The sequence below is a fragment of the Streptomyces sp. NPDC005752 genome (assembly GCF_040630715.1).
GTDB lineage: Bacteria > Actinomycetota > Actinomycetes > Streptomycetales > Streptomycetaceae > Streptomyces.
In genome coordinates, this window is record NZ_JBEXYB010000009.1 from 75,135 (window position 1) to 132,805 (window position 57,671).

Here is a 57,671-nt window from a genome sequence, read left to right on the forward strand (position 1 = left end):
GTCCGAGTTGGTGACCTTCATGCCGTCACCCAGGTCCTGCGTGGTGACGCTTCCGTCCGGATGCGTGGTGGTCAGCTGACCGGTGTCCGCGTCGAACTGCGTGCTGCTGCCGTCCGGGAAGTCGGTCGTCAGACCATTGTCACCGAGCTGGGTGCTGCCCCCGGTCGGGGTCTCCAGGGAGCCACCGGCACCGCTGTTCAGGTCACCGAGGTTACCGAGGTCGCCGATGGAGTCGGTGGGCAGTGAGGAGTTGATGTCGCCGAGGTCTCCGAGGCCGCCGTTCCCACCGTTCAGGTTGCCGAGGCTGCCGAGGTTCTCGGTCGTGACGGTGCCGTCGGGGGCCGTGGAGACGGCCTGGCCGGTCGCCGGGTCCACGACCTGCTTCGTGCCGTCGGGGAACGTGGTCGTCAGCTTCCCGTCGTCACCCAGCGAGGTCACCGACCCGTCCGGGTTCGTCACCCGTGCGCCACTGCCCAGATCCTGCGTGGTGACACTGCCGTCCGGATGCGTGGTGGTCAGCACACCGGTGTCCGCGTCGAACTGCGTGCTGCTGCCGTCCGGGAAGTCCGTCGTCAGGCCGCTCTCACCGAGCTGCGTGCTGCCCCCGGTCGGCGTGTCCAGGGAACCACCAGCCCCACCGTTCAGGCCACCGAGGCTGCCCAGGTTCTGGGTGATGGCCTGGTTGGCCGCGTCCGTGGCGTTCTTCGTGCCACCGGGGCCACCGTTGAGGTTGCCGAGACTGCCGAGGTTCTGGGACACGGGCGGCGTGACACCCAGGGGCGTCTGGTTGTCGCCACCGGGGTTGTTCACGTCGCCGAGGTTGCCGAGCTCCTCGGTGATCGTGTTGTTGAGGTCGTCGGGACCACCCGGATTGTTCAGGTTGCCGAGATCACCGTTGCTCTCGGTGACCGGCACGTTGAATAGCTCGTCGAGGTTCTGCGTGTTGACCGCGTTCGGATCGTTGAGGCCGCCGAGGCTCTCCTCCACGATCTTCTGCTGCTCCTCGGCCTCCCGCTTGGCCTCCTCCTGTTCGCGCTTCTGTTCCTCGCGCAGCTCGTCCTGGTACTGCTTGTCCTCGTCGCGCTGCTGGTTCTGCTCGTTCCTCAGATCCTCCTGGAGCTTCTTGGCCTCCTCCTGTTCCTGCTTCTGTTCCTCGCGCAGCTCGTCCTGGTACTTCTTGTCCTCCTCGCGCTGCTTGTTCTGCTCCTCGCGCAGCTCGTCCTGGAGCCTCTTGTCCTCCTCGCGCTGGAGCCGCTGCTCCTCGCGCAACTCGTCCTGGTACTTCTTGTCCTCCTCGCGCTGCTTCCTCTGCTCCTCGCGCAGCTCGTCCTGGTACTTCTTGTTCTCCTCGTTCTCCTTCTTGATCTCCTCCTTCTCCTCCTCGAGCTTCTTCTTCTCGTACTCCTCGGAGGCCGTGCTGGTCGACTTGGGCTTGGGCACGCTCTCGGCGAAGTCCTTGCCCAGGTCGAGGAAGTGGTTGTTCAGCGTCGACTGCACCCCGCGGGCGGGGGTGATCAGCAGATCGTCGACGCCCTTGTTCCAGATCTCGACCGCCTTGTCGCCGACCTTGGCCCAGTTGGCGATGTCGGTGAGGTCCCCGTAGTCGGGGTGCACCTGGGAGAACCCCTCCTTCGGACTGTGGCTGACGGTCGTCGAGTAGCGGCTGGTGTAGGACTTGATCTCCGTCTTGGCCACGTTCTCGGTGTCCACCCACTGGGCGAGGTCGTCCAGGACGTAGCGCAGCACCCGGTGCGGGTCGTAGTAAGGGGACTTCGCCCACTTCAGCCACGCCGCCAACAGTGTGTTGGCGGCGTCCACCAGGTACGAGCGTCCCAGCGACAGCGCCCGCGAGTAGAGCGTGTTGCCGGTTCCGGCCTCGTCCCCCGTGCCGGGCGAGGAGTTGAAGGTCTCGACGTAGCTGTCGTAGTTCTCGCGGACCTTCTTCAGCAGGCTCCGGAAGACCTCCGCGGCCTCGCCCTTCCAGCTGGCGTCGTCCCGGCCGAAGCGGTCCTCCCAGTCCTTCAGCAGCGGCGCCTGGTCCTTGAAGAACTTGGCCGCGAAGTCGAAGGAGTCCCCGGTCTGGTTGAACGAGTTCAGGTCCACCACGGCTTCGTCGGCCACACCGAGGTTGCTGAACCGGGCGTCCTTCGTGCCGCCTGTCAGCAGCTCGAGGAGCGCCGCCCGCGGCCCGTTCATGTACTGGGCGAGCGGGATGGTGCTCATCTTGTCCTTGTTGTAGTCCGTGAACTCGTTGCCTTCCCGGACGTCGACGTTCTTCACGTCGTCGGAGTCCGTACCGGCGAAGATGACCTCGTCCCCGGACTTCACCCGCCCTTCGAAGACGATGCGGGCCTGCATGATGGAGCGCTTCTTCCCGCTGTCGAAGAACCAGATGTCATAGTCCTCGCCCTTGTTCTGCAGGAAGCCGGAGTCCTTGACGAGCAGGCTGAGGCTGCGCTCCTTGATGTCCATCCGGAAGAGCTTGCCGCCGTGGTCGGAGCGGAGCGTGTCGAAGATGGTGGCGCGGTCCGGTACGGGATAGCCGGTGATGTGGGTGACCAGGGTGGCCCAGGTGTCGGCCGACGCTCCGCCGACGTCTTCGTACTTGTCGACGTTGCCGACGGAATTGGGATCGTACTGCTCGGGCACCGGGGACCCTTTCTGGTCGGTTGTCGTCCGCGCCGGCGCACCGCCCCGTCGTGTGGACGTGCAGCCGGGTGTCTCTCAACAGGCGTGTGGCGGACGACCGGGGCGCCGCCGTCACACGCGGCACGAGATCAGGTGTCGGTCGTCTCCGAGGATCCGCTGGTCAGCGTGTCGACCTCGTCGAAGGTCATCAGCAGCGTCTGGGCGTCGATCGCGTTCAGGTTCTTGTCCTTGGTCTTGTTGGCCTCTTCGATGGTGTCGGTGAGCGCTTCCTGCAGCTCCTTGAAGAGCTCCATCTGGTCACCGAGCAGCTTGTCGATGGCCTCGGCCGCGGTGCGGACGCCCTCGATCAGCTTGGGTCCCGAGACCAGGGTCTCGGTGGCCATCTTGCCGATGCGCAGGAGTTGCTGGCCCTGTACGAGGTTGTCCGCGGTCGTGTGCCCGTCGACGAGTTCGCCGAGCGGCCGGCTGTGGGGCGCGTCGCCGTCCTCACGGTGCTTCTTCGCCAGCTTGTAGACCGGCTGCACCTCGTTGTCCCGGAAGTTCTCCATCTGCTTGAGGTCGAAATGCTTGACGTCGGCCTTCTCACCAGCCATGGGACGTCCTCCTGCCGTTCGGTACCGGACGGGACACGGGCCGGCCGGACGAAGAGAAGTCCGGCCGGCCCCGGGGACCTGCCGTGCGGACCGTGCCGGGGCACGACGCCCCGGCACGGTCCGCACGGAAGAGCTCAGCGAGCCCGCACATTGCCCCAGTTGTCGGCGCTCTTGCGCTCGTCACGGGAGTGGTTGTCGTGGATGCTCTGGACCAGGTCACCGCTGTCGCCCAGGAGCAGGGCCATGTTCTTGGTGGCCTGGTCCCACTCCGCCTGGACTCCGCGGTACATCTGCTGGTCGTCACCCTCCCAGGACATGACGAGCGGCTTCAGCTCGTCCTCCAGGTTGTTGAGGGTCGTGATGATCTGCTGGGTCTGGCCCTTCAGTTCCTCGATCGCGTTCCGGACCGTGGAGTACTGCACATCGATGATGCCGTCGGCCATGACGTCTCCTCTCGGGTGTCCGGGCGCCGGGGCCCGGGAAGCTCACGGGTGCCGGCCTCCTCGCAAGGGGCCGGATGCCGCAGGTGGGGGGTGGGTCAGCGCAGCGCTTCGAAGACACCCTGGCTGGTCTTGCTGTTGAGCACCTCGGTCAGGTCCTGGTTCTCCTTCGCCAGGCGGTTGGCCGAGGTCACGTTCTCCTGGAGCGCGTCGATCATCTTGCTGATCTGGACGACGACCTTCTGCGCCTCGGAGTTCCAGCTGCGGAAGAGCTTCAGCAGAGCCTGGCCCTCGTCACCGCCGACGCCCGAACGCGCCGCGACCTCAGCCACGTTGTTCTGGATCTTCTCGACCGCGGCCCTGGCCGACTCCAGGGAGGAGACACCTCCCAAGCCCTTGGCATATTCCGCTTTCCTGCCGGAACCGTCCGCCATGTCACGCTCCCTTCGTTCAGGCGAGTCTCCTCGCACCGTTGCCCGCTGAGGCTAAAGAGAATCCACCGTCCGGCGCAACGGATGCAGGGAAGATTTGAGCATAGGTCAGCTCGCCGGAATCCCTGCACGGCAATGGAGTTGTCGAGATGTTTCCGCAAAATGAACATGAGTTACCCGGCCGGCAAGGGTGATGGGCCGCCAACGCCTGGTTCCGAATGATGCGGTCAGTAAACGGGCGGGCCCGCACCGGAAACGGTCATCAGGGCCGCCCGCTTCCGGTGAAACGGGCGCGGCTGCGGATCGGGCCTCCACGGGCACGGCCGTCGAAAAAGTTTGAGCAAATTCTGAGCTTTCCCATCGCGTTCGGAGCGCGGCAAATTCACCTCAGAGCGACGAGAGCGCAGCATAAAGTCACGCCCGTGCTCCCGTCTCATTCTTCGGCGCCGTACGGGCTGGTCGCCGAAGTCGTCAGGACGTGGAGCCGACCGCGGCGGACACGCCCTCCGTGGCCGCCTGGTCCACCCGGTCCGCTTCGCCCTCTCCGGCCTTCTTCCCGCCCTGTTCCTCCGGCTCGTCGGCACCGCACTGCGGAGCCGTGACCTTGGCCTGGGCGGCACCGGACGCGGCTGCCGGGTCCAGGTCGGCGCCGGTCGGGAGGGTTGCCAGCAGGGGTGCGGGTACCGAGCTGATGTCTCCGTCCGCGTAGCCGAGCGCCGCCAGGGAGTCCTTGGCCGAAACCCGGTACTTCACGCCGTTCTCCGCCACCAGGTAGGTGGTGCCGGCGTGCGCGGCACCACTCGCGTGCAGGGCACGGACGAGGGCTCCGTGCCCGGGACGCACCACCGTGGCGTCCGTCCTGACACAGGCCGCCTTCAGCGGCTGGGCGGTTCCCTCCGACACGGCGACCGGGGCGAGCTCGGCCAGCGGGACCAGCACCGACTTGATCCGCGCGCCACCGTTGCCGCCGTCCACCTGCGCGCAGAGCGCGGTACCGCGCGGCGCCGACTGCGGGACCGGTGGCGTCTCGGGCAGCTCGGCGGACCCGGCGGTGCCGGAGTCCTCCGCCCTGTGCTCGCGCAGCGCGTCCGCGCCGAGGGCGCGCGCCTCGGGCGACCGCCCCTCGTAGGCGTCCTTCTGGGTGGCCGGGTCGCCCAGCACGAGCGCGGCACCGAGCCGGGTCAGCGGCACCAGGCCGTCCTCCCGCAACAGGTGGTACGTACTGCCTCCGCCGGGCACGCTGACCTTGAACAGCTGGCCGGTCCGGCTGGCTTCACCGCCGAGCACCGGCCCTTCCCCGCCACGCCCCTCGACCTCGGGCGGTTTCAGGGCGGGGCCGGGGGCCAGGGCGTCGAGGAAGGCCGCCGAGACCGGCATGGGCCGCTCGGAGCCGTAACCGAGGGCGGTACGGGCGTCCGAGGCGCGGTCCAGCGCCAGCCTGCTGCCCCGCCAGACCAGGTACTCGGTGCGGTCCGGGCCGCGCACGAGCACCCCGCGGTCGGCGCCCACTCCGCGGGAGTCCAGGGGTGCCCCGGCGACCACGGTGGTGGCGCCCGGCTTCTCCACCCCGGCGACCGCCACGGCACCGGAGGTGCTGGCCAGCGCCCCGCCCGGCCCGGTGACGCACATGTGCCAGGCACCTTCGTCGAGCTGTGCCGGTCCGGGCAGGGTGTCCGGCGCGCCGGGGATGCCGGCCGGGGAACCCACGGGGATGTCCTGCAGCGAGGCGGTGGCGACGTCCACGGTGGGGAGGTCAGAGCCGCCGATCAGGCGCGCCGAGGCGTAGTTGCGCACGGGGTGCAGCACGCCGTCGGTGCCGGTCCACAGGTACCGGGCGCCGGTGTCCCTGTTGACCACCAGGTTCCTCGCGTCACGCCAGCCGTCGTTGCCGCCGGGGCGCAGCAACCCGTACACGGTGGCGCCCGCACCGATCAGGACGGTCACCAGCACACCGAAGACCACGCCCCGGGTGGTGCGCCCGAGCGGGCTCTCCGGGGCGTCCGGGTCGGCCGTGAGCAGGCCCGAGCTGAGCCTGCCCATCATGAAACCGTGGGCCTGTACCTGGTCGCGCTTGGACTGCACAGCCTCTCCTCAACTCGTTCTCGTGTAACGGCGTCCGACTGTCGTCATCAGCCGAACAGGCCGCGCAGCCAGCCGAAGAGCCCCGCCACCCACAGGGTGAACGGCAGCAGCGCGACGGCGAGGCCGGTGTGCGCCAGCTCCGCCGCTCGGCCCCAGTACGGGAGCACCCGGCGGCCGGGCAGCGTCCAGGACGCGGTCACGAGTCCGGCCGCCGCGGCGAGCAGCACGCCGAAGACCACGACCCGGCCGTCGGCTCCGCTGTCGAACGCCCAGGCCCGGGCCATCAGCAGCAGTCCCAGGATGCCGGGCAGCGCCAGCGTCAGCCGCTGTCCGATGTGCACCAGACCCCGGCAGTGAAGGAGCAGCAGGAGGCTCAGCGAGAGTCCGGTCAGCACCTCGGGCAGGTTCGGTTTCTCGGCGAGGACCACCAGGGCGGCCGCGGCGATGGTGCCGGTGCCGGCGAAGAGCGCGGTGACCCAGCGTCCGGCCAGTTCGGTGCGTTCGGCGACCTCGTCACCCACGTAGGGGTCGATGCCCTCCTGGAGCTGTCCGGCGGTGGACGGTAGCGCCGGCATCCGCATCCCGGCCAGTTTGAAGGCGAAGGGGGCCACCGCCCCGGCGGCGAGGACGATCACCGTCGCCACCAGCGCCACGGCGGCCGGCACGTCCAGGCCGGTGTATCCCATCAGTGCCCCGGCGATCGCCGTGGCCACCGCGACCATCGCGGTGGCCAGCAGGGCAGGGGCGCCGACCGCGGTGGCGGCGAGCGCGAGGACCGCGCCGCCCGCACCCGCGGCGCCCGCGGCCAGCAGCCGGGCGCCGGCGACCTGCTCCGCGTCGGGGCCGGTCAGGTCTCCACCGGGCAGCACCCAGCCGACCAGCGCCAGGCACGGTGCGACCAGCAGGCCGAGCGCGGTCGCGGAGAGGCGGTCACCGACCGCGCGGCTGGCGGAGCCCGCCCCCGCGAGCAGGAGCAGCCCGACCACGGCCGCGCAGGCCGCCCGGGAAGCGCCCGAACCGGTCGTCACCCCCGGCCAGAAGACCAGCACGAGGGCGGTCACCACGGTCGCCACCGCGGTGCCCACCAGCAGGCCGCGGGCCGCGCCTGGAGACCACGTGCGCAGCCGTCGGCCCACGGTCTCGGCTATGCCGTCCACCAGGTCGTCGAGCCGCGCCTCGGGCAGCGCCTCGGTATGCGGGCGCAGGTAGAGGACGGTGCCGTCGGCCAGCCCGGCCCGCGCCAGGGTGGTCTCCTCGTCGAGCGGGGCGTCACCCAGCCGCTGGAGTACCCAGCCGGCGTGGTCGAGTCCGGCCTCCTCGGCCTCCTCGCCGACGTAACGCAGCAGTGTGGGCAGCAGATCGGCGACCGGTACGTCGGCGGGGACCGCCAGATCGATGCTGACGCTCGGTGCACGTACGGTCAGGCGGCACGATTCGGCCACCGCGCTGTCGGTCATCAGCTGAACTCTCGTCTTCCGAAAGGCTTTGACAGGGAGGACTTCCCCGCGAGAGGGGATGTGCGAACAGTACGGAAGGTCCGCACGGCCGCGAACCGGGGGGCCGGGCACGGAATTTGCCTCCGCGGGGCCCGGCGACGACCACTCCCGCGTGGACAGGTCGCGTTCCGTGAATGCACACTACTGCCTACGACCACTGGGTCGTGCTGCGGACCGGACGCCATTTATCCGGTATGTGGTTGGCCATCATGGAAGTTGACCGCACCCGGCCATCCGCCCGAAACATTCATCCGGCGTTCACCGCGCGTCACGCGGGGCCCGGAGAATCAGTGCGGTGCGGCCTTTTCCACCGCCGGCTGCGCCGGAATTTCGGTGCGGGCCGGAGAGTCAGTGAACCGGAGGTTCTGTTCCCTTGAGTGTCGTGCTGTTTCGTCGCCCGGCCCGCAGGCGCGGGCCGGAGATGCCCGAAGGGCAATTGACCCTCCAGGAGCCGCCGGTCCTCGCCGAGACGGTGCCCGACACCTCGGCGATCTGGACCTATCTGCCGATGGCGTTGATGTCGGTGTCGATGATGCTGATGTTCCTGCGCCCCGGCGGCGGGAACGGCGTCTTCATGTACCTGGCGATGGGCGTCATGGCGCTCTCCGCCGGTGCCATGCTGCTGGGCCAGCTGATGCGCCGCTCCAGCGAGCGCAAGCAGCGCCTCAAGGGTGAACGCCGCGACTACCTGCGGTACCTGGCGCAGATCCGCAAGCGGGTCCGTACCACCATCACGGAGCAGCAGCGGGCGCTCGCCTGGCGCCACCCGGAGCCCTCGTCGCTGCGCTCGCTGGCCCGCACGTCACGTCTGTGGGAACGCCGCCCGGCCGACGAGGACTTCGGCGAGGTGCGGCTCGCGGTCGGCGAGCAGCAGCTCGCACTCACCCTGAACCCGGTCTCCACCCGCCCGGTGGAGGACCTCGAACCCCTCTGCGCGCACGCCCTGCGCCGTTTCGTACGCGCCTACTCCACCATCCCCGGGCAACCCCTCGGCCTCTACCTGCGTTCCTCCGCCCGGATCCTGCTGCGCCCCGAGGAGACACCCGGCCAGGACACCTCCGAGCCGGGCACCACGGCGTCCGGGGAGGCCGTCGAGGGGCCCGGCACCGAGGCGGTACGCGCCCTGGTGCGCGCCATGCTCGGGCAGCTCGCGGTGTTCCACGCACCCGAGGAGCTGTGGATCGCCCTCTGCGTCAGCGACGAGCGGCGGCCCGACTGGGAATGGGTCAAGTGGCTTCCTCACACACTGGACCCGTACGAGGAGGACGGCGCCGGCCAGGCCCGCCGGATCACCGCCGACGTCACCGAACTCGACGACCTCCTCGGTGCCGAGTTCGCCGAGCGTCCCGGCTTCGACCCGGAAGCCCGCCCCGGCCGCGACGAGCCCTACACGATCGTCGTCCTGGACGGCATCACCGTGCCCGAGGGCCACCGCTGGGAGGGGCACGGCTACCGCAACGCCCTGATCCTCGACATATCCGGGGCGCTGCGCTGGCGCCCCGGCCGCAACACCCTGAGGCTGACCGTCGGCACCGACCAGGTGAGCCTGGTGCGCACCGACCGCAGCCGCAAGGAGCGTTCCGTACCGCTCGGCCGGCCCGACCGGCTCGGCCTCCTCGGCGCGGAGTCGCTGGCCCGGCTGATCACCCCCCGCCGGATGAGCCTGGGCACGGACATCGCGCAGCCGATGGACACGGACGTGGAGCTGACCACGCTGCTCGGCATCCCCGACCTGCACCGGCACGACCCGCACACCCTCTTCAACCGGCACACCGGCTCCACGCGGCTGCGGGTGCCGATCGCGGTCGGCGTGGACGGCCGCCCGGTGGACCTCGACATCAAGGAGTCGGCGCAGGGAGGCATGGGCCCGCACGGCATGCTCATCGGTGCCACCGGCTCCGGCAAGAGCGAGCTGCTGCGCACCCTCGTCCTCGGTCTCGCCCTGACCAACTCCTCCGAGACCCTCAACTTCATCCTGGTCGACTTCAAGGGCGGGGCCACCTTCCTCGGCCTGGAGGAACTCCCGCACACCTCCGCCGTCATCACCAACCTCGCCGACGAGGTGGCCCTGGTCGAGCGCATGCAGGACGCCCTGCACGGTGAACTCATCCGGCGCCAGGAACTGCTGCGCTCCGCCGGCAACTACACCTCCGCCCTGGAGTACGAGCGCGCCCGCGCCGGGGGTACGGACCTCACCCCGCTGCCCAGCCTCTTCGTGGTGGTCGACGAGTTCAGTGAGCTGCTGTCCGCGCACCGGGAGTTCATGGACCTGTTCGTGATGATCGGCCGGCTCGGCCGCTCCCTCGGGGTGCATCTGCTGCTGGCCTCGCAGCGCCTGGACGAGGGCCGCATGCACCAGCTCGAGAGCCACCTGTCGTACCGCATCGGTCTGCGTACCTTCTCCGCCATGGAGAGCCGCGGCGTGCTCGGCGTACCCGACGCCTACGAGCTGCCGGCCCAGCCGGGCAGCGGATACCTGAAGTCCGGGGTGGAGGCCCTCACGCGTTTCCGTGCCGCCTACTCCTCCGGTACGTACGGGCGCCGCACCGGTGCGGTGGTCCAGGCCCGGGTGGCCAGCCAGGTGGTGCCGTGGACCAGCGGCTGGGTGGTGCCGCGCACCCTGGACCCGGCTACCGAGCCGGAGCCGGAAGCCGAGGAGACGGGCGAGGAGGAGGCCCTGCTCGACGTGGCCCTCGACCGGCTGCGCGGCTCCGGCCCCGCCGCCCACCGGGTGTGGCTGCCTCCGCTGGACGAGCCCTCCCCGCTGGACGTCCTGCTGCCCGGCATCGCCCCCGACCCGGAGCGCGGCCTGACCGCCGCCGGGTGGCCGGGCACCGGTCGGCTGCGGGTCCCCGTCGGTCTCGTGGACAAGCCCTTCGAGCAGCGCCGCGACCCGCTGGTCGTGGACCTCTCCGGAGCCGGCGGCCACGTCGCCGTCGCGGGCGGTTCGCAGAGCGGCAAGTCCACACTGGCCCGCACGCTGATCGCCGCCCTCGCCCTCACCCACACTCCGGCCGAGATCCAGTTCTACTGCCTCGACTTCGGCGGCGGCGGCCTCTCGCAGCTCGCCGCCCTTCCGCACGTCGGCGGGGTCGCGGCACGGCTCAACCCGGAGCGGGTGCACCGGGCCGTCGCCGAGGTGATGACGCTGCTCGCCCGCCGCGAGCAGTTCTTCGTGGACCACACGCTCGACTCCATGCAGTCCTACCGACGCCGCCGGGCCGCCGGGGAGTTCCCCGACGAGCCCTTCGGCGACGTGTTCATGGTGGTCGACGGCTGGTCCACGGTCCGCCAGGACTACGACGACCTGATCCCGAAGTTCAACGAACTCGCCGCCCGGGGACTCAACTACGGCATCCACCTGATCATCACCACCACCCGCTGGGTCGAGCTGTCCGCCCAGGTCCGTGACCAGGCGGCCACCCGCCTCGAACTGCGGATGGGTGACCCGATGGACTCCGAGATCGACACCCGCAAGGCCCGTTCGGTGCCGCGCAGCGGTGGCCGCGGCATCACCGCCGACAGCAAGATGCACTTCCTCGCCGGCCTCCCCCGGCTGGACGGGAGCGGCTCCCTCGACGACCTCGGCGAGGGAGTCACGCACCTGGTCGCGGAGATCTCCCGGCACTGGACGGGGGCACCCGCGCCGCAGGTCCGGATGCTGCCGCACAGGCTCCCGGCCGCCGAGCTCCCCGCGCCCGAGGCCACCGAGGGCGGCGGCATGCGTATCCCGCTCGGCATCGACCAGGACGCACTGGAACCGGTCTGGCACGACTTCAGCCGTACGCCGCACCTGATCGTTGTCGGCGACACCGAGAGCGGCAAGACCAACCTGCTGCGCGGCATCACCAGGAACATAACCGCCCGCTACACCCCGGAGGAGGCGAAGATCATCGCGGTGGACTACCGCCGCACCCTGGTCGGCGCCATTCCCGAGGAGTACCGCATCGGGCACGTGATCTCCCTGGACAACCTCAAGGAGACCATCGAGGGCGCGGCCCGCGCGATGAAGGCCCGCGTCCCCGGCGCCGACATCGCACCCGCCCGTATGCGCCGGTGCGACTGGTGGACCGGCCCCCGCCTGTTCGTCCTGGTCGACGACTACGACATGGTCTCCGGCAACTCCTTCCAGAGTCCCTTCGAACCGCTCTTCGAGAATCTGACCCTGGGCTTCGAGATGGGTCTGCACCTGGTCGTCGCCCGCAGTGCCATGGGCGCCGGCCGCGGCCTCAGCGACGGGCTCATCCGCCGGCTCGACGAGGCCAACAACCCGGCGGTCCTGCTCTCCTGCCCGCCCACCGAGGGCCGCCTCTTCGGTGACGCGAAGCCCCTCAACCTCCCGCCGGGCCGGGCCCTCCACATCGCCCGCCGCCGGCCGCGTCTCATGCAGACGGCGCTGGTGGAGGAGAGTCGGAGCGAGGACTGAGAGACCGCGGAACGACGACACCCTCCTGAGGCGTACCTCAGGAGGGTGTCGTCGTCGGGCCCGGGATCAGTCCGACGCTGTGCCGGCCGCGCCTGCCGGGCGCCACCCCCGGGCGCGTGCCCGGGACAGGGCGAAACCGGCCCAGAGGACGGCGAGAACGGCGGCGGAGCCCAGCAGGACGAAGAGGGTGGCCCGGCCGGTGGCGCGGTCGGCGGCGGAGGTGTCGCGGACGGTCACGGGTTGCGCGGCATCCTCGTCGCCTGCGGACGCGGCGGCACCGAGGACGGTGGTGACGGCGGCGTAGGCGTCCAGCTGTGGGATGTCGGCGGGGTAGGCGGTGGCCGTCAGACGGCGGACGACGTCGTCCGGCGAGGCGTCGGGGTGGGCGGCGCGGACGGCCGCTGCGGCCCCTGCGGCGTAGGCGGTGGCCACCTGGACGCCGCCGCCGAGGTAGTGGCCCGTGCCGCGCGGGCCGCCGGAGACCACCCCGGCGCCCGGGGCGGCCAGGTCGACGCCGTCGGTGGGCAGGGAGCCGTCCGGGCGGGCACCGCCGGGAAGCATGTCGGCGACCGAGATGACGCCGGGGTCACCGGCCGGATAGTACGTGCGGGACGGGATCTCGTCGGTCCCACCCCTGGACGGCGGGTCCGGGGTGGCCGCCGCGACCACGACCGCGCCCGCGCGGCGGGCCTCCGCGACGGCGCTGCTCAGCGCCGCGTCCTGGCGCGGCAGGGCCACCGCCACCGCTATCACCCCGGCCCGGGCCTCGGTCGCCGCACGCAGCGCGTCCACCACCAGGTCCGCGCTCGCCCCGCCGCTTCGGTCGGTGCCGCGCAGAGCCAGGATCTTCGCACCCGGGGCCACTCCGGCCAGGCGGGGGCTCTCCCCGCCTGTCCCGGCGATCAGCCCGGCCAGGAACGTACCGTTTCCGACGCAGTCGTCAGCGGCCGCACCGGCGGCGGTGACCCGGCCCTTGAGCCCGGCCGCGCCGGGGTCGACACCGGTGCCGATCAGCGCGACGGTCACCCCGGCACCGGTGCTGTGCTGGTGCAGTCGGTCCAGGTCGAGGCGCTGGCGCGACCAGTCCTGCTTCTTCGCCGTCTCGCGGGAGGCCGGGGTGCAGACCACCTCGTCGGCCTCGGGGTCGAGGGCGGAGGGCATACCGGGCAGTTCCTGGCCCTTCTTCCCGTCGGCCGCGGGGACGCGCGAGGGGGGCGCCGCCTGCGCCGGAACGGCGGTGGGCAGCAGCAGTGCGGCGGCAAGGCCGGCACCGGAGAGCAGGCGGGCGGCCCCGTTGCCGGGAGGCTTCATCGGGATGCCACCTTCGGTGCCGCGGCCGTGACGTCGGCGGGGAGGAGGACGCGCAGGTCGTCCAGGGTCGGCGCGGCCAGCGAACTGAGCCGTCCCGCCTGGCGGGTGACCATGGACTCGACCACCTGACGGGCCAGCCGGGCGTTGCCGAAGGAGCGGTCCCTGGGCATCGCGTCGAAGTACTCCTTGAGCAGCGGGCCGGTGCCGGGTCCGCACTCGTAGCCCATGTTCGCGGCCTGGGTGCGCACGATGGTGACCAGCTCCTCCGAGGAGTAGTCGGCGAACGCGATCCTGCGCGGGAAGCGGGAGGAGAGGCCCGGGTTGGAGCCGAGGAAGCGTTCCATCTCGTCGGTGTAGCCGGCGACGATGACGACCACCTCGTCGCGGTGGTCCTCCATCAGCTTCAGCAGGGTGTCCACGGCCTCCTGGCCGAAGTCGGCGCCGCCGCCACGTGGGGTGAGGGTGTACGCCTCGTCGATGAACAGGACACCTCCGCGGGCCCGTTCGAAGACCTCGCGGGTGAGCTGTGCGGTGTGCCCGATGTAGCGGCCGACCAGGTCGGCGCGGGCCGCCTCGACCAGCTGGCCCCGGTCGAGGACCCCGAGCTGGGTCAGGACCTCCCCGTAGAGGCGGGCGACGGTGGTCTTGCCGGTACCGGGCGGGCCCGTGAAGACCAGGTGGTTGCTGAGCGAGGGGACCGGCAGCCCTGCGGCGGCACGGTGGCGGGCCGTGGTGATGAGGTTGACCAGGTCCGCGACCTCGCGCTTCACCTCGGCGAGGCCGATCATGTCGCCGAGGCGGGTCAGCGGGTCGTCGTCCGGCACGGCGGTGCCGGTGGCCGACGCCGCGGCGGTCGCGGAGACGTCGTCCGGCAGCAGGAGCCGCAGATCGTGCTCACTGACCTGTGGCTGCTCGGCGAGCCGGACCGCCTGTCTGTCCACCATCTCCTCGAACACCCCGCGTGCGGCACGGCCGTTGCCGAATCCGGCGTCCCGTGGCATCGCCTCGAAGTGCGCGGCCAGGGCCGCGGCGGTGCCCTCACCCAGCTCGTACTGGTGCTGGGTGCACATGCTCTCCATGATCGCGACCAGGTCGGGCACGGAGTAGTTCTCGAACTCGACGGTCCTCGAGAAGCGGGAGGCCAGGCCCGGGTTGGAGGCGAGGAAGGCGTCCATCTCGCGGGAGTAGCCGGCCGCGACCACCACCACGTCGTCGCGGTGGTCCTCCATCAGCTTCAGCAGGGTGTCCACGGCCTCCCGGCCGAAGTCGGCGCCGCCGTTGCCGCTGTCGGAGGCGAGCGTGTACGCCTCGTCGACGAACAGGACGCCGCCGAGGGCCCGCTGGAAGGTCTCCGTGGTCTTGATCGCGGTGCCGCCGACGACCTGGGCGACGAGGTCGGCGCGCGAGACCTCCACCAGGTGCCCGCTGCGCAGCGAGCCCAGCTCGGCGAGGATCGCGCCGAAGAGGCGGGCGACGGTGGTCTTTCCGGTGCCGGGCGGACCGGCGAAGATGAGATGTCTACTCATCGGCGGGGCGGACATACCGAGCTGTTCACGGCGCTGGGCGAGCTGGGTCAGGTTGACCAGGGTGCGCACCTGCTGCTTGACGTTCTCCAGGCCGATCAGCGCGTTGAGGGCGCCGAGCGGGCCGTCCGCGCGGTCCGGCGGGGGCGCGTCCGCGGCGCCGGAGCCGGCCGGGTCGGTGTTCTCGGCGCTGCCGGTGCCCCAGGCGTCCCGCTTGCCGTTGCTCACGCTGTTCAGCCCGTCCACCGCGAGCCGCTCGCCGGGGGCGGTCTGGACCAGGCCGCCGCCCTCGTTCTCCCGCGCGAGGCAGTTCACGAGCGAGACCGGCGCGGTGGACTCCACCCGGAAGCCGTCCTGGGAACCGCCGGTGGCCTCGCATCCGCTGAGTGAGGCGAGCGCGCCCTCACGGATCAGGTAGGCATGCCCCTTCGGGGCGTGCACGGCGGTGCGGTTGGCCGTCAGCTCGCCGCCCCCGGCGACCACCACGCCCTCCTCGCCGGATATCTCGACGCGGAAGTCGCGGACGGTGACGTTGCCGCCGTCCTCCACGACCAGGCCGCTAGTGGCGGTGTCGGAGACCCCGCCGCCGGCCAGGTAGAGGATGCTGCCGGAGGCCACGCGCACACCCGCGCCCTTCGGACGCACGATCTCGCAGTCCTCGGCGCGGCCACGGGCGTCCTTGGTCACCGTGATGCCGTCGCCGGAGGGCTCCACCAGCCGGGCCCGGCGCAGCAGCGGGTTGGCGCCGCCGACCACCGCGACCGCGGGCGAACCGCCGATCACCTCCAGGCGGTCCAGCTCCGGTGCCGAGTCCTCCTCCAGGAGCAGTCCGGGACCGTCGCAGTCGCGGACCGTCAGGCCGGTCAGTGCCGGGGACGCGGCCCCGGCGACCCGCAGTGCCGCGCCCTGCGCGCCGTCCACCCAGCAGTCCTCGAAGGTGCCGCGGGAGCGGTCGGTGACCAGCACGCCGTGGCCGCGGGCGCGCGAGACGCGGCAGCGCCGCAGCACCGGGTCGGTGCCCCCGGCCAGTGCGATCCCGTTCCCGGAGGCCCCGGTGACGCGGACGTCCTCCAGGGTCGTACGGCCCGAGCTGCTCAGGTGCACGCCGGTGCTGGTGTCGTGCACCACGGTGCGGACCACCGAGACGGTGCAGTTCCCCTCCAGGGCGATGGAGGGCTTGTCGGTGGAGGAGATGTCGCAGTCCTCGACGTTGCCGCGGGTCTCGCCGTTGGCGAGCAGGCCGTTGCCGCGGGCGTCGCGCACCGTGCAGTCACGCATGCGTGCCTCGCCCTGCTCGGCGAGGACCAGGCCGCTGGTGCCCAGGTGTTCGAGCGTGCAGGACTCCACGGTGGTGGGGGTGGTCGAGGTCACCACGATGCCCGCGCCCTGCGGGTTGCTCACCCGGCAGTTCCGCAGCGCGAGAGAACCCGTCCCCCCGGCGAGCATCGCGGTCCAGGCGGCGCCGACGATCTCGCAGCCGTCGAACGCGGCCTGCCCGCGCCGCACGTCCACGGCCGGCAGCTCGGCGTCGCCGCCCCGGAGGGTCAGCTCGGAGAGCATCACCGCGTCGGCGCGCAACGCGACCACGCTGCCCGAACGCGGCCTGATCTCCACCGTGCCCCGCCCCTCGGCGGCGGTGAGGGTGACCCTGGTGTGGATCACCAGGTTCTCGGCGTACGTCCCGGGCCGGATGCTGATGAGCGCCCCTGTGCGGGCTGCGGCGAGTGCCTCACCGATCGTCGAGAAGCGGTCGGCGGGGCCGACCGACAGTACCTGGCGCGACACGCACCAACCTCCTTGCTACGGCGGCGTCTTCTGCGGACTCCCCCATTTCGCCGGGGGCGCGTGTCGGCGAGCCGACGATGCCATCATGCCTCGTCCCGGTGCGTACGGGTTCCGGGAGCGGTCCTCCCGGCGTCGAGACGTTGTGGTCAGGTGCTCCACTTCTGGGCTGAATTGCCCGAGCAGTGCAACAACTGCAGCGATGCCCCGCTGTTCCGGTTGGCTCCCGCGATGTCGACGCACATGCCGACGACGGTGTTGACCAGATCGTGGGCGCCGTTCAGGGCGAACTTCTGGGCGGCGTTGCCGTTGCACCAGGCGATCTGGATGGGGGTGCCGTCGCTGAAGTTGGCGTTGGCCACGTCCAGACACAGGCCCTTGATGCGGATGGTGCCGTCGGAGGCGAACTGCCACTTCTGCGCGGGGGCGCCGTTGCAGTCCCACACGTGGAGTGCCTTGCCGTCACTGAAGTCGTGGCCCGGTACGTCGATGCAACGGCCCGAAAGGTGACTGCGGAAGGAGACGGGCCCACTGAGGGTCACGGCAGGAGCGGCCTTCACGGGCTGCTTCTTGGCGCCGTCGGACTTCTTCTCCGCACTCTCCTTCTTGGGCTGTTCCTCCGGTTCGGCGGCCTTCTTCGGCACGTCCTTCGACTTCTCCGGCACCGGAACCTTCTCCACCGGCTTCTCGGCCACCGGCTCGTCGGCGTCCTTCTTCTTGTCCTCGGCCGGAGAGGTGGTCTCGGCCGGGGTCACCGCGAAGTCACCCGGTGCCTCCGGCCCGCTCCCGTCGAGCACGGTCCCGGCCGCGGCCACCGACGGCTGCTCGGGGCCCTTGTCGTCGTTCCCGACGAGGATCAGGAAGGGCACCGACACGAGCAGCGCCCCCGCGACCGCGGCCCCGGCCAGCACCGCCTTGCCGGGCCTGCCCACGGTGCCGGCATCCTGCTCCGGCCTGCCGATCGCGGTCGCGGTCATGGTCCGCACGAGTGCGGGCAGCCGGCTCTGCGCGGCGGCGGTGCCGCCGTGGTCGGCCTCGGACTCGGAATCGGACCGGTCGCCGGCTTCGGGGTCGGCCGTCGTGCCCGCCGCAGGTCCTGCGGGTTTTTTTCCCGTCGTGCCGGGCTCCTTCGCAGCCTCTCCCGAGGCCTTCTCGGCTCCTCCGGACGCTTTTTCGGCCTCCGTGGTCCGCGTACCGGCCTTCCCTGCGTCCGCCCCGGTCGCCGGCCCTGCGGATCCGGACGTGGGTGCGGCTGGGGCGGTGGGCGCGGTGCCGACGGCCGACTCCTCGCCGCCGGAGGCGGAGGACTCGACGCGTGCCTTCGGGGAGGCGGGGGGGTGCTGGGACGAACTCGTCACGGGGTCCTCCCTGTGGTGGGGGGCAGTTGGTCGGATGAGCTGGCGGTCCGGTCCGCGGCGGGTGCCGCCGAGGCGGTCCCGACGTGGTCCGCGGTACCGGTGACTGCGGCGGAGCCGTACTCCGCTTCGGACGCCCACGTGTCGCCCGCGGCGTCCGCAGGGCCGGGAAGGCTCTCCGCCGGGACGAGCAACGGGGCCGCGGCTCCCGCGTTGACCATCAGCATCGTGCCGGGATCCTTCAGTGAGCGGGCCAGTTCCCGTACCGGCAGCGTGTCATGGTGAAGTGCCGACGACATGAACTCGTGTGCGGGCGAGGTGAACAACAGGACCACCGGTGCGCCGTCCTGCCCGGTGGCCGTCAACGGCCCGCCGTCCTGTCCGCGCACCACGGTGACGTCCGCCGCCGCGAGCGCCGAGAGCGCCTCATCCACCGAGCCGTAGCCGGTGGCGGCCCGCTGCGCGGCGGCGTCCACCGGATCGGTGGGCTCCGGCCAGCCGAGCACCCGTGCCGAGGGCCGGTACGCCGGGTTGGCGCGGTACTCCCCGACGCCGCCGCTCGCGTCCGACTGCCACTCCCCCAGCACCGCCCACTCGGCCGGCGTGCCTTCCTCTGTCCATTCGGGGTCCACCACACCGACCCAGTGCCCCGGAGCACGGCGAGCGGCGGCCTTCACGGCCTCGGGTATCTGGGAGGTGTCGGCGGCAACGGTGTCCCCGGTGACGGCCGCCCCGGGTTCGGCGGCCGGATCCGAGGCTTCGGGCATGACGAACGGGGCGCCGTTCGCGCCCTCTTGTCGCTCTCCGGGCCGCATTTCCACCTGAACTCTTGGGTCTGTACGAATTCTCGGCTGTTGAAACGCCAGGCGCGCACGCCGACATTGATCAGATCGGGGAGCCAACAGGATGTCATACGAGTCCTGCCCATGGGAGTTCGGAGTGGGTCCGTTTGGGCCGCTGACGTGCCCGCTTCCTGACCGGATGGAGAACTTTCCGGGAGCAGTGAGGCAGAGGAGGACAAAGTGACGGTGGGTGTCGGAGTGCGGGCGCGGCCCTTCTCGCCGCGACGGGCTACGTTGTGTACGCCATCGGCCTCTTCGACGTGCAGCGCCTCACGGCCCGGACGTCCGGACCGGGCCGCACGGCACACCCTCACAGTTCGGAAAGGCGTCGGACCAGCGGCCGCCACCGCGCCGGGTCACCCGGAATTCGACGGCGAGGACCGGGCGACCCGGCCCCCTCGACGCGATGTCCGCCAACGCCTCGAGGGCTCGCAGGTGTTCTTCCGGCCCCATCGCTGCCCACCGACAGCTCCGCCACCGAGAAGGAGTAACCGCATGGCCTCCCAGCCCCCCACCCCCGGCGCGAACACGACGGCGGCCGCTGCCCCCGACGCGAAGGAGGCCGGCTCCCGGCCCGCACCGGCCGAGGAGACGCCGGCCCTCGTGGCCGCCCCCGAGGCGGAGGCCGGAACCCCTCCGGCCGGGGACACCGCGGCAGCCCCTCCCGCGGCTGCCAAGGCCGAGGCACCCGAGGCCGAGGAGGGTGTCGGCGTGGCGACGGCAGCCGTGACGGCGCCCGGAACCAAGACCGCCACGGGCGTCAACGGCGGCCGTCCCCGTACGCCGGTCCTGGCGGGTGCCGCCTTCCTCGGCGCGGCCCTGGTCGCCATACCCCTGCTGCTGGTCGGAAGCGCCAACGACAAGGGAGGGGACGACACGCCGATGCGGCCGGTGGCCGGGGGTGCTGACACCGTCCTCAACCCGAACTCCGCCCCCGCCGACCTCGAGGACTACGTGGCCGGGAAGCCGAGCCCGTCCCCGACCAAGGAGAAGCCGAAGCCGGTCGAACCGAAGGTCGTCGCCCCCGTCGTTCCCGCGCCGGAGCCGACGCCGAGCCCGTCCGCGACGAAGCCCAAGGCCAAGGCGAAGCCGAAGCCCAAGGCGTCCCCGAAGCCGGACTGGAGCACGGTGGCCATCTCCGCGCCGAGCGTCATCCAGGTCAACCAGGCCTGGACGACCAACCGCATCAAGATGGTCATGCAGACCGACGGCAACCTCGTGGTCCTCAACGAGCACGGTAAGCCGATCTGGGCTGCGATGACCTTCGGCCAGAACCACCGGGCGATCTTCCAGCCCGACGGCAACCTCGTCATCCACAACGGGGACGACCGCCCGATCTGGGCTTCCAAGACCCACGACCACCCGGGCGCCCAACTGGTCCTGCGGGCGGACGGCAGGGTGGTCGTCCTGGACAACGGCAACGTCGTCTGGTCGACCTGACACCCTTGCGAAGCAATCCCGGTCGCCCATGTGCGCCGCGTTCCCGCGCGATCGGCCACCGGCCGACGGAGTCAGGTGCGGCCGGGTGCCGCGTCGCTGCCCCCCGGTCAGCCTGTGCGGGCGATCCGATCGCGGCGTGCGCACGCACCGGTGTCCGGCACCGTGGACCGTTCACGGTGCCGGGCACAGGCCCGGTGGGCGTACGGCCGCCAGGCGGCGCGGATGACGGGTGGTCAGCGGATCGCGGCCCCCGGGGCGGCGTCGAGCAGGCCCAGTTCGTCGCGGCGGGGCAGCCCCTCCCAGTCGCCGTCCGAGGCCACGGCGAACGCCCCGAGCGTGTTGGCGCGGGCCAGACGTCCAGCCGGTGGCAGCCCGTCGAGCAGACCGGAGAGGTACCCGGCGCAGAACGCGTCTCCGGCCCCCACCGTGTCGCGCACGGGTACGCGCAGTGCGGGCTGGTTGTGCCGGGCGCCCTGCCGATCGCGGTACGCGGCTCCCTCTCCCCCGCGCTTGACGACCACTTCGCGCACACCGGCGTCCAGCAGCGCGTCCACGGCCCGTTCCTCGCCGTCAGCTGTCGCGGCGAAGGCATCCGTCACGACGGGAATTTCGTCGTCCGAGGCGATCAGGACGTCGAGGTGAGGCAGCAGCGGTCGAAGTGCGTTGCCCGCCTCCTCCGCGGTCCAGAGACGTTGCCGGTGGTTGACGTCCAGGGTGACCGTCCAGCCCTGGGCGTGCGCATGGGCGGCGGCAGCGCGGACGGCCTCCAGCGGGCCGGGGCCGAGCGCGCAGGTGATGCCGGTCAGGTGGAGGACTCGGGCGCCGTCGTCGAGAGCGGGTGCGATGTCGGCGGGAGTCAGCTGCGAAGCGGCGGAACGGCTGCGCCAGTAGTGGACGCGCGCCAGGTCGGCGACGCGACGCTCGCGGAGCATCCCGCCGGTGGGGGCCGTGGCGTGTGTGCCGGCGCGGGTGATGTCGACCCCTTCCCCGCGAAGCGTACGCAGCACGAGGCGGCCGGGCTCGTCGTCGCCGACCAGGCCCGCCCAGGCGGCGCGGTGGCCCAGCCGGGACAGGCCGATGGCCACGTTGGACTCGGCACCGGCCACCGTGGTCCGGGCCTGCGCCCCGACCGCCAGAGGCCCCGGCAGCTGGACGGCGAGCATGGTCTCACCGAACGTCAGCACATCGACGGAGGCGGGTACGGCGCCCGTACCGGCACTCATGCCCCGCCCCGTCCGTCGCGACCGCAGAGCGCGACGAAGCGGCGGGCGCGTCCGCGCAGGGCCTCGATGTCGCCGCCGTGCGCGGCGTCGCCCACCAGCGGCGAGCCGACGCCTACCGCGACGGCCCCGTTCGCGAGGTACTGCTCGGCGCTGGTCAGGTCCACTCCGCCGACCGGTACGAACGGCACGTCGGGGAACGGGTCCCGCAGGGCCTTGAGGTAGGCGGGGCCGCCGAGCGAGGCGGGGAACAGCTTGACCGCGTCGGCGCCCGCGCGCAGGGCGGCGACCGCTTCGGTCGGGGTGAGCGCGCCGGCCAGGACCGGCAGTCCGGCACGGACCGAGGCGGCCACGGACTCGGTGCAGGCAGGGGTGACGATCCACCCGGCGCCCGCCTCCCGGGCGCGGGCGACGTCGTCCTCGGTGAGTACCGTGCCTGCCCCGACGACGGTGCCGGGGCCCACCTCGGCGACGGCGCGGCGGACGACGCCGAGGGCGTCGGCGGTGTTGAGGGAGACCTCGACGAGCGCCACGCCCTCCTCCGCGAGGGTCAGGACGGTGCGCAGCGCGGCGTCGGGGTCCGATCCGCGCACGATGGCGGCCAGGCGGGTGCGCCGGAGCACTGTGCCGAAGCTTTCACCGTTCGGAGAATTCATATCGTTCACGTCATTCACGTCATTCACGTCGTTCGTCCAGGGTGGGGGACTGCGAGGAGCCCACAGAGGGCGGCCGAGCGGTCACCGTTCGGCGCAGGAGCCGTAGGTGCGGCGCCGTACCGGGTTGCACCGGTCCACGACGGCCGCGAGACGGCCGCCCCACAAGACGCCCGGCTGGTCCCGGTGCACCGGGCCACCGTACGCGTCGTGGCGCGGACACCGCCGATCCGCCTCCGGTGGACGTGGAACGCCCTGCCGGGCGGGCCCTCCCGGCCTCGACCGGAAGGACGGACACCGGCCCGTGCCAGGAGACCGGTTTCGCCTTTCCGAGTGCGCGATCTTGACACCGCCGCCGTCGAGTGGTGGTTTAGACCACTCCACCTGAATGTGGTGGTCCACTTACGTGGAGGTGCAGTGATCCGTATGTCTGAAAGCCATCCGTACTGTCTGCCCCGTGTTCCCCGGCTCCCCCTTCTCGGCGCCGCCGCCCTGCTGGCCCTGGGCACGCTCTCCGCTCCCGCGTGGGCGGCCGGGGGGTCTGCCACCACGGCGGCGCCCGCCCCGTCCGCGGCAACGCCCGTCGTCACCCCCACCCCGCAGAACATGAAGTCGGCGGGGCGCGACCTCAGAGTCCCGGCCCGCGTGCGCCTCGTCCTCGGTGACGACGTCGATGCCCGGAGCGCCGACCTCATCAAGCGGGCACTGACCGCGGCAGGGGCCCGTCACATCGAAACGACCACGGCCGGGGACGCCGCCTCGGCGCCGCGCGCCCACGGGGCGAAGCTGACCGTCGTGGCCGGTTCCGTCAAGGACAGGGCGGTGGCCGGCGCCCTCCGTGCCACCGGCGGCACCGTACCCGGCACGCTGGTCGCGGAGGGCTACTCCCTCGCCTCCCGAGGCGGCACCGTCGTGCTCGCCGGCAACGACGGGGACGGCATCTACTACGCCGCCCAGACACTGCGTCAGTTGGTGACCGGAAAGCACACCATGGCGTCCGTGTCGATCACCGACCACCCGTCCATGCCGCTCCGCGGCAGCATCGAGGGCTTCTACGGCGCCCCCTGGTCGCACACCGACCGACTCGACCAGCTCGCCTTCTACGGCGACATCAAGGCCAACACCTACATCTACACGCCGAAGGACGACGCGTATCTGCGGGAGGAGTGGCGCGAGCCCTACCCCGCAGACAAGCTGTCCGACCTGCGTGAGCTGATCGAGCAGGCGACCTCCCACCACGTCGACTTCACCTACGCCGTCTCCCCGGGCCTGTCCGTCTGCTACAGCGACCCCGATGACGTGAACGCCCTGAAGGAGAAGCTGGGCAGCCTCTACGACCAGGGCGCCCGCAACTTCTACGTGGCCCTGGACGACATCAGTTACACCAAGTGGAACTGCGACGGCGACCAGGAGAAGTACGGCGCCCCGGGCCGGGGCAGCGCCGGACAGGCGCAGGCCGACCTGCTCAACGCCGTGCAGCAGGACTTCATCGACCAGCGCGCGGGCGCCGAGCCGCTCCAGTTCGTGCCCACGGAGTACTCCGACACCGCCGACTCCGCCTACAAGTCCGTGCTGCGCGAGCAGTTGGACCCGAAGGTGATCGTGCAGTGGACGGGAACGGACGTCGTTCCCCCCTCGATCAGCCTGGCGGACGCCGAGGCCGCCTCCGCGGTGTGGGGACGCAAGGTGTTCCTCTGGGACAACTACCCGGTCAACGACTACGGGCAGACGACGGGCCGACTGCTGATGGCCCCGTACGACAAGCGGGAAGCCGGGCTGCACAAGGCGCTGAGCGGCATCGTGCTCAACCCGATGAACCAGGCCGCGGCGAGCAAGGTCGCCCTCTTCGGCGGGGCGTCGTTCGCCTGGAACGACGACGACTACGACCCGGACCGCACGTGGCGCGCGGCGGCCGGCTACCTGGCCGGCGGTGACCGCGCCACCACCCGGGCGCTGCTGGCCTTCTTCGACACCGAACACCTCGCGCCGACGTTCGGCGACACGAACTGGCAGCCGCAGGCCCCTGAGCTGAAGGCGCGTCTGGCGAAGTTCACAGATGCCTGGAGCAGCGGATCCCCTGCCCGCCGCCAGGCCGCGCTGCGGGAGCTCGGTGCCTACGCCGACGTGCTGGCCGCTGCTCCCGAGCAGATCCGCGCAGGCGTGGACGACCCGGCCTTCCTCGCCCAGACGAAGCCCTGGCTGGACGCCCTCGACGTATGGGGCGACTCCCTGAACGCCACCCTGGACGGGCTGCGGGCCCAGCTCCACTCGGGCGACGGAAAGGCGGACTTCGCCGAGGCCGCCGACCTGGCGGAGCAGGCCGCCGCGTTCACCACCATCCCGGGCACGACCCGGCCGCAGGGAAAGATCAAGGTGGCCGACGGGGTGCTGGACACCTTCGTCGAGCAGGCGCCGAAGATGTGACGCGCGACCCCGGGCGCCGAAACCAGGCGCCCGGGGCAGTCGGCCGTCGCGCCCCGGGGATCTGCGGACGAAGAGGCCGCGGACACGTCCTGCTCGGACTCGTGCCGCCGGGGGCCGGAGGTGAAGCAGCAGGGCCCGGATCCCGACGACCGGACCCAGCACGAGGAACGCCCGTAGGCTGCGACCCCTTGCCCGCAGCCCACGTACCGTCCCGTCCCACCCTGCGGCCTGCGCGCGGGGGCCGCGTCAGGGCCTACTCGCCCGCCGGTCCGCCGGCGCTCGCGTCGCCCGGCTCCGGACGCCCGATGGTCACGGCGCCGTGGAAGCCGTCCGGCGATACGGCCGACATCGCGTCGAGCGACGCGTCGGCGACCGGCAGCAGATGCGCGTCGACCCAGGTGTCCCCCGTCGCCGCGTTTGCCCAGGGGTCCTCGATCACTACGGCGCCGGGCGCGGTGCCGTGGCAGAGCACCCAGTGCGGAACGTCGAACCCCTGCATACCTGCGAGCGACACCAGGAGCAGCACGTGCTCCCCTCGCTCGACCGCATCCCGGATCGCGGCCACGGAGAGGTGGCGCGGGTCGATCGGAACGCCGATCCCGTCGGCGTCGTCACGCGACATGCGCTGGAGGCAGGCACGCCACTCCTGCTCGCTCTCGGAGAGGTGGCCGAGCATGACGGGCAGGTCCGTGTCCAGGTGGACCGCGACGGGCGACGACGGCCACGCCCGGCGCACCGCGACTCCCAGTCCGACGGGCTCGCACGCCTGGAAGTTGGTCGCGTCGCGCCAGAACGTCAGCTCCGCCCGGCGGTCCAGCGCCTCCCGTGCCATCGCCCCCGCCTGCGTCTGCGCGACCAGCGCGGTGACGGCGCCGCAGGTGAAGTGCGTGCTCTGCCCGTAGTACGGGGGCTCCGTCACCGCGGCGTCGCCGAGCCAGCGGACGTATCCGGTGGTGGGTCCGGCCGCGCCTGCGGACTGCGCGAGCGGATGACGCAACGGTAGGAAACCGGCAGCGGCGGCGGACTCCGCGCTTGCCGTCCATCCTTCCCACTTGATCTGCGCGAGCTCCAGACCGCGTGCGTGCGCGGCCACCGCCTCGACGGCTGCCGGCACGTCGCCGACGGCGTCGACGATCTTCAGATAGGCCGTGTGCGGGCGGGCCGTGACCAGTGCGGCAGCGGTCCATTCCTCGCCCTCGTCGCCCTGGACGGCCACGATGTGCGGAGCTTGGGCCGACCGGTCGACCGAGTGCCAGCGTGCCACCACCTCGTCGTGTCCGAGGTGCCTCAGCGGGGCCGGCGTGGTGCCGGGTTCGAACGGGACGACGACGTTTCTCACGGGCGTTTCCTGCGGGGCTGCCACGGCGGTGCTCCTTGCGGGTCGGAGGGGACGGGGACGGGATCCACCTCGCGGTGTCATGACGGCACCCACTGCCTGTGGCCTGCCTTGTGGCACAGCCTGCCCCACCGCCCGGACATGAGAAGAAGACAGGGCCCCGCCGTTCCGGCGGGGCCCTGTCGCCTGCTCCCGGACCGACGCCGGAGCAGCACGCCCCGTCACCCGGGCGGAAGCAGCGGTGAGAGGAAGCGGCTCGGCTCACCGTGCCAGGTGATGGCGAGCGCGTCACGGGCACGGGTGGCCGCGACGAAGAGCAACGAGCGCGCACGGTGCAGTTCGCGCTGGTGACGGCTCGGGTCCGTGCGCTCCCACGCGTCCACGGAGGTACGGGGCACGAGTCCTTCGGACACCCCGGCGATGATCAGACAGCGGTACTCCAGTCCCTTGAACCGGTACATGGTCCCGATGTGGACACCCTGGTCGTTCCGCGGTCCGTCCTGGGTGATCTCCGTCGGGGTGATGCCGCGTCGGGCGAGACGGTCGGCGAGTTGGGTGACCATGTCGTTGGTGGGGACGCAGATCGCCGTGGACTCGCGGGGCACGTCGTGCCAGGCGCACAGTTGCTCGACGACGAGGTCCATCTCCTCGTCCCAGCTCCGTGCGCCCGCCAGGGACGGGCGTGAGCCTTGGAGGACGGAGCGGTATCCGGCGATCGTGTCGGCGCTGCCGTCCAGGTCGTCGTAGCCCGCGTCGTCCAGGTCGTCGTAGCCCGCGTCGTCCAGGACCCGGATGGCGTCGCGGAGGATCTCCCTCGTGGTCCGGTAGCTGAGGGTCAGCCGGGAGGACCGGCCTCGGATGTGGACGCCGAGGCTGCCGAGCGTGACCTGGTTGTCGTAGATCCGCTGGTGCGTGTCGCCGACGAGGAAGATGTCGTCGGGCTCGGCCGGCACCATGGCGCGCAGCATCTTCCAGTGTGCGGCGCTGAGGTCCTGCGCCTCGTCGACCACGATGTGCCGGTAGCGGTAGCGCAGCCAGGCCCCGGAACCGGCCTCGACGTGGAGGTTGTCCAGGCCTCCACGGTCGTCGCGCTCCTCCGACCGCCGGTCGATCCTGGCCTTACGGGCGATCTCCAGTCGTGCCGCTCGCTCGGCGACCTGGCGGTGGGTCTCCAGCCCCTTGGTCTCCAGACGTTGCGTGAAGCGCTCGGCCAGCTGCCAGATCCCGGCTCGCTCGGGGCGTGTGACGCTTCGTCCTCGCCCGGCGCGCCGGGCCGCGAAGTAGTCGCTCCGGGACGTCACGGCCTGGCCGAGGATGACCTGGTTCCATTCGTCACTGAGGAACTCGGCGCTCCAGCGGGTCTCGCCCGCCTCGGTCTGCTTCTGGGAGCAGACCGTCCACCCCGACCTCGCCGGCCCGAGGGCCGGCAATTCGTGGATCTCGCCGACCAGCCGGGATTTCATCTGGAGGTCAACCGTGTCTCGTGGGTCGCGGACCGCAGCATCGCGGTCGGCGAATTCGTCGGGCATGCCCTGCGAGAACCCGCCGCCGAGCCGAGCTCTCCCACGCCGACCGCGTAGTCGTGATCCTCCAGAACTGCCCCAGCTCCCCGAAGCGGGCGTGCCATTCCCAATGTGTCCGAGGCGTGGTCGGCGGAGGTGGGCAAGGGCATACCCGGAAGAGAGCGCCATTCCGGTACATTGGCGCCCGCCATGGCTTTGGCTGCGGTGAGCTCGCGCATCCGCTCTACATGTGCGGAGCACTGGAACCGGAGATACGCGGCAGCATTCGACTTCGATCCGTCGCAGCCCGTCTGTGTTCTTTCTGCGTTCTTTCTGCGTTTTTCTGTCGAATCGAGGATCGAGACCTCGACCTTGGCAAAGATCTCGTTGCGTTACGAGGGAGGGCGGTGCAGTAATCTCTGTGGCCCACCGCGCCATTTCACGCGAGCCCATGTCCGTCGAGCGGTAGAGGGTGCACTCCGGGCCACTGTCAGAATCGACACGTGCCGCCACGGCCAGACCGTCCCTCACAAGGCGCTAAGGGTTGTAAAGACTTGTCCGCCGGCGATCGGGCGCGCCTGCCGAAAACATCGTCGGCCTCACGAAAGGCCGTTGCCGCACCGATGCAGAACCCGGCCGCGAGTTGGGCGCAGGTATCACCGCACCTCAAGTGAGCAAGGGCGGGCAGAGTCCGCCGGCCCAGGCCCACCGGCAACCGTCACCACCGGCTTTCCGGTCTCGCGCCGCCGGGCCGGAACGGTCCTGTCAGACAGTCAGGATGTGGCTGGACAGATCGATCGACGACGGGCCGCCATGCACGCGAAGCTCTTGGAGGACACGAATGGGCTTGGTCAGAACCCGTCCACCAAGAGCTTCCTCACGTTGCACAGCGGCCCGCCTCGCCTGTGCCGCCGCAGAACCAGGCAAAGGCCTCAACGCGTACGGCTTCGCCGCAGCGCAGGCTGGATTCGAGGCCGAAAGGCGCACATGTCGCGCCACATTACATTCGACGCAGCATGTGCAATCCAGCGCTAAACGAGGTTAGCAGCCCACATTCTTGATGCCAGTCCCTGACACTCCAAGCATTCCACCGTAGCGGAATTCCTGAGTCTTGTTGGCACCGATCGAGAACTTCGGATCCGTGCGCAGTGCCATCGTCACAGTGAAGCACTTGGTGCTGGCACAAGAGTTTTTGACAGTGACATAGCGGTCATTTGCCCCGGTGCTCCACTTGCTCACCGTGACGCAACTAGCGAGGGGCTGAACTTCTTCCGCCCCCGAGTTTGCGGCAGCCTGCCCCGCCGTAAGACCCAGCGAGCCACCCATCACTATTGCGGTCACTGCCATGGAAGCAAACTTGCGCATATTTCAATTTCCCCTGTTTGATCGAACAGAATGCCGATCAGCTCAAACGTTCGAACTGATCAACGAAAGTAGTACCAGTCACACTCATCAGGCAGCAAGCAAGTATCTCGGTCTCGCCAAAAAATGGCTCGATCGGCCTTGATCCACTTTGACGGTCATCCGAGATCGGGGGATTCGTCCCCGGGAGGATGTCGATCATGGAGAGCGCGGGGAAGAAGCCTCGCCGCCCTCGCTGTTCGTTCCCGCCGGAGTTCAAGGCCGAGATCGTCGGGCTGTGCAGACGGGGTGACCGCTCGATCGGTCAAGTGGCCAAGGCCTTCGAACTGACCCAGGCCGCGGTGAGGGACTGGGTGAAGCAGGCCAAAGTCGATGCCGGCGGGCGCAACGGGCTGACCAGCAGCGAACCCGAGGAACTGGCCGCGTCGCGGCGGGAGAACCGTCGGCTGCGCGAAGATGTCGGTGTCCTCGAGCGGGCCACAGCTCTCTTCGCGAAGGAGACCCGGTGACGGTGCACCCGTTCATCGCGGCGGGGAAGCAGGCAGGTCACAAAGTCAATCGGGCGTGTGAGCTGATGAAGGTCTCCCGGACCGCCCTCTATGCCCGTCGCTCCGGTCTGACCCGGTCCTCGTGCGGTGCGGGACGCCGAGCGGACCGACCTCTGGTGTGATTTCCGGCCAACACCGGCGAGGGCATGTCCGGGCGCTGCGGCACGATCATCGCGAGCGGCTGTGCCTCACCGTGGGCGACACCAGGATCGCGTCCGACTACACGACCGCCACAGGGCTGTTGTTCGAGGATGTGCGGGACGCTTTCCGCGCCAGCCGTGCCGCCGTCAAGATCGCAGTGCTCGACTGCTGCAACGCGGGGCTCGCCGCGCAGGACTACGGCCGTCTCTCCCCGGACCGGATCCCCCCGGTGTCCGGCACCTACCTGCTGATGAGCAGCAGCGCGTTCGAGAGCTCCTGGTACGAGGAGGAGGACGTCCACGACGCGCAGACGTACTTCACCCGAGCCCTCGTGGACACCGTGCGGGAAGGTGTCGCCGGCGGGCCGGCAGGTCTCACCTTCGATCACATCTTCCCCGTGGTCGCCGACCAGCTCGTCGAGAACGGCAGGCCCGAGCCCGGCCGCCGAATCGAGGACAACGCCGCCGGCTGGGTGTTCGCCCGCAACAACGCCCCCGAGGCGCCGTCCGAGCCCGGAGGCGATCCCGAAGCTCTCTACCGCTCGGCGTACCGCATGGAGACCGAGGAGGGTGTCGAGCAGCTCCCCCTGATCACCTTGCGCTATCAGGCGGCCGCCGCGCCCGGACACGCGCCTTCGATGAACCGGCTGGGCCAGATGGCCGAGGGCCGGGTCCAGGCGAGGATCCAGGGCATCAAACCGGGGCCCGTCACCGGCGAGGCGCTCCAGGAGGCGACGGAGTGGTACACCAGAGCCTACGAAACCGGTGATCACGCGGCCCCGCTCCACCTCGGACAGCTCTACGAGGAGCAGTACGGCAACCAGAGGCAGGCACTGTCCTGGTACGACCTCGCCGACCGCCGGGGCAACAGTGCGGCGAAGGAGCGCCTGACCGGGCTGCAACAGCGCATCCGTCTCGGGATCGGCGCGTCCCCGCGGCCTGAGGACGGGAGCGTCGGGGAGCCGGACGAAGACACCGGGACAGGACTCACCTACGCCGGTCAGGCCACCGAGCTGCTGCGTGGGCAGTGGCTCGCGGAGTGGGGCGACACGGCGCCTGAACACCTGGCTCTGGCCGAGTGCCTCGATGTGCTCGCGGAGGCCTGCGGCGGAACCCATGGCGAGTGGGGAACCCTGCCGCAGCCGGAACAGGCTTACGTGCTGCGTCACTTCACCGACTCGCTGCCACGCAGGACGGAGCTCGTGAAGGCGTCACGCCGCTACTACGAGTCCGTCGGCCCGGGCAAACTACGCGCCCACGCCGCCCGCCTCCGCCGCCGGGCGGAAGAGGACCCCATCGCCCCCCCGGCACGGGAGAGGCGCCATGACGATCCCGAACCTCAGCACGGCACTCCGGCAGACCCTCGAACGCCACCGATTCTCGCTCCTGCCGCAGCCGGGAGTGCCCGTCGGCGAGGAGACCGCGCACCTCGTCCTCGACCAAGGTGAGGAGACGTTCCACGCCGGGCGCGTGAGCCACGACCGGGGGCTATGGTCGGCCTTCGCCGTCGTCCGCCCGCAGGGGCTCTGGCGGGCCGACGAGGTCGGCCGGTACGAGTCGTTCGAGGATGCCGTGCTCGCCGTCCTCATGAGTTTCACGTACGTGGAGTAGGAGGCCCGGAATGCGTGTCGAACCCCGGTTCCGCGATCAGATCAGATGTCTCGTCCTCAAGGACCGCAGGGCGAAAGCACTCGACGAGGCCCTCTCCCCCGGGGACAGGATCGCCTTCAACGGCTTCCTGGTCTCGGTCGTCGCCGAACTTCTCGCGCCCAGGCTGGGCGACCGGTGTGGCGTCGACGAACTCGCGGTCTTCAGCGACCAGGTCGCCGCCGCACACCGCGACGAGCGACGACCGGTCAACGAGTTCGTCGTGGAGGAGATCCTCCGTGAGGTGTACGGAGTGCCACGGCTCTTCCTGACGGACCCTGTGCCGCCCAGAACCGTATCGGCGGCGGGCGCGGCGATCGTGCGGTACCTGAACAACACGGACAGCACCGTCGCCGCCGACATCGACCGCATCCTCGACACCGCCGTGGAACTCCGCGGGCGCCGCGACCCGCATTGAGGCCGTTGCCGGTGGGTCAGGGAGTACGCATGAGGTTGCGGAGGCCGGCGACGAGGGCGGGGACATCGCGTTCGATCTGCTCCGGGACCTCCGGCTCCGGCGCATCCGGGTTCTGGAGCTCGGTGTGGCAGGGGCGGCAGAGGCCGTCCGGGAGCGCCTCGGCCGGGCCGGGGCGGCCGCATTCTGTGCACTCGACCAGGAGACCGCGCACGGGAGTGCCGGGCGGGCCCTGGGTCGACGCCGGTGCTGTGGGCAGCCGGGGCGGCATCTTGTCGGTGAGGCGGCGGCGTACGAGGCCGACGGGCGATCCGATGCGCTCGGGGAGCCCGGCGGTGAGCGCCGAGGTGAGGTAGCCGGCGCTGACACCGCGTGCGAACCAGGCGGCGGCGAGCGGTTCCAGCGCGGTGCAGTCGGCCGCGGAGAGCGCCAGGTGGGGTTCGCTGCGGCCGAGTTCGGCGAGGGCGAGGTAGGCGGGGGAAGGGGCCGCGACAGCCGTGGGGATGCCTGCGCTCGGCTCGGTCCGCGGTGCCGGGGGCGTGGGCGGGTTCGGTCGCGCCGTGGTGCCTCGCTCCGCCGCGCGCTGCTGGGGTACGACCGCCGGCTCGGCGGCGGGTGCGGGTGCCTGCTCCAGGTCGGCGGCGGCCTCGCCTGCGAGCTTGGCGGTCCACCACTCGTTGTCGTGGGCGGTACGGGACCAGTAGGTGAGCGTCACCCACCGGCACTGGCCGTCCCCTTCGACCCGGCAGCGCACACGGCGCAGATGTCCGGCCACGGCGAGGGCGCGCAGCGCGGTGCCGATGGCCATCTGGCCGTACAGGGGCATGTCCTTGGCCAGCGACTTGATGTCCATGGCGGCACCGTCGGGCAGGTGGTCGACGTACCCGGCGACAAAGCGCTCCCGCTCGGACAGCAGGGCGAAGGCGCTTGCGCTGGAGGGTCCTTGGGACGGGACGGTCTGCTTGCCGTAGCCGGTGTGGGCCTTGCGGTAGGGGCGCGAGGCTGCGGGGGCGGGCGGGGCGGAGCTAGGGTGCTGGGTAGCCACGAGATCGTCCTTCTGGGTGCTCGATCTTGGGTCAGACCCCGGCCGGTGCGCCTAACACCGCGTCGGGGTCGTCTCGTTGTGGGCACCGTAAGCAGGCGCGACTCTCCGCTGCAACTCGATCACGATTAGTCATACTTGCTGGCCGTGACGGGGTGGGGAGGGAGGGGAGGTTTCCCCAAAAGCCCTTACCTACCTCCCGGATGAACAACACAGCTCGAATCCCGGAGCCCGACACTCGACCCTCGGAACCCGAAGCTCAAGCGTCGGTCCTGGGCACCTCCCCGGACCCCCGAACGAGTGAATGAACGCTGCGCGACGCTCGAACCCCGAGATTCGAGACCCGAGCGCCGTACCGAGGTGCTTCCCCTGCGCTGCCTCTTCGGGTGAGTGCCGGCCCGCCCGGAGCGCAGTCGGAGGCCCGCGACCTGAGCGAAGAAGTCCCGCTCTCCCGGTTCCGGAATCACCACGCACTCCACATGCCATGTCGTCGAGGGGACTTCAGAGTCTTCTCGTCAGCCGCAGCGAGCGCCGAACGAGCGTCGCAGCTACCGCTCCTCTGCATGGCGAGCCCGGTGTTCGGGCCGCCGCCGTCGGCGATCGTGCGTCCGGCGGAGCCCCGTGACATGGGTGAGGGGGTGGCCGGGCGCATCACGCCCGGCCACCCCCTCCGTCCCATGTGTCAGGGCGTCAAGCTGTGGCCCAGGTGGCCGCCGCTCTCCGTTCCGAGGACCGTACGGGTGAGGTAGAAGCTCGCTGCGACGCTGATGCCGCCGCTGCCACTGGGCAGGTGCAGCAGGACGCCGTTACCGGTGTCCTCTCCCTCCACGCCGACGGTCAGGTCCGCGCGGCCCCAGCCCGACAGGTCCGTGAGGCTGACGGAGGAACCGAACCGGTCTCCGGACTCCGTGGACCCGACGATCTGCGCGGTGTCCTGCGAGTAGGCCACCGAGCCGCTCCCCGAGAGCCCGGCCGACGTCGAGGCGAAGAGGACCGCCGATCCGGCGTCCTTGCGCGCGACGCCGTCCCGGGTGAGGTCCTCGCCCGGCGCTCCGGCCACCACGTCCGCGTAACCGTCGAGGTTGAAGTCACCGACGGAGACGGCGGTGCCCATGCCGTCTCCGGACTCGGCTCCGCCCGGGACGCCGGTGGAGTCCTGGTGGAGGCGGGTGACGCCGGAGAATCCGGTGGCTGCACCGTAGACGGCCATGATCGAGCCGCCCGGGACGGTGGTGCCGGCCTCCTTGCTGTCGGGCTGGCCGACGACGATGTCCGCGTAGCCGTCACCGTTGAGGTCGCCGGAAGCGATACTGCGGCCACCCTTCACCGAGAGGTTGCCGACCTTGCCGAGACCGGTCTTGGATCCCTTGAACCAGGTGATGCGGGCCGTGCCGCCGGTGTCGCGCCAGTTGAGGGCGATGTCGCCGTAGCCGTCACGGTTGAAGTCACCGGCCGCCGCATCGGTGTAGGCGACGGCTCCGGTGGCCGTGCTCAGAGTGCCGGCCGTGGTGGCGCCATCGGTCAGGCGGACGTTCCAGCTGCCGCCCTTGCCCACTCCGGCGCTGAAGACGTCCGCACGGCCATCGGCGTTGAAGTCGCCGACAGCCAGGGCCGAACCGAGCTTGGCTCCTGCCGGGGTGACCGCACCCGTGGTGTAGGACGTGCCCGTGGAGAGGCCGGGGCCGTAGAGCAGGGTCACCGAACCGCGGTCGGCGGAACCGCTGGTGTCGTCCTCGCCGGGGGCACCGACCACGAGGTCGGCGTAACCGTCGGCGTTGAGGTCGCCGTACGCGGTGGTCGTACCGAAACCGTCGCCGGACTCCGAGGAGCCGGGGACGCCGGCACTGTTCTGGTTCACGCTCTTCTTCGAGGTGCCCACCGGGCCGTCGGAGGCGCCGGGCACGACGGTGACCGAGCCGGCGCCGGAAAGGGCCCGGGGCGTGCCGGCGACCACGTCGGTCACACCGTTGCGGTCGAGGTCGGTGGTGCCGAGGGCGTGCGAGATGCCGGGGGTCGCGGCCAGCTTCCGGATGAGCGGCAGCTGGGAGTAGAGGTTCCTGCCCGGGCAGGCGGTGTTGTTGGTGTCACGGTGTCCGAAGACGGCCGGCAGGGTCACCTGCGTACCCTTGGCGATCTTGTTCCCGTCGACGCCCGCGTCCCCGGCCGAGGTCAGCGTGACCTGGGCCGCCGGGCTGACTCCGTACTGGCCGAGCCGCCAGGCCGCGATCCGCGCGATGGCGTCGAGGGCGGGCCTGGTGGGCTTGGCGCTCTCGAAGTTACCGAGGTAGGAGATGCCGATGGTGTTCGTGTTGAAGCCGTAGTCGTGCGCTCCGCGGACCGGCAGGTCGGTGCCGCCGCTGCGGCCCTCGAAGATGCGCCCGCAGCGGTCGACGAGGAAGTTGTAGCCGATGTCGAACCAGCCCTTGGCGAGATGCCCCTGCTGGACGGTGCGGACGCGCTCGGCGGAGTCCGTGCAGGACTTGGAGTTGTCCAGGTCCACGCCTGTGTGGTGGACGACGATCGCGTCGACCTTCTCGGAGTACTCGGGGGTGCCGTTGTACGCGGTCGACGCGCCCCACTGCGCCTGGGACAGCATCGGCGGCGCGACCACGGTGGACGGCGGGGCCGTGGGCACGGTGGGTGTGGGCTCGGGAGTCGGGGTCGGCGAGGCCGTTTCCGTGGCCGGGGCGGTCGTCTCCGGCACCGGCAGGGTCGGCGACGGGTCGGTGGGCGCTGCGGTGGCGCCCGGCGAGGAGTCGTCCGAGGGCGAAGGCGTCGCCGCGGGGTCGGTCGTCCCGGACGTGGGGTCGCCGGGGGCCGGGGTGACCGTCTCGGCGGCGAACGCCGCAGGCTCCGTGACCAGGTGGCGGTTGCGCTCGGGGTCGGTACCGGGGTCGATCAGCTTCACGCTGATGCCCGCGGGCAGGTCCTTGACCGTTCCGTCCCCGGCCGTCACGCGTACCTCGACGGCGTCGGAGCCGCCCGTCCACAGCACCTCGGTGCCGCCCAGCACGCCCGGGCGCCGCGCCTCCGCACCGTCGGCCGCCTGCTCGACGGCCAGGGGCGTCCACTCCGACCACTGCTCGGTCTCGACACTGCGCGCACGGGCCTGTGCCGTGCCGTCCAGCACTGCCTTCGGATCACGCCACGTCAGCATCAGACCGCTGAAACGTGCGGTGTCCTGCCGGTCGGTCGCCTTGCGGGTGGCAGACCGGTCGGTGACCTTGAGACTGCGGACGGACGGTTCCCGTGCCACGGCGTGATTGCCGGGCGCATCTCCCGGAACGGCCACGGCATAGGTCACCAGGCCCGCCCCGCCGACAACCAGCGTGCCGACTGTCAGCCAGGCTCTTCGCTTCAGGCTCAAGGGCGTGTATGCGTGCGTTCTGCGGGGACTCAAGTGGGCTACCTCTCACGAAGTTCGCTGCCGGCCCACTGTTCGCGCAAGGGCCGGCATCTACCCAGCGCACACCCTGCCTCAAACGTCACACCGCCCTCGTACATCTCCTCAGCGGAGTAGCGCCGTACAGGGCCGGATCAGGACTGCCCGTTCCCACCGTTGCCTCGCTCCGCGCTCCGGCCCTTCGACGGGGAAGCCACCGGGTGCTCCTTGGACCGGCCGTGGGCCGACCTGGTCGGCTTCGCGGGCGTCGGGGGATCCAGCGTCGCGCAGTAGGCGTCCACTGCGTCCTCTCCTCCTGCGGCGTCCGCCAGTTTCCGGAAGGCAGCACCCTGGTGCCGGTGGTCCTCCTTGCTCCACACGCGGCACAGCGCCACGTGCTGGGCGGGCGGAGCATCGTGCGCCGTACCGGACGCCGAGGGTGTGGGCGACGGCAGGCTCCGGCCGGTCGGTTCGGACGTCCCGCCGGTGGCTGTCCCGGTGGGGCTGCGAGGAGCGTCCACGACCGGAGGGGGCTCGGGCCTCCGTTCAGGGGTGTCGGCGTCGGCGAACGGCACCGGGAGAACCCCGGTGCCGGCCGCCAACGCCACACCACCGAGCGTCACGCTCGCGAGAGCGGCACCGAGCGCCACCCTCAGCGGGACTCGGGCGGAGGACCGGCCGCGGGCCGGACGCCAGTCGTCGCGTCTGCGGGGACGCTGCGAGCCGGCGCCCTCGGTGGCACTGAACGCCTCCCGGAACGCCGCGAGCGCCCGCTCCGCACCCTCGGGCTCGGCACCACCGCGGACAGCATCCGCAAGCCTCTCGATCTCAGGCGTGACGAACGCCGCGTCAGTCACTTGCGCCTTGCGCCTCATGCCTCATCCTTCAACGTGCCCAGCCGCTCCTACTGCGTTCTTCCCTCTGCCTGCGGAAGTCAACTGATCGGCCAGCCGCCTCAGCCCTCGATGGGCGGCCGTCCGCACAGCACCGGGACGCTTACCCAGCACTCGGGCCGCGGCGGGTCCGTCCAGCCCCACCACCACCCGCAGCAGCACAGCCTCCGCCTGGTCCGGCGGCAGCCCGGATATCTGCGCGATCGCCCACTTCGTCGACACCGACTCCAGCACGGCGTCCACCGTGTCCGCCGAGCCGGGCAGGTCCAGGACATCCTCCTCGATCAGCGACGTGCGGGGTCTTCTCTTCTGCTTCCGCAGGTGATCCAGCGCCCGGTGCCGTGCGATGGTCGCCGTCCAGCCGCGGAACCCCGTGCCGTCGCCCCGGAACCTCCTCAGGTCCCGGGCGATCTCAAGCCAGGCATCGGAGGCGACGTCATCCGCGTCGGCCCCCACCAGGCCACGCAGATATCCGAGGAGCCCGGGATGGACGAGCCGGTACGCCGTCTCGAAAGCACCCTCGTCCCCCTGCTGAGCGAGCAACACCGCCTTCCCGAGCTCCAGGTCGCATGCCTGCACACGCTGCTGATCCCCGCCCCTGACCACACATGCCTCTTCGGTCGTCCAGCCTTCTTGCCCCCTCCGTCTGCGCCATGGCGACCAGAAATGTCACAGCGAGCGGGCGACCACCCCGGCCGACGACCGGTGCACGCAGCGGGCGTCCGCAGCCGTCGGTCAACTACCGGTACAGTCCCCGCTGATCGGATCCGGGGAGGAACGCATGGCCGTTGACGTGCCGGTGCAGCTGACGTACGTGGTGACGTGGCGGGAGATATCCGACGGATTGAAGACGCAGTTGCGACACAGTCCGGTCGGGCGGTGGTGCTGTCGCACCCTGCTGGGACTCGTTGCCCTGCTCGCTCTGGTGAGCGCGACCAACCTGTTGCTGCGAGGCATTGACTTCGTCGGCCTGGCGGCGTGGAGGCTCGTTCTGATCGCCTTCTGTTTCCTGGTGGCCGCCCGCTGGCTGACGGCTCTGGCCCTGCTCGCCCACGCCCGGCATCTCGGCGAGCATCGCGTGACGGTCGACGAGAACGGGATCAGCGTCGTTTCCGACCGGCACACGCTTCGGATCGACTGGACGTTCTACGGGCGCAGCGTCGAGGGCCGGCGAGTGTTCGTGCTCCTGACCCCGGACGTGTGGGGAACCGGAGTGCTGCTCCTCCCGAAACGTGGTCTGGCAGATCCGCAGGACTCGGAGCGGCTGCGGTCGCTGATCACCAGGCACCTCGCACACGCGTGAGCGCGGGGCTCGGCTCTCGGCTCCCGATACCCCGGGCGAGATCCGGACCCTGGCCTTGCCTTCCCCTGTCGTCCGTAACAAGGCTCCTGACCCACCGGCCAAGCAACGCGGTGTGCAGGACGCCGCCGCCGCTGCTGCACCGCAGGGGAATTGCGTGTCGTGGCCTCAGTACGGCAGCGCACGGTTTCGGCGGTTGCGCAGAACCCCGTAGGTGTTCTCATGGAAATGGGAGTACGTATGCCCACGCGTGCGGCGTTGCCGCACGGCCGAGGAGGAACCGGAGATGCAGTCGCAGAAAGAACTCACGAGAACGCAGCAGGAAGCTCTGGAAGACGCGGGGAACAAACTCGACCAGGCGTTTACCGAGGGCCGGGCAGACCTGCTGGCCGCCGGTGTGCGATTCGACGGAGAAGAGGCGAGCAGCCGTTGCTTCCGGTGCGACTGCCGGGCCTACACCTTCGACACCGGGCTCCGGTGCGAATGTGGCCATCGCATGGGTGTGCACGACGTCTGGTGACGGGGTTCGGTCGGATCGGCCGGTTTATGCGCAGGGACGTCGTTCCGCGAGTGCCCTGATGACAGGTGGGGATGCCGGGGGAATTCATGGCGGTCGTCGCTGTTCCGGACTCGCCGACGCGGGGCCCGTTCCTCGCGTCGGCGTTTGTCTACCCGCACCCCCAGTCCTCGATCTCCGCGAGGAGATGGTGAGCATGGCGCGGGAACCCCTTCAGCACCTCTCGGGCCGCGCCACCAGCCACTGATGCACGCAGCGCACAGGTGGATCGGGATGGTTTGCGCCGGGCATTGCGCGGACCGCGCTGCGGCCGGGGAATCCGGGATTCCAAGATGCCCGGGGACTGTTCGATGCCCTGAATGACGACCAGGTACCCGCCGTGGTCACGCAGCGCGAGTCGGCGTCGGCGCACATCACACATCGCACATCGCACATCGCACATCGAGTACGGATCGGCATGATGCCGTGGAGTCCAAGCGCGCGCCCTACACGTTTTAATGACGCCGCGTCAACACGGCGGACCTTTGCGACTCTTCACCGAACGCGAGCCGAAGCCCCTCAGTTCACCGCATTGCCACGGCCTGCGACGGGCGAATTGTCCGTGCGGTTTCATTCAGCGAGCAGCGTGGGGTATAACCAGCCCGCTTCAGCCCCTCATTCGCTCCTGAACGGACCCCCCTGGGACGGCACCCGGCCCTCGGATCGGCGACCCGTCCCTTCGAATTCGGGGTTCCACGTGTGACCGGTCGAGCAGTTCCCGCCCTGGCCGCCTCTCGATCGGAGACATCTCCCAACCCATGAGCACCGACACCCTGCACACCGAGACCGGCGACGCCACCTCCGAGGCGGAATCGGCAGAACTTGACTCCAGGAGCGTCGGCACCGGCCGCCGCACCCTCATCGGCGCGGCTGTCGCCCTCCTGCTCGCCGCGGGTGTGGTCACCTACGGCATCCTCGCCTCCCCCGACGAGCCAAAACCCCGGCCGCCGGTGCCGACCGCCGCCGTCAGCTACGAGGTCCGTGGTTCGGGCACGGTGCAGATCGAATTCGTCGCACACGGCGCGCAGGCCAAGAGCCTCACCCTGTCCGGCTCCGAACTGCCCTGGCGCAAGGACGTCGAGGTCGCCCTCGGCAGCGAGCCCACCGTCCGGATCGTGCTCGACGGCGAAGGCGGTGACGCCCGATGCGCCGTCTCCGTCCGTGGCAAGCACGTCCAGCGGTCCACCGCCGTCGGCCCGTACGGGCGGGCGACCTGCAGCGCCCCGCTCGCCGCCGCACAGGACACCACCGGGCGCACGTCCGAGAACGGCGAGACCCCGTGAACCCCACCCGCAGCACCCTCGCGGCCACTGCTCTCCTGCTGGCCGCCCTGCCCGCCCCCACCGCCACCGCGGCGGCGGCCGCGTCCGGAGACGGCGGCGGGTCCCTCACCACGCACGGGGTCACCGACAGCAGGGGCGGCAAGGTGCTGACGCCCCGTGACACCGGGCGGTTCAGCCTGCTCGGCGTCACCTGGGACGATCCGCGCGCCGAGCTCGGCGGGAAGGCCGAGGTCCGGGTGCGGGACGCGCAGAGCGGATCCTGGTCTCCTTGGCGCACGCTGGACACCGACGTCCGCACCCCGGAGGCCGGCCCCGACCACGAAGGCCCTGGGCTCAGGGCAGGGACCCAGCCTCTGTGGGTCGGCCCGTCGGACGGTGTCCAGGCCCGCATCACAGGATCGCGGCTCCCGCGAGGACTGCGCGTCGACCTGGTGGACCCCGCGGGCGGCCCCGCCCCGGCCCGGACCCGAGCGGCAGGCACCGCATCGGAGACGGCGACGGCGACGGCGACGGCGACAGACACGCCCACGATCACCTCGCGCGCCCAGTGGGGTGCCGACGAATCGCTGGTCGCCGACCCGCCGACGTACACCACGGACACGAAGGCGGTGTTCCTGCACCACACCGCCGGAACGAACGACTACACCTGCGCCGAGTCCGCCTCCGTGATCCAGGGCATCCTCACCTATCACGTGAAGTCCAACGGCTGGAACGACATCGGCTACAACTTCTTCGTCGACAAGTGCGGAACGCTCTTCGAGGGACGCGCCGGCGGCATCGACCGGCCGGTGTACGGGGCCCACACCTACGGCTTCAACACCGACACCAGCGGCGTCGCCGTACTCGGCGACTTCAACACCGCGAGCACCACACCCGTCGTACGCGACGCGATCGCCCGGCTCGCGTCCTGGAAGCTCGGCCTGTACGGCGTCAACCCGTCGGGGACGCTCGTGATGACGGCGGGTGCGGACAACGGCAAGTTCACCCTGGGCCAGCAGGTCACCATGAACCGGATCTCCGGCCATCGCGACGGCTTCCCGACGGAGTGCCCGGGCGCCAACCTCTACAGCGATCTTGCCGCGATCCGGACAGCAGCCGCCGGGACCGGCACCCCCTCCACGCACGGCGACATCAACGGCGACAGCCGGGCCGACCTCTCCGTGGGTGTGCCGCGAGCCACCGCGAACGGCCGCGTGGGCGCAGGCCAGATGAGCGTCGTGCCAGGCACCCCCACCATGCCCTACGCCGCCAACCGGTCCGTGGTCACGCAGGAGAGCGAAGGCGTACCCGGCGGCTCCGAGGACGGTGACGGCTTCGGCACGGCGAGCGCCTTCGGCGACCTCGACCGTGACGGCTACCAGGACCTCGTGGTGTCCTCACCCGGCGCTGAGGTCACCCCCGGCGCGAGCGACGAGGGCGGCCTCAGCGTCCTGCGCGGTGGCCCCGACGGCCTCACCGGCCAGGCGGGCATGATCAACGAGCCTGCCGGGGCCCGTACCGGGAACGCCCGCTTCGGGGCGGCTCTGGCCACTGGGGACTTCGACGGGGACGGCGGTGACGATGTTCTCGCCGTCTCGCCCGGTGCGGGTCGCGCCTGGACCGTGGACGGCGCCGACCGCGCCTTCTCCGCGCCGCTCCCCCTCGCCGCCGGCCCCGTCCAGGACGCAGCCGTGGCCACCGGGGACTTCGACCGTGACGGCTTCGACGACGCGGCGCTGACCTTCCCTACGGCGGACGGCTCCTGGCAGCTGGTCCTGGCGCGGGGCTCGGCGGGCGGGCTGCGCACCGACACCACGACAGTCGTGGACGGCGCAGGGGGCTACCGCGCGGCCGCCGGGGACCTGAACGGCGACGGTTACGCCGATCTGGCAGTGGGACGGCCGTCGACGGACACCGGCAGCGGAGAGATCGTCACCTACCCCGGCTCCCCCGACGGCCTCAGGACCGCTGACGCGACGGTGATCCGCGGCACCGATCTCGACGCGGCGGGCACCGGTGGCGAGGCCGGTGCCTCACTGGCCGTCAGCGACACCGACGCAGACCCGTATGCCGATGTGCTCGTCGGCGCACCGGGCGGGGCAGGGCGCGCCCACCTGCTGCACGGCTCCGCCGAAGGCCTCTCGACGACCGGAGCGGTCACCTTCGTACAGGGCTCGGGCGGCGTCCCGGGAGCTGCCGAGACCGGCGACCGCTTCGGGTCGGCAGTGGCCCTGACCGATCTGAACGGCGACGGCACAGCCGATGCGGCGTTCGGGGCCGAGGGTGAGAACTCCGACGACGGCACCGTGATGACAGTGACCGGCGGTCTGGGTGCCTCGTACGGGCCCACCGCTCTCCTAGCCGGTACCGGCCGGGGTATCGGCGCCGCTCTCACCCGATGAGCCACCAGGGGGCCCCGGCCCTTCGATGCACGGACGACTGACGGAAAGAGACGATGCGGAATCGGCAGGGATCCAGCAGAGGCATGCTGATCGCGGGAACGCTCCTGGTCGTGCTCGGGCTGGTCGCGGCCGCGGGAGCACTCGTGTACCTCCAGACCTCGTACACCACGGTGAAAGCCGGTGGAGCCATGGAGCCCACGTTCAGGGAAGGCGACCGGATTCCGATCGAGAAGGTCGGTGGCGCGGCGATCCGGCGCGGCGACGTGGTGCTCTACGAGATGTCGGGCAGATACCGGGGGCTCCCGGTCCTCCAGCGCGTGGTCGGGCTCGGAGGCGATCACCTCGTGTTCAGCGGCGGCTCCCTGACCGTCAACGGCAGACCGGTCGAGGAGCCGTACGTGAAGGAGGACGGTGGCCCCTCCGGCACCCCTGCCTTCGATGTCACCGTGCCTCCCGGCCGCATGTTCCTCCTGGGTGACAACAGGGGGAACTCGAACGAGTCGCGGTACTTCCTGAGCGAGGGCTCGGGCACCGTCCCCGTCTCCGCGGTGCGGGGTCGCCCACTCGCGAGTGGTACCGCCCCCACGCTGCTCGGACTGGCCGTGGTGCTGGGCGTGGTCTGCACGGTCGTCGGCGGCGGCCTGTCCGTGTCCGCCGACCGGCGGGCGCGCATGAGCCGGACCTCGGTGGGGCCCACCCCGTTCACCTGAGCGGCCGCCTCCAGGCTGCCGGCCCGCTGTCAGGCCGCACGACCACACCTGACGGCGACCGTCACCGCACGGAAGGGCTCAGGTCACCGGCCGGCCAGCGCAGGCACCGCGAGGCGGCCGTGCAGCAGGAAGTACAGCTGCTGTACGGACTCCTCCGGCCCCGCGGCGAATCGATTGGCCACCTTTCCGATCGGGTTCCACGCCCGCCCGTCAGGCATCCGGACGCCCACCAACTGCCCGAACAGCTTCTGGTGCCCCGGGTCGAGGTCCACCCACACGGCACCGGCCCGCCGGACGAACACCTCGCCCGCGTACGCCCCGAGCCAGAACAGTTCACGCGCCACGGCCGCCTGTTCCGGTCCGGCGGCGCGGAGCCCGTCGACGACGCGGTCCACCACGCGAAGGCTCGCCACCGAGTAGTCCAGTGGCAGTCGTCTCCGCGCCGTCACCGTTCGTACGAATTCCGCGACGCCTGCACGCATCTCACCGGCAGAAAGACGTCGCTTGCCAGCCCCGCTCGCCCCCACCGCAACCCCCAGGTCCCACGTACGGCCGGGGCCCGCGTGGAACACCCGGCGGGAACACGATCCGTTCCCTCTCACCAAGCGCACCGGCGGCCTCAGACGTCACTGTGGCGAGTCCCACCCGTCCGAGCGGGGCTGCGGGAGCATCAGCTGGACGGCTCTCCCTGCCTGGTGGTCGACCCGTAACGCGCCTTGACGTGCTGCATGTGCGTCAGCGTGCGGACCAGCCGGACGGCGAGAACGGCACAGACGATGTCGAGAAGGTCAGCTGCCGTGAGAAGGCCGAGACCCACGTTCGTCGTGCCGATCGATTCGGCCATGTCGTAGACCGCACCGCCGGCAACCTGGACGACGCCTTGCGCCAGCCAGAAGCCCCACCACATGTTGATCAGGCCATGACCCGGCCGGTCGGGCGCGTCCGGTCCCACGGGACGGCTCGCGTCCCAGATGTCGAGGGTGATCCGCCGCGGGAACCACGCGTTGACGACCGGGACGAGCCAGCCCCAGCCGGTCCAGCCGCGGCGGTGCCGATGGGTGCCGGGGGCGAACACTTCGGCGTTGTCGCGCAGGCGGTACAGCCAGCAGACGTAGACGATTCCGGTGGCGAGGTAGAAGGCGCTCTGGAGCATGCCGAAGAGGCCGTAGGCGCGCTGGCTCGCCTCGACGCGCGGCACCGTCCACCAGGCCGCCTGGTCAGGCATGCCGCGCAGCAGGTCGTACAGATGGACGCCGGAGGCGAGGGACAGCACATCCGTGACGATCACGGCACCGAGCAGCAAGGATGCGGCCAGCCCCAGGCCGATCGGTGAGCGCATCACTGCGAGGTAGGCGGGTGAAGGGGCGTCGGTGTGCGAGGCGTTCGTGTTCACACTCTGACCAGCGACGCAGGCGTTCCAGACGTCACACCCGGGGCGCGCGGGGCGGCCGCCCGGGGGCCGTCAACGAGGACTCACGTCGGACGCAGGAGCGGTGCGCAAGGGCGGTGCGCAGGGGTGGTGCGTGCCCCTCAGTCCATGGGATAGAAGTCGGGCTGCGGAAACAGCCTCGCGATCGAGAACGGCTCGAAGTCGGGATCCGTCAGCACTCGGCAGACGAACTCGGAGGTGGACATGTTCACTTCGTGCCAGGGATACGGGTCCCCCTGCGTGACGACTGGCCAACTCGCCGGGTCCTCATCCGCGGATGCCAGCCAGAAGTAGCTGCACTTCATCTCACCGAAAGCCCACGGACTGAGACCGCGCTGACCGGGCCGGTACATCCGGTAGGGCTTGAAGGCGGGATCGGGCCCGCTCTCCGGGCCGCCGTCGAGAAACTTCTTCCAGATCCTGACCAGGTCGAACTGCCTCGTGGGATCGACGGTGAAAACGCGCAGGAATTCGGAGAACTCCCCCTTGCCGAAGGTCTCGGCAAGCTTCTTGTAATCCTCGGGAAGTGCCGTGCCGAGTTCCTCCTCGACGCTACTCCAGGAGATATCGAGCCGAAGCGGCTCCCAGTGCGTGGCCTCGGTGATTCGCTCGATCCACATTCTCTTCACATTCCGATCGAAGGATTGGACCGGGGGGCGTGTCAGCCGTACGACACGCCCCCGGTTCACGTCACCTGTAGTTCGGCGCCAGGTTCCTGATGCCCTTTCCGGAGCCGTACAACCCAGCGGACACCCGTTGAGACAGCCGGACCAGAGACTGCTCCACGCCCCCACAGGCCAAACGACCCACCTGCTCACCGGCGGACCGCTATAAAGGTCGAGGCTAACCTCAGGCTAACCGTGGCAACGCAGGCGAACGAGGATCACATCGGGATCAAGGTTCCGCAAATACGAAATTGGCGCATCCGCATAAGTCTCCCCGACGGCGAGATGAGGACAGGATTCTGCATCCTGACACGAGTAGTGGATTGGGGACCCATCTTCGACCCACCAACCGTCCAAGGTCAACAAATCTGGCATCCACTCATCAAGGACAGCCATATCCAACACACCCTTGGGCCCTCCAGCGCATTGCCCGGGAAGACTTACGCGAGGAGTTCCAGCATGGTCGGGTTGGTCATGAATCAACCTTCCATCCATCTCGAACCCTGGAAGTACAGAAAATCCATAGAGTTCGCTTCCTCCACGAATTTCCCAAGAATCCCAAATTTCACGCCACTCGACACCAGAATCTCTTTCAAAAGGCGCAATGCGTCGCGCTATTGCCTGGACAAGGCCGCCCTTGACTTCCTCTGCAGACAAACACACGATAACTCGAATTCCGGCCACTGTCTTACTCCCAGGAAACTAGATAATGCAGCCAAGGGAATGCATTCGGCGGCATGGCGCGTCCTGCCCGAGGGCGAGGTACGCCATGCCGCCAATCCTGACACCTCAACTAGGCGACGGGGTTGTGGTATCGCAGGCGCTCCGTCTAAGTGTACGGCTGCGCTTGCGGCTCGACCAGATCATGGAATCCCCATGGGTCCACACCGTCTTTGAACATCTCGCCGAGCCCACCCCAAAAGCCGTAGCTACGAACATAGCTATTTGATTGAGCGAACGGCATGACTGCACCTGCGAACCCCATAGCGCGAAACTTCCCAATTTTTGGGCTAACCCTGGCAGAATTCACTCCACCCGTTACCCCGTTGAAAACTCTGCCACTGTCAAACCCGCTCGCGGAGTGAATGACGCGAACACGCGCATCCCCGGCAAAATGATCCGACACAGTTTGGGCCTGCGACGCACTGGCTGATACGTAGATGACATTGTTCGCCTGAGACTTCTTTGCCGGATCCATTTTGTTGTTGATGTCCGACGCAATCAAGCCCAAAGGTTTCCCATCTTTCGACCCGGTCGCATCATAGTCATCGACGTCTACGATACTTCCATTCTCATACGATACCCGAATGAGGTCGGATGTTGTCCCATTCTTTCGCTCGTTTCCGTTCTCATCAAGGAAGGAACCTTTCCCGATCAACGGGTTGTTGTCGTCTTGAACAAGGAACTTCTCACCGGTGCCAGTACTGGGGTCGTAATACGCACCTGCGGTCTTGAGGTCTGAGTTAGCTGTCCGAAGAGCTTCCCTCGTGGCATCATTATCGCCGTCGCCGTTGCCGACGATGTGCCCGATCCCATAGGCGTCATAAATTGCGGTCCGGCCGTCAGAAAGCCGCGACTCCGTCAAAGTGGGATTGCCGCCATCCAACGGAGCCAGTATGTGCCCGTCCAACTCGACGAGACTACTGGGATTACCTCCGGCGTATGCATACCGGTTTGCGGTATATGGGTCGGTGCCGAGTCCCATGTCCGAGAGGGCCCCGTTGTACATGTCCCGGCTGGTGAACCGGTTGAGTCCCGGGCTGTAGTCCCGGAACCCCATGTCGTAGGTGCCGGTCTGCGCGTCCCAGCGCTTGGCGTTGAACCGGTAGGGGTTGTAGGCCTCCTTGGACGGATCGGCCGCCTCCGGCTTGTCGATGCCGGTGAACTCGTCCTTGTCGTCGGAGCCGTAGGCGGTGTAGCCGTAGGTCGACTTGGTGTCGCCGTCCTTGTCGGTCAGCGTCTCGACGTCCGTGTGCGAGTTGTAGCCGTAGAAGCCGTCCTCGCTGGTTCCGTCGGCGTTGTGCTTGACCTGGGAGAGACGCTCGCCCCACGGGCTGTACTGGTAGGACTTGGTGAGCTCGCCGGCGACCTCCTCACCCAGCACCTCGCCCGACATGCCGAGGTAGTTGAAGTCGGTCGTCTTGCCGTCCGCCGTCTTCGACGCGGTGCGGTCCAGCGGGTCGAACGTGAACTTCGTCGACTTCAGGGTTCCCGTGTCGTCCGCCTTCTGGGACTCCACGATGTGGTCGAAGCCGTCGTAGACGCTGCGCTCGACGACCTTTCCGCCTGCGGTGACCGACTCCTGACGGCCGAACGGGTCGTAGTTGTAGCTCGCGGTCGAGCCTGACACGGTGGCGGTCAGCAGCCGGTTGCGGTCGTAGTCGAACGTCGTGGAGACGCCCTTGACCGACTGGCTGATGACGTTCGCGTTGTCGTCGTGGACATAGGTGTCGGTGCCCGCACCCGTGCCCGTCTTGACCGACTTGGCGAGCCGGTCCGCCGGGTCGTAGGTGTAGTCCGTGGTGGAGTCGAGGTACGCCGCGTGGTTGTCGGCGTTCATCTTCTTCGCCACGTCCTGCGCCTTGTTGCCGTTGGCGTCGTAGGTGTAGGTGTGGGAGGAGACGAGGGTGCCGGAGCCCTTCTTCTCCGTCGTCGACTTCAGGGCGCCGTTCAGGTGGTAGGTGGAGTCGACCGTGTTCTTGTTGGCCTTGGTCTCCTGGAGCTTCTGGCCGCGGTCGGTGTAGGTGTAGGAGCTCACCTTCGGTGAGGCGTCGGCCGCCGTCCTGCCGACCGACACCGTCTTGACCTGCTCCCGCAGGTCGTAGGTGTACTTGGAGAACTGGTCGGGGTGGGTGACCGTGTCCGTCTGGCCGTTGGCGTCGTACGTGTACGACGTGACCTTCTTCTCCGCGCCGGCCAGCGCCTCCGTCACCTTCGCGACCTGGTTCAGGCCCGTGTACGCCACGGTGTAGGCGTCGATCTTCGCGCCGGACGAGGTGTCGTCGATCGAGGTGAGGTTGCTGTTGACGTCGTAGGCGTAGGCGAAGGTGTGCTTCTCGCTGTCGGTCTCACCACTCGTGTCACGCACCAGCTTGACCGCGTCGGCGACGACCGCGCCACCGCTGTTCTGAGCCAGCTCGAGCTTGCTGCTCTCGCCCTGCTTGAGGGTGTGGCTGCCCAGTCCGACCCAGGTACCGGTGTTCGCCGTCTGGTCCTTCGTCACGGAGGGCTCGGTGGTCGTGCCGTGCGTCAGGGTGTACTTGGCCGTGGTGGCGGCGCCGGTCACCTTGGGGTACTTCACGTACGCCGTGTACGTGCCGTCCTCGGGGATGTTCAGCGTCCAGGTGAAGGCATCCGTGCCGGTGCCCGCCGTGTGCGTGCGGTGGTCGTAGCCCTGCTGGCCGGTGAGGTCTCCCTTCGCCCATGTACCGGTGGAGGAGGTGTGCTGGGTGTCGGAGTTGTCGACCAGCACGACCGACTTGCCGACCGGCACACCGTCGTCGGACTTCGACCTGAGCTTGCCGTCGGGGTAGTACGACCACGCCATGGTCCGGTCCGAGGAGCCGCCCGCCGAGGTCAGCGTCCGGGCCTTCTGCTGGCCCGTCTCGGTGTAGTCGTAGGTCGTGGTGATGTCCCACGGGTCGGTGGACTTCCTCGTCCAGCCGTTGTCGAAGTACTCGTAGGTGGTGTCGTTGCGGACCGTCTCGCCCGCGGAGGGCGGCAGCGAGGTCTTCGCCACCCTGCCCACGGCGTCGTACGACGTCTGGGTGTAGATGTCCGCCTTGTTGTAGCGGCCGTCCGTCGGGTCGTACGGCTGGAACTGCTTGACCGGACGGTTCAGCGCGTCGTACTCGGTGCGCTGCGCGAAGTCGTCCGCGGTGCCCGTCGTCGCGGTGCCGCGCGGCGTGACGACCTTGGTGGTGTTGCCGACCTGGTCGTACTCGAACTGGGTCTTGCGGACCGTCGTCGCGGAGTAGGGGGCGCGGATCTCCTTCTGCTTGCCGCGCTTGTCGTAGTCGAAGAACGTGGAGTTGTTCTCGGCGTCCTCGGTCTCGATGACCAGGGAGTCCTTGTCGTACGTCCGCGAGGTGGACTTGCCGGCCGCGTCCGTGACCGTGGTGACCCGGTGGTTCAGGTCGTAGGCCGTCTTGGTCATGTAGTCGTCGGGGTCGGCGGTGGCGTTCTTCTTCGGGTCCACCACCTTGGTGAGGTTGCCGACGTTGTCGTACGTGTAGGAGATCCTGTCGCCGTCCGCGTTGACCGCGGAGAGCAGTTGGTAGACCTCGTCATACGTGTTGGTCGTGACGTAGTCCGTCGCGTCGGACGTGGTCAGCGAACCCTTGGGTTCGGTCGTCGTCCTGAGGTTGCCGACCTTGTCGTAGGTGTACGTCGACTTCCGCTCACCCGATGTGGAGGTGTCCTTCGGCGCGGTGGCCGAGGTGATCTGGTCCGCCGCGTCGTACACCGCCGTGGACACCGCGCCGTTGGGCGAGGTCGACGTGGTGGTGTTGTCGTTGGCGTCGTACTCCGGCTCAGGGGTGGTGATCACCACCCCGGCTTCCTTGGGCACCGTCGCGACCTTGGGACGCCCGAAGGTGTCGTAGGTCTGGGTGACCTTCTTGCCGAGCGCGTCGGTGACCTCCTCGACCTGACCTCGCTCGTCGTACACGTACGACGTCGCCTTGCCCAGCGCGTCGGTGATCGTCGCCGGGTAGCCCGTCGGGCCGAAGCCGCTGTTGGTCGTGGGGTTGCCCTTGGCGTCGGTCACCCTGGTCAGCTGACCGTAGGCGTCGTACTCGTTACTGGTGGTGTAGTCGTCGGCCGTCGCGGTCGCGACGCCCTCCGGGTCGGTGACCGTCTTCAGGTTGCCGAACGAGTCATAGCCGAACTGCCACGTGTTGCCCTCGGGAGAGGTCTTCGTCCGGAGGTCGGCCGAGAAGCCGTCCAGACGGGTCAGGTAGCTGTACTGCTGCGAGTTCGCCGGGTACGTTCCCGGAGCGCAGTCGGCCGCGGGCGGCACGCCTGCCTTGTTGTTCTCCGCGTCGCGCTGCCAGAGCGGGTAGCCCGTCTTCTGGTCGTAGCAGTACGCCGTCTTGGCGCCGTTGTCCTCCTCCATGTAGGTGACGTTGTTGTCCGCATCCCAACTCATTTTCGTCGTCTGGGACTTGGCGTTCGTGGTCTGCACGGGACGCCCGAAGTCGTCGGTCACGTGGGTCGCCGTGTGGGTCTCGGCGTCCGTGACCTCGGTCCGGGTGAACTTCGCGTTCGACGTATCGGCCGCGTAGTCGAAGCCGGTCGCACCGTTCAGCCGGTCCGTGACCGTCTTCGTCCACCAGTGGTACTTCGGGTCGTCACCGGACTGCGGGGCGTAGTACGCCAGGGACGTGCCGTTGCCGCGCGGGTCGGTGACCTTGACCAGCTTGACGTTCTTGTTGCCCTGGGTGGCGTCGTAGGTGAACTTGAAGATCTTCGGCTGCGAGCTGCCGACACCGTCGGTGTACTGCCCGAGGAGACCCTTGTCCGTGTAGTAGAACTCGATCTTCCGGCCGGAGATGTCGGTGATCGAGCGGACGTGGTCATAGATCTTCGAGTTGTTGAGGTTACCGGTGTCCGAGGTCAGCACACCCGAGTCGTTGACGTACTGGTAGCCCTTCTGGCCCTTGTCCCAGTACTCGACGTTCAGCGACTGCCGGCCCGCAGGGTCGGTGATGTACTTGAGGAACTTGGTCGGCTTGTTGTTGGACTTCCGCTCCTCGTACGTGAACAGCTGTGTGTTGCCGTTCCTGTCGACCGTCGAGGTGAGGTAGCCGTCGCAGCCGAACAGGAACCGGGTCCCGTCCGGGCGAGTCATCGTCCAGGCGTCCGGGATAGGGTCCTTGGCCGGGTTGCAGTCCAGCCCGGCCTTCATGCTGACTCGGTAGTGAACGCCCGCGGGGGCCTTCCAGGTGCCGTCCTCCTGCTTGCGGAAGACGTGCGTGGTGCCGTCGCCGTCCGGGAGCCGGATCTCGGTCGGATTCGGGTTGGGGTGGAAGTCCAGCGGCGCGCCCAGCCGGATCGGGCCGGCGGCCTGGAAGGACCAGCCGTGACCGGCGACCGTGTCGGACGTGTCCTGGGAGTTGTAGGCGAACCGTGCGAACGTGGTCAGGCCCCGGCCCGGGTTGCTGAACGCGTTGTACGACCACACGCTGTTGCCCGACGCGAGGTTGTTCATGACCGTCGAGCCGGCGCCGGTGTTCTTGCCCGCGTAGGCGTAGAACTTCTCCATGCCCAGCGAGTTCGACGTCGGGTCCTCGACCGCCACCGGCTGCCTCAGCGGGGTGATCGAGGGGTTGGTGACCGAGAGCCAGGAGCCGTCGGCGACCTTCTTCACATCCCAGCCGAGGACGTATTCGGTGCGCTTGTTGCCGCTGTCCGAGTTGATCGGGGTCTTGACCGTGGCCTTGACGGTGGCGGACTCGCCGGGGATCAGGGCCGGGACGGCGGTGGCCGCCTGGTTGCCGCCGGTGGTGACGTCGGTGCCGTCGGGCAGCTTCCAGGTGTAGGAGAGCTGGCGCTCACCGGCCGCCCAGGCCGCGCTCGTGGTGTTGGTGACCGTCGTGTCCACGGTGTAGGTGGAGTTCGGGGTCATCCGGGCCGGGGTCTGCGGCGCGTAGTACGTGTCCTCGGTAGTCGAGTCGACGTAGATGACACGCAGCAGCGGGCCGAGCTGGTAGTCGGCGGCCTCGGAGGCCAGCCACAGGGTGCGCTCCTGCTGGGTGGCGTCGGTGTCGCCGGCCAGCTTGACCAGGGCGCCCTTGTTGCCGGAAGGGGTCTTCACCCAGCTCTTGGCGAGGGTGGTGGCGTCCCACCAGTGACGGCCGACCTCCTCGGTGAACTGGGGCACGGTGTCCGAGACGGTGGCCGAGAAGTCGCCGCCCGGAGCGGTCCAGGGGGCCGAGGCGGCCGACTGGTTCCAGGTGGCGGTGGTCTCGTCGAAGGCCTTGTTCAGCCCGTGGAGTTCGTAGACGGCTCCCGCGGCGGTGTTGGTGGTCTCCGCACCCCACAGGTACATCCGGCCCTCGAGGACGGTGGCCGTGGTCGGGATGGCCGTGGTGTTGAACTTCAGCGCGGCACGGGTGGTGCCGTAGGTGCCGGAGTTGTCACCGGTGCTCAGCCACTTCTGGCCGACCCCGAAGGACTGGATGGTGTCCTGGCTGGTGGTGGGCTGCTGGGAGGAGAGCGTGGTGTCGGTGACGTCGTCGGTGCCCTGGAGCAGGCGCATGGTGCGGCCCGGCTTGGGGATGCCGACGGTCCGCGTCGGGGAGCCGAGCAGCTGTCCGTCGGCGGTCTTCACGACGATCTGGTAGTAGTACGACCGGCCGATCTCCGGTGTTCCGGCCCCGTTCGGGGACGGCGTCGCGGTGGTGTCGGTGTAGCTGGTCGCGGTCTCGGCGATCGGTGCCACCAGCGTCGCGGACGACGGGGTGAACGCCTGCAGGGTCGACCGGTGCAGCTGGTACTCGGCGATGTCGAGCTTCGTGTCGCCAGTGTCGTTCTTGTACGCCGGCCAGCTCAGTTCGGGACCGGTGGAGTGCACGACCTCCGGCGAGTTCAGCGACGTGCCGACCTTGCCGTAGGTGACGGTCAGCCGCGGGATGGTCGCCGTCTCTCCCCCGTAGGTGGAGCCGTCGGCAGCCTCGTAGCGCGGGCCGCCGGTCGGCGCGGTGGCCGACTCGTCGGTGGCCTTGAGTACGAAGCCGTAGTTGGTGGCGGTCCCCGACACCCACTTCTGGACGGTGTCGGTGACCGGGAAGTTGTGCCACTGGTTGTACTCGCCGGTGTTCTTGACGATCGAGGCGGGGTTCACCAGGCGCACGGCGTCGGCCATGGTCCGCTTGGTGGAGTCGCCCGTGTCGCCCAGGACGATCTTGTCGGCGTTGCCCTTGTTGAAGTCCAGCTGGGTGCTGGTCAGGGCCTTCCAGGCCGATGCGGTCCCGGCTGTCTGGTCGACGGTGTAGTTGTGCGTCAGCCCGTCGTGGAGGACCTTGTACGGGGCCGCGGTGGTGTTGTCGGCCAGCGGCGAGTAGTGCGCCTCGACGCGGTAGGACGCCGTTTCGGCGATCCGGGGCTGGTAGGTGTAGCTCTCGCCGGTGGCCGCGTTCTTGTTGTACGCGTAGCCACTGCCGACGTTCGCCGTGCTGGTGGTGGCGACCCTCGGCCACTCGCCGACGGCGGCCGTGCCCGCGTCACCGTCGTCGATCTGCACGGTGGTGCCGGACAGCTCACCCACCAGTCCGCTGGTGTTGGCCCAGGTGGCGCCGCCCTCGGTCCAGGTGCCGGTGGCCCGGTAGGCGCCGATGGTGACGTCGTTGGCGTTGGTGGTGTGCGACTGGTCGAAGTACAGGCCCAGGCGGGCGGAGTCGACCTTCACCCCGGCCGGGATCTCCGACAGCGGGAACTGCACCAGGGAGCGCGAGAGACCGGTGTCGGTCTTGCCGGCCGACATCTTCCACGTGGTGTTGAAGTTGGTGGACGGCTGGTCCGACAGGACCATGGTGTCCTTCGAACCGGTCGCGTCGGGGCTGATGGTGATCGTCGGGTCGATCACGACCGGGTACCGGCGGTCCTTGTCGGCCAGCCACCCGGTGTCCGGTGTGACGGTGATCTTCCAGTCGTCACCGTCCTTGGTCAGCTTCTGGGTGACCTCGGTGCTGTAGGTACCCCCGGTCGGGGACTTGTGATCCTTCGCCGCGTCCGTCATGTACGGGGCGGGGATGACCATCACCGGCGTCCGGGGCGCCTCGCCGTACAGGGCGACCGATCCGTCCTTGCGGGCCTTGGGCGTCAGGCCGCCCGCGTCCAGCGTGAAGCTGAACTTCACCGGCCCGTCCGGGCGCTCGGCCAGGACGATGTTCTCCTTGACCTGGCCGGGCTCGACCACGTACTCCAGGTCAGCACCCTCGACGGCGTTCGCGTAGACGACCTTGGCGCCCTTGGCCGCCGGCTTCAGGTCCTTGCCGCCGGGGGCCGCGGTGTCCAGCCCGAGGGTGACGGACTCGCCGCCCCCGCCTTCGATCCGCACCAGCTCACCCGGCTCGGACCCCAAATAGGTCCGGCCCAGGTTGGCGGTGTTGGCGTAGTCGAAGCCCTTCTTCGAGGTCTCCCGCACGGAGACGTCGATCGGCTTCCAGGCCTTGTTCTTCTCATCCCGGTACGCGGTGGGCACCGCGGTCAGTTCGGCCTCGACACGACCGTCCGAGAGCTCGAAGAACCGGGCACTGGGAGTGCGCCGGTTCTTCAGTTCCTTTACGCGCTTCGGCTTGGGTTCCTTCGTTCCCCTGGTCGGCTTCTCGCGGCTGGATATCTCCAGAGCGTCGGCCGGCGGCGGTTCCTCGCCATCGGTGAACCACCCCTTGACGGCGTCGAGGACGCTTCTCTCCTCGCCCCCGTCACCGCTCGGATCAGCCGCTGCCGCCGGCGTCGCAAAGACCAGGGGTGGGAGCAAGGTCCCCACCACGGCCGATGCGACGAGGCCGGCAAGCAGTCCTCTGTGTCGCGTTCTCACGTACGTCCGCCTCTTCTTCGCGCCATGGGCGCCGCATGACGCCACCGGTTCCCATCCCGGGCGCTCGGGCTGCTTTCGGGCATGCCAAAGGCGCGATCGGATGCGGGGATCGGAGCGCTGTCGATGAATCAAGCGCGTTGTATACACGCTGATGACACGGCGTCAACAGGACGGACGATTGGGACTCTTCACCGAACGAGACTCGAAGCACCGCAGGTCATCGCATTATCGCGATGCGCGGTGGGTGAAATGTCCAGGACGGCTTCATACGGCACGCAGCGTGGGCCCAACCGGGCGGCACAGCCAACATTCGCTCCTGAACGGACCCGGTGGAGTGGACACCCGGCGAACCGGCCGCGGAGTTCACATCCTGGTCACCTCACATGTTGGTGACGCCCACCCGTGAGGGCCCACACCCTGAACACCGATGCAGGCGCCGCCACTTCCGGTGGACGCCTTGCAAGTCACCCACGCCACCGCGAGTACCCACGCAGGGGCTTTGCGCGCCCACACTGCCTCAATATTCAAACGCGACAAATCGCACGGGCTCCGACAAAACCAGGGCACCAGATCCGATGTCGGCCATTCGAAGTGAACGCGTCGCCTCAGCAGGGCGAGGCGGCAGGGCGTCAGCGAATTGCAGACCGCGGACAGCTCTCTCATCAATGGCCGGGAGGCATAGGCGCTCAGCGGCCTCCGCAGTCGCGCCCTTCAAGCCCTCGGATCGAGATCCTCCCGCAGCCGGATCCAGCGATCATTAACGGCCTTGCCTGGTACCGCGACGCCATCAAGAGTCGCAGCGAGCGTGGCGCTCGCACGATGGCCTGCCCAGGTCCACCACCTCATGTGCCCCCAGAGTCACGGATGATCAGAGTGCCTGCCGGGTGTACCCGCTCCAGGTATGCCTCTCGCGCCTGCCGCAACCCCTGGTTGCGCGTGGTGGCAGGACAACCGGCGGGTGGCCGCGCGGTACAACGGTGGCCCGGGTTGGCAGACCGACGACGCACAGGCCTACGGTCGTGGCTCCGGTTACAACCTGGAACAGGCAAGGCGGGGTACTGGATGACTGAGCAGGACACGAGGGAACGGACGCGAAGGCCGCCGGGGAAGGCGGTCGCAACGGCTCTGTGTGCCGCGTTTCTGCTGGTGCTGCATGCCATCGGCGGGTTCTTCCTGCTGAACGCCCTGCTCGTCGAGTCCGAGGGCCCGTGGGACAGCACGGTCACGGACACCGCACGGGCGATGGCTCTTTTCGCCTTGGTGACGGAGCTGCTGGCCGCCGCCGTCACGGGGGCCTTCGTCGCGTTGGTGCGTCTTCGGCGCTGGTGGTTCGCCATCCCGGCCGTGCTGATCCTGACGGCGATCGCGCGGATGGTGTTCGCGCCGGTTCCGTGACGGTCCTGGCGGAAGCCGGGTGGGCAAACGTGCAGTCGATGGCGGGGATGTGCGGGGGTGTATCCACACCGGTGGGGTGACTCCGACGTAACCACAAGTCCACAGGGTCCGCGCTGATACAGAATCCGTTGTACTGGTTGACCCTGTGGACTGGGTGAGTAACCGCCCGTGACCATAGGGGCCGTCGGCGTTGTACCGGGCAGCACGCTCGGGTCCAGCACTGAGCGGGCACGGGCACGGAAAGGCGGGCGGTGGCTATGCGGGCGGACAACGGGGCCGGGGGCACGACCAACAACGAACCGGAGCTGTCGGACAGCCTCAAGACGTTCGGGGCGGCGCTGAAGGCGCCACGGGACGAAGCCCGGCTCACACAGGAACAGTTCGCGCCGCTGGTGCGGTACTCGGCGGCGTACATCGCCAAGATCGAGCAGGGGAAGCGGTTCCCGCCCAGGGATCTGCTGGACCGCTCGGAGGAGGTGCTGGGGGCTACGGCTGCGCGGGTGCTGACGGCGGCGGCGGGGAGCCTTACGCGGAAGGTGGGGCTGGCCTCTTGGTTCTTGCAGTGGGCAGCCATCGAGGAGGACACGACCTCGCTCTACGCCTACGAGTGCCACGTCATTCCTGGCCTGTTGCAGCCGGAGCCATACATCCAGGCTCTTTTCGATCGCCACCCATCGAGCCCGACGACCACGGCCTCGGGCGCTCGCGCGGCGGCCTGACCACCAAGTTGCACTTGGCCGTCGAGCAGGGGCAGAAGCCCATGTCCATCGTGGTCACCGCCGGGCAGCGCGGGGATTCACCGCAGTTCGAGGCCGTCCTGGGCCGCGTCAGGGTCCCACGGCTGGGGCCGGGCCGACCGCGCACCAAGCCGAGGCGGGTGCGCGCCGACAAGGCATACGCTTCCCGCAAGAACCACGCCTACCTGCGCAGACACGGCATACGCTGCACCATCCCGGACAAGGTCGATCAGTCCCGCAACCGAAGGAAACTCGGATCCCTCGGCGGCCGTCCGCCGAGGTTCGACCCGGAGGATTACAAGGCGCGACATGCGGTCGAGTGTGGCATCAACCGCCTCAAGAGGCACCGCGCCGTGGCCACGCGGTACGACAAACTCGCGGTCCGCTACGAGGCGACCGTCCTGGTCGCAGCCATCAACGAGCGGCTGTGACCGAGCACTTCGCTCACGTACTGGTTAGTCTGAGCGACCGTGAACAGACGACGGCAGAAGAAACTGTCAAAGCGTCTCGTCGAGGCGGCGACATTCGGCGACAGCACTCAGATCAACGCTCTACTAAGGGTCGGGGCCTGCCCGGAAGCTAGCGACACCGAGGGCACCACGCCTCTCTACGCCGCATCAGTCAACGGAGCCGCCGACAACGCCCTCTGTCTACTGGCAGCCGGGGCCCTGCCCAACACCGAAAGCGGACACGGCACGGAAGGCACACCCCTGTGCGCGGCCGCATGCTGGGGCCAT

The 57,671-nt window shown here is 69.6% G+C and carries 37 protein-coding genes and 4 pseudogenes (1 of these 41 only partly in view); 16 read left to right on the forward strand and 25 right to left on the reverse strand.

The features are described from left to right. The 6 genes from ABZ441_RS09920 to eccD form a co-directional block, all read right to left on the reverse strand. Window positions 1–2,649 (reverse strand): AAWKG family protein (locus ABZ441_RS09920; RefSeq protein WP_358970333.1); only part of this gene is annotated, 2,649 nt, incomplete at its 3' end. A 128-nt stretch (window positions 2,650–2,777) separates the two neighbouring features. Next, window positions 2,778–3,242, reverse strand: coding sequence for a type VII secretion system-associated protein (locus tag ABZ441_RS09925; RefSeq protein WP_358970336.1), 465 nt, complete (start codon window positions 3,240–3,242; stop codon window positions 2,778–2,780). 134 nt (window positions 3,243–3,376) lie between these two features. Next, entirely contained in the window at window positions 3,377–3,685 is a 309-nt protein-coding gene (locus ABZ441_RS09930; RefSeq protein WP_358970339.1) for a WXG100 family type VII secretion target, read from the reverse strand. Between the two features lie 95 nt (window positions 3,686–3,780). Next, window positions 3,781–4,116, reverse strand: a complete 336-nt coding sequence (locus ABZ441_RS09935) for a hypothetical protein (protein ID WP_031098256.1) — start codon at window positions 4,114–4,116, stop codon at window positions 3,781–3,783. 468 nt (window positions 4,117–4,584) lie between these two features. Continuing rightward, entirely contained in the window at window positions 4,585–6,195 is a 1,611-nt protein-coding gene (gene eccB, locus ABZ441_RS09940; protein WP_358970342.1) for a type VII secretion protein EccB, read from the reverse strand. A 47-nt stretch (window positions 6,196–6,242) separates the two neighbouring features. After that, complete coding sequence (gene eccD, locus ABZ441_RS09945; protein WP_358970345.1) at window positions 6,243–7,652, reverse strand: type VII secretion integral membrane protein EccD; 1,410 nt, start codon at window positions 7,650–7,652, stop codon at window positions 6,243–6,245. Window positions 7,653–8,064: 412 nt separating this feature from the next. Here eccD and eccCa point away from each other — a divergent pair, with 412 nt between their 5' ends. Further along, window positions 8,065–12,117 carry a type VII secretion protein EccCa gene (eccCa, locus tag ABZ441_RS09950; protein WP_358970348.1) on the forward strand — a complete coding sequence of 1,351 codons (4,053 nt, stop codon included), beginning with the start codon at window positions 8,065–8,067 and terminating at the stop codon, window positions 12,115–12,117. 66 nt (window positions 12,118–12,183) lie between these two features. Here the strand turns inward: eccCa and ABZ441_RS09955 are convergent, their stop codons facing one another. From ABZ441_RS09955 to ABZ441_RS09970, 4 genes are all read right to left on the reverse strand, one after another. Further along, the gene (locus ABZ441_RS09955) at window positions 12,184–13,428 is read right to left on the reverse strand and encodes a S8 family serine peptidase (protein ID WP_358970351.1); all 1,245 of its coding nucleotides are present in this window, start codon (window positions 13,426–13,428) and stop codon (window positions 12,184–12,186) included. Further along, complete coding sequence (locus ABZ441_RS09960; RefSeq protein WP_358970353.1) at window positions 13,425–16,736, reverse strand: right-handed parallel beta-helix repeat-containing protein; 3,312 nt, start codon at window positions 16,734–16,736, stop codon at window positions 13,425–13,427. The genes ABZ441_RS09955 and ABZ441_RS09960 overlap by 4 nt, the downstream gene beginning before the upstream one ends. 146 nt (window positions 16,737–16,882) lie before the next feature. Continuing rightward, entirely contained in the window at window positions 16,883–18,091 is a 1,209-nt protein-coding gene (locus tag ABZ441_RS09965; protein WP_358970356.1) for a ricin-type beta-trefoil lectin domain protein, read from the reverse strand. Continuing rightward, complete coding sequence (locus ABZ441_RS09970) at window positions 18,088–18,903, reverse strand: type VII secretion system-associated protein (protein ID WP_358970617.1); 816 nt, start codon at window positions 18,901–18,903, stop codon at window positions 18,088–18,090. Before ABZ441_RS09970 ends, ABZ441_RS09965 begins: the two co-directional genes overlap by 4 nt. A gap of 522 nt (window positions 18,904–19,425) precedes the next feature. Between ABZ441_RS09970 and ABZ441_RS09975 the strand changes: the two genes are divergently transcribed. After that, window positions 19,426–20,370 carry a mannose-binding protein gene (locus ABZ441_RS09975; protein WP_358970359.1) on the forward strand — a complete coding sequence of 315 codons (945 nt, stop codon included), beginning with the start codon at window positions 19,426–19,428 and terminating at the stop codon, window positions 20,368–20,370. Window positions 20,371–20,603: 233 nt separating this feature from the next. On the opposite strand, the gene ABZ441_RS09980 is transcribed toward ABZ441_RS09975, so the two are convergent. Together ABZ441_RS09980 and ABZ441_RS09985 are read right to left on the reverse strand one after the other, a co-directional pair. Then, window positions 20,604–21,593: a sugar kinase gene (locus tag ABZ441_RS09980; protein ID WP_358970362.1), complete on the reverse strand. Its 990-nt coding sequence runs from the start codon at window positions 21,591–21,593 to the stop codon at window positions 20,604–20,606. Further along, window positions 21,590–22,246, reverse strand: coding sequence for a bifunctional 4-hydroxy-2-oxoglutarate aldolase/2-dehydro-3-deoxy-phosphogluconate aldolase (locus tag ABZ441_RS09985; protein WP_358970365.1), 657 nt, complete (start codon window positions 22,244–22,246; stop codon window positions 21,590–21,592). Before ABZ441_RS09985 ends, ABZ441_RS09980 begins: the two co-directional genes overlap by 4 nt. Before the next feature lie 423 nt (window positions 22,247–22,669). Here ABZ441_RS09985 and ABZ441_RS09990 point away from each other — a divergent pair, with 423 nt between their 5' ends. Continuing rightward, window positions 22,670–24,667, forward strand: a complete 1,998-nt coding sequence (locus ABZ441_RS09990; protein WP_358970368.1) for a beta-N-acetylglucosaminidase domain-containing protein — start codon at window positions 22,670–22,672, stop codon at window positions 24,665–24,667. Between the two features lie 253 nt (window positions 24,668–24,920). Here the strand turns inward: ABZ441_RS09990 and ABZ441_RS09995 are convergent, their stop codons facing one another. From ABZ441_RS09995 to ABZ441_RS10015, 5 genes and pseudogenes are all read right to left on the reverse strand, one after another. After that, on the reverse strand, window positions 24,921–26,030 hold the full coding sequence (locus tag ABZ441_RS09995; protein WP_358970371.1) for a peptidase C39 family protein: 1,110 nt from the start codon (window positions 26,028–26,030) through the stop codon (window positions 24,921–24,923). A 194-nt stretch (window positions 26,031–26,224) separates the two neighbouring features. Next, window positions 26,225–27,367, reverse strand: a pseudogene (locus ABZ441_RS10000) (3'-5' exonuclease); the annotation flags it as partial. 335 nt (window positions 27,368–27,702) lie between these two features. Then, a pseudogene (locus ABZ441_RS10005) lies at window positions 27,703–28,092 on the reverse strand (PadR family transcriptional regulator); the annotation flags it as partial. Continuing rightward, window positions 28,092–28,235 (reverse strand): annotated as a pseudogene (locus ABZ441_RS10010) (IS5/IS1182 family transposase); the annotation flags it as partial. The pseudogenes ABZ441_RS10005 and ABZ441_RS10010, both read right to left, overlap by 1 nt. Before the next feature lie 311 nt (window positions 28,236–28,546). Then, window positions 28,547–28,870 (reverse strand): hypothetical protein, encoded by a 324-nt coding sequence (locus tag ABZ441_RS10015; RefSeq protein ID WP_358970374.1) that lies wholly within the window; start codon window positions 28,868–28,870, stop codon window positions 28,547–28,549. A 197-nt stretch (window positions 28,871–29,067) separates the two neighbouring features. On the opposite strand from ABZ441_RS10015, the gene ABZ441_RS10020 reads away from it, so the two are divergent. The 4 genes from ABZ441_RS10020 to ABZ441_RS10035 all read left to right on the forward strand — a co-directional run bounded on the left by ABZ441_RS10020 (window position 29,068) and on the right by ABZ441_RS10035 (window position 31,620). Then, window positions 29,068–29,376: a transposase gene (locus ABZ441_RS10020; RefSeq protein WP_358970377.1), complete on the forward strand. Its 309-nt coding sequence runs from the start codon at window positions 29,068–29,070 to the stop codon at window positions 29,374–29,376. A gap of 232 nt (window positions 29,377–29,608) precedes the next feature. Beyond that, window positions 29,609–31,003 (forward strand): tetratricopeptide repeat protein, encoded by a 1,395-nt coding sequence (locus ABZ441_RS10025; protein ID WP_358970380.1) that lies wholly within the window; start codon window positions 29,609–29,611, stop codon window positions 31,001–31,003. Window positions 31,004–31,025: 22 nt separating this feature from the next. Then, window positions 31,026–31,166 (forward strand): hypothetical protein, encoded by a 141-nt coding sequence (locus ABZ441_RS10030; RefSeq protein WP_358970383.1) that lies wholly within the window; start codon window positions 31,026–31,028, stop codon window positions 31,164–31,166. Between the two features lie 10 nt (window positions 31,167–31,176). Beyond that, a complete protein-coding gene (locus tag ABZ441_RS10035; RefSeq protein ID WP_358970386.1) occupies window positions 31,177–31,620 on the forward strand; it encodes a hypothetical protein in 444 nt (147 codons plus the stop codon). Between the two features lie 16 nt (window positions 31,621–31,636). On the opposite strand, the gene ABZ441_RS10040 is transcribed toward ABZ441_RS10035, so the two are convergent. The 4 genes from ABZ441_RS10040 to ABZ441_RS10055 form a co-directional block, all read right to left on the reverse strand. After that, window positions 31,637–32,662, reverse strand: a complete 1,026-nt coding sequence (locus ABZ441_RS10040; RefSeq protein WP_358970389.1) for a MarR family transcriptional regulator — start codon at window positions 32,660–32,662, stop codon at window positions 31,637–31,639. A 679-nt stretch (window positions 32,663–33,341) separates the two neighbouring features. After that, window positions 33,342–36,026 carry an N-acetylmuramoyl-L-alanine amidase gene (locus tag ABZ441_RS10045; RefSeq protein ID WP_358970391.1) on the reverse strand — a complete coding sequence of 895 codons (2,685 nt, stop codon included), beginning with the start codon at window positions 36,024–36,026 and terminating at the stop codon, window positions 33,342–33,344. 170 nt (window positions 36,027–36,196) lie between these two features. Then, complete coding sequence (locus tag ABZ441_RS10050) at window positions 36,197–36,916, reverse strand: hypothetical protein (RefSeq protein ID WP_358970394.1); 720 nt, start codon at window positions 36,914–36,916, stop codon at window positions 36,197–36,199. 3 nt (window positions 36,917–36,919) lie between these two features. Further along, complete coding sequence (locus ABZ441_RS10055; RefSeq protein ID WP_358970397.1) at window positions 36,920–37,540, reverse strand: RNA polymerase sigma factor; 621 nt, start codon at window positions 37,538–37,540, stop codon at window positions 36,920–36,922. Window positions 37,541–37,715: 175 nt separating this feature from the next. Here ABZ441_RS10055 and ABZ441_RS10060 point away from each other — a divergent pair, with 175 nt between their 5' ends. From ABZ441_RS10060 to lepB, 5 genes are all read left to right on the forward strand, one after another. Then, window positions 37,716–38,237, forward strand: a complete 522-nt coding sequence (locus ABZ441_RS10060; RefSeq protein ID WP_358970400.1) for a YcxB family protein — start codon at window positions 37,716–37,718, stop codon at window positions 38,235–38,237. Between the two features lie 283 nt (window positions 38,238–38,520). Then, window positions 38,521–38,754, forward strand: coding sequence for a hypothetical protein (locus tag ABZ441_RS10065; protein ID WP_358970403.1), 234 nt, complete (start codon window positions 38,521–38,523; stop codon window positions 38,752–38,754). Window positions 38,755–39,548: 794 nt separating this feature from the next. Then, window positions 39,549–40,073 (forward strand): hypothetical protein, encoded by a 525-nt coding sequence (locus tag ABZ441_RS10070; RefSeq protein ID WP_358970406.1) that lies wholly within the window; start codon window positions 39,549–39,551, stop codon window positions 40,071–40,073. Continuing rightward, window positions 40,070–42,454 (forward strand): FG-GAP-like repeat-containing protein, encoded by a 2,385-nt coding sequence (locus ABZ441_RS10075; RefSeq protein WP_358970409.1) that lies wholly within the window; start codon window positions 40,070–40,072, stop codon window positions 42,452–42,454. Before ABZ441_RS10070 ends, ABZ441_RS10075 begins: the two co-directional genes overlap by 4 nt. 83 nt (window positions 42,455–42,537) lie before the next feature. Then, window positions 42,538–43,164: a signal peptidase I gene (gene lepB / locus ABZ441_RS10080; RefSeq protein ID WP_358970412.1), complete on the forward strand. Its 627-nt coding sequence runs from the start codon at window positions 42,538–42,540 to the stop codon at window positions 43,162–43,164. Between the two features lie 83 nt (window positions 43,165–43,247). Here the strand turns inward: lepB and ABZ441_RS10085 are convergent, their stop codons facing one another. From ABZ441_RS10085 to ABZ441_RS10100, 4 genes are all read right to left on the reverse strand, one after another. Further along, window positions 43,248–43,646: a hypothetical protein gene (locus ABZ441_RS10085; protein ID WP_358970415.1), complete on the reverse strand. Its 399-nt coding sequence runs from the start codon at window positions 43,644–43,646 to the stop codon at window positions 43,248–43,250. A 188-nt stretch (window positions 43,647–43,834) separates the two neighbouring features. Then, on the reverse strand, window positions 43,835–44,557 hold the full coding sequence (locus ABZ441_RS10090; RefSeq protein WP_358970418.1) for a DUF4328 domain-containing protein: 723 nt from the start codon (window positions 44,555–44,557) through the stop codon (window positions 43,835–43,837). Window positions 44,558–44,694: 137 nt separating this feature from the next. After that, window positions 44,695–45,213, reverse strand: coding sequence for a hypothetical protein (locus ABZ441_RS10095; protein WP_358970421.1), 519 nt, complete (start codon window positions 45,211–45,213; stop codon window positions 44,695–44,697). A gap of 874 nt (window positions 45,214–46,087) precedes the next feature. Further along, the gene (locus tag ABZ441_RS10100; protein WP_358970620.1) at window positions 46,088–53,791 is read right to left on the reverse strand and encodes a DNRLRE domain-containing protein; all 7,704 of its coding nucleotides are present in this window, start codon (window positions 53,789–53,791) and stop codon (window positions 46,088–46,090) included. A gap of 2,073 nt (window positions 53,792–55,864) precedes the next feature. Between ABZ441_RS10100 and ABZ441_RS10105 the strand changes: the two genes are divergently transcribed. From ABZ441_RS10105 to ABZ441_RS10120, 4 genes and pseudogenes are all read left to right on the forward strand, one after another. Then, window positions 55,865–56,197: a hypothetical protein gene (locus ABZ441_RS10105; RefSeq protein WP_358970424.1), complete on the forward strand. Its 333-nt coding sequence runs from the start codon at window positions 55,865–55,867 to the stop codon at window positions 56,195–56,197. A gap of 257 nt (window positions 56,198–56,454) precedes the next feature. Then, window positions 56,455–56,865: pseudogene (locus ABZ441_RS10110) on the forward strand (helix-turn-helix domain-containing protein); the annotation flags it as partial. Window positions 56,866–56,930: 65 nt separating this feature from the next. Next, window positions 56,931–57,365, forward strand: a complete 435-nt coding sequence (locus tag ABZ441_RS10115) for a transposase (RefSeq protein WP_358970427.1) — start codon at window positions 56,931–56,933, stop codon at window positions 57,363–57,365. 39 nt (window positions 57,366–57,404) lie between these two features. Beyond that, window positions 57,405–57,671 carry the 5' portion of an ankyrin repeat domain-containing protein gene (locus tag ABZ441_RS10120; RefSeq protein ID WP_358970429.1) on the forward strand. It continues 165 nt past the right edge of the window, so only the first 267 of its 432 coding nucleotides appear in the window; the start codon lies at window positions 57,405–57,407; the stop codon falls past the right edge of the window.

Coding starts and splice junctions, on each gene's coding strand:
- ABZ441_RS10050 (WP_358970394.1), bottom strand. CDS start 36,916: ATGAGGCGCAAGGCGCAAGTGACTGACGCGGCGTTCGTCACGCCTGAG.
- eccD (WP_358970345.1), bottom strand. CDS start 7,652: ATGACCGACAGCGCGGTGGCCGAATCGTGCCGCCTGACCGTACGTGCA.
- ABZ441_RS10085 (WP_358970415.1), bottom strand. CDS start 43,646: ATGCGTGCAGGCGTCGCGGAATTCGTACGAACGGTGACGGCGCGGAGA.
- ABZ441_RS10015 (WP_358970374.1), bottom strand. CDS start 28,870: ATGCGCAAGTTTGCTTCCATGGCAGTGACCGCAATAGTGATGGGTGGC.
- ABZ441_RS10070 (WP_358970406.1), top strand. CDS start 39,549: ATGAGCACCGACACCCTGCACACCGAGACCGGCGACGCCACCTCCGAG.
- ABZ441_RS09975 (WP_358970359.1), top strand. CDS start 19,426: ATGGCCTCCCAGCCCCCCACCCCCGGCGCGAACACGACGGCGGCCGCT.
- ABZ441_RS09935 (WP_031098256.1), bottom strand. CDS start 4,116: ATGGCGGACGGTTCCGGCAGGAAAGCGGAATATGCCAAGGGCTTGGGA.
- ABZ441_RS09970 (WP_358970617.1), bottom strand. CDS start 18,903: ATGCGGCCCGGAGAGCGACAAGAGGGCGCGAACGGCGCCCCGTTCGTC.
- ABZ441_RS09955 (WP_358970351.1), bottom strand. CDS start 13,428: ATGAAGCCTCCCGGCAACGGGGCCGCCCGCCTGCTCTCCGGTGCCGGC.
- ABZ441_RS09980 (WP_358970362.1), bottom strand. CDS start 21,593: ATGAGTGCCGGTACGGGCGCCGTACCCGCCTCCGTCGATGTGCTGACG.
- ABZ441_RS10065 (WP_358970403.1), top strand. CDS start 38,521: ATGCAGTCGCAGAAAGAACTCACGAGAACGCAGCAGGAAGCTCTGGAA.
- ABZ441_RS09930 (WP_358970339.1), bottom strand. CDS start 3,685: ATGGCCGACGGCATCATCGATGTGCAGTACTCCACGGTCCGGAACGCG.
- ABZ441_RS10020 (WP_358970377.1), top strand. CDS start 29,068: ATGGAGAGCGCGGGGAAGAAGCCTCGCCGCCCTCGCTGTTCGTTCCCG.
- lepB (WP_358970412.1), top strand. CDS start 42,538: ATGCTGATCGCGGGAACGCTCCTGGTCGTGCTCGGGCTGGTCGCGGCC.
- ABZ441_RS10105 (WP_358970424.1), top strand. CDS start 55,865: ATGACTGAGCAGGACACGAGGGAACGGACGCGAAGGCCGCCGGGGAAG.
- ABZ441_RS10100 (WP_358970620.1), bottom strand. CDS start 53,791: ATGGTCCTGTCGGACCAGCCGTCCACCAACTTCAACACCACGTGGAAG.
- ABZ441_RS09985 (WP_358970365.1), bottom strand. CDS start 22,246: ATGAATTCTCCGAACGGTGAAAGCTTCGGCACAGTGCTCCGGCGCACC.
- ABZ441_RS10035 (WP_358970386.1), top strand. CDS start 31,177: ATGCGTGTCGAACCCCGGTTCCGCGATCAGATCAGATGTCTCGTCCTC.
- ABZ441_RS09925 (WP_358970336.1), bottom strand. CDS start 3,242: ATGGCTGGTGAGAAGGCCGACGTCAAGCATTTCGACCTCAAGCAGATG.
- ABZ441_RS10095 (WP_358970421.1), bottom strand. CDS start 45,213: ATGTGGATCGAGCGAATCACCGAGGCCACGCACTGGGAGCCGCTTCGG.
- ABZ441_RS10060 (WP_358970400.1), top strand. CDS start 37,716: ATGGCCGTTGACGTGCCGGTGCAGCTGACGTACGTGGTGACGTGGCGG.
- ABZ441_RS09990 (WP_358970368.1), top strand. CDS start 22,670: ATGTCTGAAAGCCATCCGTACTGTCTGCCCCGTGTTCCCCGGCTCCCC.